Consider the following 56,164-nt stretch of genomic DNA (forward strand, 5'->3'; position numbering starts at 1 on the left):
TTCGATCTCGAACGGCAGCGCCGAAGGGCGTACTTGCGGGTGCAGGCCGTTCTGGCTGAAGTCGTCACGATAGAAGGACACGTCCAGGGTGCCCAGCGGTGAGTCGCTGCCCAGTTCATCGAGCAAGGCCTGGGCAACCCAGACGCCGCCGGTGCGAATGCCGATGTAGCGCGGCTCGCTGATGCCGCGTTGTTCCAGGTGCGCCGTGAGACGGATCGCCATCTGGCTGATCAGTTCGGCAGGATTGGGCAGGCTCATGCTGGCTCCTTCAGGTTCCCGGGCCGGTGGTGAGAGGCGCGGTCTTTCGCTAAAAGAAAGCGCCTTGGCGGCGCTTTCAGAAAATCAGGTTTCAAACAGGGCGGTGTTGGCGTCGAGCCAGCCTTGCAGCAGCAGGGCCGCGGCGATGGCGTCCACCGGGTTGTCGCGGTAACTGCCTTTCTGCCCGCCGCGTACCTGGCGCTCGCCCTTGGCCTCGAAGGTGGTCAGGCGCTCGTCATGGGTATAGAAGGGCAGGTTGTAGCGGCCATTGAGCCGGCGCGCGAACTTTTCCGCGCGCAGACACATGTCGCTGGGCGTGCCGTCCATGTTCAACGGCAGGCCGACCACCACGGCGTCGGGCTTCCATTCCTTGATCAGCGCTTCGACCTGGTTCCAGTCCGGAACGCCATTCTGCGCCTTCAACGTGCACAGCTCGCGGGCCTGGCCGGTGATGACCTGGCCGACCGCGACGCCGATCTGTTTGGTGCCGTAATCGAAGCCCAGCAGCAAGCGCAGCGCCATCAGGCGTGTCCTGCCTGGCTGGTGAGCAGGTTGAGGTTGACACCCAGCCGGCTGGCCGCCGCTTCCAGGCGCAGTTCGCTGCTGGTGTTGAACAGGATATCGGCGTCGAATGGGCAGGTCAGCCAGGCGTTGTCAGCCAGTTCGGCTTCCAGTTGCCCCGGTTCCCAACCGGCGTAGCCGAGGGCGATCAGGCTTTTCTCCGGGCCGACGCCGTCGGCGATGGCGAACAGCACATCCTGGGAGGTAGACAGCGACACGCCATTCAGGTCGACGGTGGCCTGGAATTTGGGGCCCGACGGATGGAGTACGAAACCGCGGTCGGTCTGCACCGGGCCGCCGATGAAAATCGGTACGTGCTGGCACAAGAGTGGCGGCTCGACCTCGGGCCGCAGTTGCTCAAGGATATCCGCCAGGTTCAGTTCCTGCGGACGATTGACCACCAGTCCCATGGCCCCATTGGCCGTGTGCTCGACGATGTAGGTCAAGGTGTGGGCAAAATTCGGATCAGCCATGTGCGGCATGGCAATCAGGAAGTGATGCTTGAGGTAGGTGGGGCTGACGTTTTTCATAGGCGCTAGTGTGGCGGCGCAGGCGCGAACTGACAAGCCGGGGATGCGCAGGAAGCGCCGATCACAGCCACCTTTAACCACAGCAGGTTCAGTTGCTGGAAAGCCGATCACCGCGGGCAAACTTCCAGGTGCGGATGATTTCCAGTCGGTCGATGTCCGACAGATCCCCTGTGAACGGCGCGAACGGCGCGGCCAGGCGCACGATTCGCTGGGCCGCCTGGTCCAGCAAGGGCTGACCGGAGGATTCCAGTACCAGCACCTCATACAGCGAACCGTCGCGGTTGATCGAGACCATCAATCGCAGGTTGCCGTAGATTTGCTTGCGCCGGGCTTCCTCGGGGTAGTTGAGGTTGCCGATGCGCTCGACCTTCTTGCGCCACTCGTCCTTGTACCAGGCGCCCTTGTCGCGCATGGTCGACGCAGCGCTCAGGCGATGAATGCGCGGACGCTTGGCGTACAACTGCTGCTCCTGGGCCAACTCGGCTTCCAGGCTAGCAATGTCGCTGGACAGCTGCGAACTGTCGAAGGTTGGCTCGGGGGCCTTGGGTTTCGGATCAGGCTTGACCTCTTCCTTGACCGGGGCCTTTTTCGGCTTTGGCGCCACGGTGGTGACGGCAGCCTTCGGCGCCGTCTCCTGCACCTCCGGCTTGGCGGCCGGGGGCGGGGTGATCTTTTGTACCTTGTTGTCCTGGAATGGCGCGATCTCGGTGGTCTTGGGAATCGCTTTCTTTTCCAGGGTGCCGCTGCCTTGCTGGTTCTCCTGGGCCAGGAAGTCCGCCTTCTGTGGCTTGGTTTCGCTCTTGAAGGTGGCCAGGGTGATTTCCAGGGTCTGGCTGATCTGCTTGGGTTCGACCGTGGCAAAACCAACGCCCAGCAGCACGGCCAAGTGGATCAATGCCGCCAGGAACAAGGTAAAACCGAGACGATCAGCCGGGCGCACGCCACGATGGGCGAGCTCTTGGGGCAGATCGGATGGGCGTGTCATGACAAAAAAACCAACATCGCGGGTTTCACAGGCCGGGCATGATAACGCAATGTTGGTTTTTTGCTTCAAGCCTCAAGCTGCAAGCGACAAGCTGCATCAAACTTGCCGCTTGAAGCTTGCCGCTTGTAGCTGCTTCTCGATGGCATCCATCAACATCCCGCCGATGTCCGTTCCGAAGGCATTGTCGATTTCGCGGATACAGGTCGGGCTGGTGACGTTGATCTCCGTCAGGTGCTCGCCGATCACATCCAGGCCGACGAACAGCAGGCCTTTTTCGCGCAGGGTCGGGCCGACTTGGGCGGCGATCCACCGATCCTTCTCGGTCAGCGGGCGGGCTTCGCCGCGACCGCCGGCCGCCAGGTTGCCCCGGGTTTCACCCGCGGCCGGGATACGCGCCAGGCAATAATCGACGGGTTCGCCGTCGATCATCAGGATGCGTTTGTCGCCATCGACGATGGCCGGCAGGTAACCCTGGATCATGATCTGCTGCTTGCCGTGCAAGGTCAGCGTCTCAAGGATCACCGACAGGTTCGGGTGACCGGCGGTGTGACGGAAGATCGAGGAGCCGCCCATCCCGTCCAGAGGCTTGAGGATCACGTCGCCGTGATGGTCGGCGAACTCGCGCAACACGTCCGGGCGACGGCTGACGATGGTCGGCGGCGTGCACTGAGGAAACAGCGTGGCGAAGAGCTTTTCGTTGCAGTCGCGCAAGCTCTGCGGCTTGTTGACCACCAGTACGCCAGCGCTCTCGGCCTGTTCCAGCAGGTAGGTGGAGTAAACGAATTCCATGTCGAACGGCGGATCCTTGCGCATCAGGATCACGTTCAGGTCGCTCAGCAGCGCATCGCTTTCTTCGCCCAGTTCGAACCACTTCTCGGGATCGGCGAAGACCTTCAGCGGCTTCATCCGCGCCCGGGCCTGGCCTTCGGCCTGGTAGAGGTCGCGCTGTTCCATATAGAACAGCTCCCAGCCGCGCTTCTGAGCGGCCAGCAACATGGCCAGCGAGCTATCCTTCTTATAGGAAATGCTGGCGATAGGGTCCATGACAATGCCGACGCGTACGCTCATGGCTTGGTTCCTCGAAAATTGGGTGGGCACGAAGGGCGTGAAAAAGTGGCGTCAGAGTGGCGCCCCCAAGATTGGCGGTCAAGGAAAAACCGCCGTACCGAGCGGCTGATAGATCGGCGCTGGAGACTGTGCTAAAAAGGCTGCCATGTGACGTGCGGGCCTTGAACATCAAGGGTTTGCGCTGTCGATCACACTCACGCGTTAAAAACCGGTTTGCAGTGGCAATGGCAGAGCATCTTACGCAGCAGCAACCCAGCGCCTTGAAGGTCATGGTCATCGACGACTCGAAGACCATCCGCCGCACCGCCGAAACCTTGCTGCGCAACGTCGGTTGCGAGGTGATCACGGCGATCGACGGCTTCGATGCCCTGGCCAAGATCGTCGACCATCACCCAGGCATTATCTTTGTCGACATCATGATGCCGCGCCTGGACGGTTACCAGACGTGTGCCCTGATCAAGAACAACAGCGCTTTCAAGGCCACGCCAGTGATCATGCTGTCGTCCCGCGATGGCTTGTTCGACAAGGCCAAGGGACGCATCGTCGGTTCCGATCAGTTTCTGACCAAGCCTTTCAGCAAGGAAGAGTTGCTGGGCGCGATACAGGCCCATGTCCCGGGTTTTGCCGCTGCCCAGTTGCACCAGGCACATTAATGACGCTCGGCCTCGGGCCTGAGGTCTAGAAGAATGGGGAATACCATGGCACGAGTTCTGATCGTCGATGATTCGCCGACTGAAATGTACAAGTTGACCGGCATGCTGGAAAAGCACGGCCATCAAGTCCTGAAGGCCGAGAACGGCGCCGATGGCGTGGCACTGGCACGCCAGGAAAAGCCCGACGCGGTGTTGATGGACATCGTCATGCCCGGCCTCAACGGGTTCCAGGCCACGCGCCAACTGACCAAGGACCCGGACACCGGTCATATCCCGGTCATCATCATCACCACCAAGGACCAGGAAACCGACAAGGTCTGGGGGACGCGCCAGGGGGCGAAGGACTACCTGACCAAGCCGGTGGACGAAGAAACCCTGATCGCGACCCTGAACAAAGTGCTGGCGGGTTGAAAGTGCGGCCATGAGCCAATCCCTGACCGCATTCGAGCTGTTGCTGCAGATCGATCGGCGCTGTCGGCTATTGGGCGCGGACTTGCCGTCCCAACCGGTCCACCGCGATAGCTGGAGCGGCATCGGCTTTCGCCTGGGCGATCATTGGTACGTGGCGCCCATGGGCGAAGTCAGCGAGGTGCTGCACGAGCCGCGCCACACGCCTTTGCCCGGGGTCAAGCCATGGGTTCGCGGCGTGGCTAACCTGCGCGGGCGTTTGTTGCCATTGATGGATCTGTGCGGTTTCTTCGGCCATGAACTGTCCAGCGTGCGCAAGCAGCGGCGGGTGCTGGTGGTGGATCATGACGAGGTGTTCGCCGGCTTGCTGGTGGACGAAGTCCAGGGGTTGCAGCATTTCCCCCAGGGCAGCCTCGAATCGACTTCGACGAACGACCTCGATGGCCCGGAATCGGCCTTCGTCCAGGGCCGTTTTGGCGCAGAGCGGCAATGGCGGGTGTTCAGCCCGTTTGCGCTGGCGCGCTCGCCAGGATTCATGGATGTGGCGGTTTAACGAGACTTAGCGCGGCCCCTGTGGAAGCGAGCAGGACAGGCGAGGAGCGATGATCAAAACTCAAACAGGCAAGACTCTGGAGGCGTCGCGCAGTCGTTCGCAGATCATCGTGCTGTTCGTCGCGCTGATTGTCTTCATCATGCTGTTATTTGCCAACTTCGCGTACCTCAACACCCAGTCTACGTACGACAAGCAGTACATCGGCCATGCCGGTGAGTTGCGAGTGTTGTCCCAGCGCATCGCCAAGAATGCCACCGAGGCCGCGACAGGCAAGGCCGCGGCCTTCAAATTACTGAGCGATGCGCGCAACGATTTTGCCCAGCGCTGGGGGTATCTGAAACAAGGCGACCCGGTGACTGGCCTGCCGCCGGCGCCCGCCACCCTGCGCCCGCAGATGCGCGCTGTGCAACTGGACTGGGAACGCCTGCTGAAGAACACCGATGCCATCTTGTCCAGCGAGCAGACCGTCCTGTCGTTGCATCAGGTCGCGGCGACCCTGGCCGAAACCGTGCCGCAACTGCAGGTCGAATACGAGAAAGTCGTTGAAATCCTCCTGCAACGCGGCGCGCCGGCCGCCCAAGTGGCCATGGCCCAGCGCCAGTCATTGCTGGCCGAGCGGATTCTTGGCGCGGTGAACACGGTGTTGGCCGGCGACGAGAACGCTAGCCAGGCGGCCGATACGTTTGGCCGCGACGCCGCGCGCTTTGGCCAGGTGCTCAACGGCATGTTGCAGGGCGACGCGACCTTGAAAATTTCCCAGGTACAGGATCGCGATGCCCGGGCGCGCCTGACTGAAATCAGTGAGCTGTTCGAATTTGTCTCAGGCTCGGTGGATGAAATTCTCGAAACTTCTCCGGAGCTGTTCAAGGTCCGCGAGTCGGCGGGCAACATCTTCAACCTGTCGCAGACCCTGCTCGACGAAGCCTCGCACCTGGCCACGGCCTTCGAAAACCTGGCCGGCGGGCGTTCCGTGAACACCATTGGCGGCTATGTATTGGGTTTGCTGGCGCTGATGTCGATCATCCTGATCGGGTTGGTAATGGTCCGCGAGACCAATCGCCAATTGCGTGAAACCGCCGAAAAGAACGAGCGCAACCAGAACGCGATCATGCGTTTGCTGGACGAAATTGAAGACCTGGCCGACGGCGACCTGACCGTGACGGCTTCGGTCACCGAGGACTTCACCGGGACCATCGCCGATTCGATCAACTATTCGGTGGATCAACTGCGCGATCTGGTGGCCACGATCAACCTGACCGCCGGCCAGGTGGCTGCCGCCGTGCAGGAAACCCAGGCCACCGCCATGCATCTGGCCCAGGCGTCCGAGCACCAGGCCCAGCAGATCAGCGAAGCTTCGACTTCAATCAATGAAATGGCCCAGTCCATCGATCAGGTGTCGGCCAATGCCGCCGAGTCGTCGGCCGTGGCCGAGCGTTCCGTGGAAATCGCCAACAAGGGCAACGAGGTGGTGCACAACACCATTCATGGCATGGACAACATTCGCGAACAGATACAGGACACCGCCAAGCGCATCAAGCGCCTGGGCGAGTCGTCCCAGGAAATCGGCGATATCGTCAGCCTGATCGACGATATTGCAGACCAGACCAACATCCTCGCGCTCAACGCGGCGATCCAGGCGTCCATGGCGGGCGATGCCGGGCGCGGCTTTGCGGTGGTGGCCGACGAAGTGCAGCGGTTGGCGGAGCGCTCCTCGGCGGCGACCCGGCAGATCGAGACGCTGGTGCGAGCGATCCAGGCCGACACCAACGAAGCGGTGATCTCCATGGAGCAGACCACTACCGAAGTGGTCCGCGGCGCCCGGCTGGCACAGGATGCCGGGGTCGCGCTGGAAGAAATCGAAGGGGTTTCCAAGACCTTGGCGGCACTGATCCAGAGCATTTCCAACGCGGCGCAGCAGCAGACCACCTCGGCGGGGCAGATCTCCTTGACCATGAACGTGATCCAGCAGATCACCAGCCAGACCTCGTCCGGTTCCACTGCCACCGCCGAGAGCATTGGCAACCTGGCGAAAATGGCCAGCCAGCTGCGCCGTTCGGTGTCGGGGTTCACCTTGCCCGAGAAGCCTATGGCTGATGAGGGCAAGGGTGATTCGTCGTACCTGCCTCACAAGGGCTGATGTGCTGCATATGATTTGGAGTGGTTATGGGTGATCGGCACGACTACGTGGCCCTGGAATGGGTCAAGGGCGAGATTGCCGAAACGCTGAAGCAGGCCCACCTGGCCCTCAATCGCCTGGTGGACGACCCGCAGGCGTCGGATGCCCTTGCCCAATGCCTGGCCTGCATCCATCAGGTCCATGGCGGCCTGCAGATGGTCGAGTTCTACGGCGCGGCGTTGCTGGCCGAGGAAATGGAGCAACTGTGCGGTGCCTTGCAGAGCGATCGAATCGTCCATCGCGACGAGGCCATCAGCCTGTTGCGCCAAGCCTTGGGCCAGTTGCCGATCTATCTTGATCGGGTCCAGGGCGCTCGTCGCGACCTGCCTTTAGTGGTGCTGCCATTGATCAACGACTTGCGCAGTGCCCGGGGCGAGAGCCTGTTGTCGGAAACCAGCCTTTTCAGTCCGCAATTAGCCGATATTGCCCCGCTCGGCGAGGACGCCTTGAAACGGCTCGAGCCGGCCGACCTGCCAGGCACCTTGCGCAAGTTGCGCCAGACCCTGCAAGTGGCCCTGGTGGGGCTGTTGCGCGAACAGGACGACGCCACCCATCTCGGTTACCTGGCCAAAGTCTTTCACCGTATGGAAACCTTGTGTGCCGGCGCGCCACTCAACGCGCTGTGGCAAGTCGCTTCGGCGCTGGTCGAGGGCATGCGCGACGCACGCATCGGCAACAGCCCGGCGCTGCGCAGCCTGTTCAAGGACGCCGACAAAGAACTCAAGCGCCTGCTGGAGCAGGGCATTGCCGGCATCAATCAACCGGCCCCACCCCACTTGGTCAAAAGCTTGTTGTTCTATATTGCCAAGGCCGAACACCCCAGCGGGCAGATGCAGATCATGAAAGAACGCTACTCACTGGACGACGCGCTGTCCGACGGCGCCATGGTCGATGAAGAACGCGCGCGGCTGGCCGGGCCCGACCGCGATGCCATGCGCTCGGTGCTGGCGGCGCTTTGCGAGGAATTGGTGCGGGTCAAGGAGCGCCTGGACCTGTTCGTGCGCAGCGACCGCCAGCACGCCTCGGAACTGGACAGCCTGTTGGCGCCCCTGCGGCAGATCGCCGACACCTTGGCGGTGCTCGGTTTCGGCCAGCCGCGCAAAGTGATCATCGACCAATTGGCGGTAGTGCTGAGCCTCGCCCAGGGTCAACGCGACCCGGATGACGCGACGCTCATGGATGTCGCGGGGGCCTTGCTCTATGTCGAGGCAACGCTGGCCGGCATGGTCGGCACCGTCGAGCCTGAAAGCCGCGACGACAACCCTCTACCAACGATTGACCTGACCCAGATCCACCAGATCGTCATCAAGCAAGCCCACACCTGCCTGCAACAGGCCAAGGACATGATCGTCGATTACATCGACGCCGACTGGAACAGCGAGCAGCTCGAGGCGTTGCCGGGATTGCTGACCCAGGTGCGTGGCGCGCTGGCGATGATTCCGTTGAGCCGTGCCGCCAGTCTCGTGGAGGCTTGCAACGGTTTCATCCACGAGCATCTGCTGCTCGATCATGCACAGCCGGGTTGGGAAGAACTCGACCATCTGGCCGATGTGATCACCGGCCTGGAATATTACCTGGAGCGTTTGAGCGAAGACCCGCAGAAGCCTGCCGAGGGTCTGCTGGATGAGGTCGAACGCAGTCTCGGCGCCCTCGGCTATTTCCCAGACGAAGCCCGCGTGCCGTTGCTCGATGATGTGCTGAGCCCCAACGAGGCCCAGGTCATGCAGGACTTGCAGGAACTGGACGATCCGCAAACCGTGCAATCGCTCGCCGAAGTCCTGGCCAGCCCGGTCTCGGCGGTCAACCCGCCGGCGAGGAACATGCCGGCCAGCCTGCTGCCGCCGCCGCGGGATGAAAGCCCGGTGGACGATGAACTGCGCGAAGTGTTCCTTGAGGAAACCGCCGAGGTGCTGGACGTCCTGCATGAGTACCTGCCGCGCTGGGCCGCTCACACGGATGACCACGTTGCCCTGGCTGAACTGCGCCGAGCCTTCCACACCCTCAAGGGCAGCGGTCGGATGGTCCGGGCGCTGATCCTGGGTGAGCTGGCCTGGGCTGTGGAGAACCTGCTCAATCGCGTGTTGGAACGCAGCGTCGGGCCGGGCACTTCGGTCCGGCAGTTGGTTGAAGAAACGGTGCAATTGCTGCCTGAGCTGGTCGCCGATTTCGCGGCCTCTCACCAGCGCCAGCGTGACGATGTCGACCGCTTGGCCGCCCGTGCCCATGCGCTTGCCAAAGGCAGTGATGAAGAGGATGACGACGAACAGGACGTGGCTGCGCTCGATCCTTTGCTCCTGAAAATTTTCGACAACGAAGCCCAGGCCCACCTCGCCACGCTCAATCGCTTTCTCGACCAAGCCGCCGAACAGTTGCCATTGCAAGCCGGCGACGAACTGCAACGGGCCTTGCATACGCTCAAGGGCAGCGCATCGATGGCCGGTGTAGCGCCGATCGCCGAGCTCGCCGGGGTGATGGACGAAATGGCCCGGGAATACAGGGCGCATCTGCTGGCTCTCGACCTGGAGGAGGTTGAGCTGTTGCTGGAAGGCGAAGGGTTGCTGCGACGGGGCCTGCGCCAGTTGCACAGCGAACCGCTGTCGCCGATCCCCGGTGCCGCCGACCTGATCCAGCGCGCCCGGGCGCTGTTGGCCGAGCGCCTGCAAGCGGTCCACGGCTCGCCGGACCAAGGCGTGCGAACCAGGCGCGATCCGCAGTTGATCAATAACTTCCTCGCCCAAGGCATGGACATCCTGCTGGACGCGGAAAACCTGCTGCAGCGGTGGCAACAACATCCCGCCGAAGGCCAGGAATTGAGCGCGCTGCTCGATGAGCTGACCACCCTCGGCGAAGGCGCGCACCTGGCCGACCTGCACCCGGTGGACGAGCTCTGCGAAGCCTTGCTCGATCTCTATGGTGCGGTGGAGGAAAGCAGCCTGGCGGTCAACGAGGCCTTTTTTCAAGAGGCGCAACGGGCCCATGAAGCGCTGATCGACATGCTTGATGAACTGGCGGCCGGGCAGCATGTGAATCCGCAGCCTGCACGCGTGCAGGCCCTGCGCAGCCTGCTTGAAGAGAGTCTCGATCCGGCCGCCACGGGACTGATCCGCAGCGATGGCAGCCGCACCCTGAGCATCCGCGAACTGAGCCACGCGACGGCCGAAATGGAGCGCAGCGCCCCCGCCGACACTTCGGTGGACGATGACATCGCGGCGATTTTCCTCGAAGAGGCCCAGGACATTCTCGAAAGTGCCGCTCAAGCCTTGCAGCGCTGGCTCGCCGACCCGGACAACGGCGCACCGTTGTCATCGCTGCAACGCGATTTGCATACCCTCAAGGGTGGCGCGCGCATGGCGGATATCCGGCCGGTCAGCGACCTCGCCCAAGAGTTGGAGAGTCTCTACGAAGGGCTGGTGGACCGCCGCTACAGCTACAGCGCGGAGCTGGCGCAGTTGCTCCACAGCAGCCACGAACGCCTCGATCTGTTGCTTGGGCAGTTGCAGCAAGGTCAACCGTTGGGGGATCCGGTTGCGTTGATCGACGCGATCCACCGGTTCCGTCAGGACAGGCCTAACGCCATCGAGATGCCAGGGTCAGGTTCGAGCGATGTGGCCGGGCACGATCCTGAGCTGCTGGAAATCTTCCTTGAGGAAGGGTTCGACATTCTCGAGAGTTCCGGCGCGGCGTTGCTGCGTTGGCAGGAAGATCCGGCGAACCGCCAGGCCGTGGAAACGCTGCTGCGAGACTTGCACACGCTCAAGGGTGGAGCGCGGATGGTGGAAATCGCGCCCATCGGCGATCTCGCCCACGAGCTTGAGAACCTTTATGAAGGTCTGTCGGCGGGCCTGTTGCAGCCAAGCCCGGAGCTCTTCAGCTTGTTGCAGGGCAGCCATGACCGGCTGGCGCAGATGCTCGACGCGGTTCGTGCCGGCCAGCCATGTCCGCCAGGCGATCGATTGATTGCGCGGATCCAGGCCGTGAACCATCCGCAGGGCGGCGAGGCCCCCGCGACCGTTGCGGCAGCGGAACCGGCGTTGCCCCAGGCCCCGGCGCCTTTGCTGGCGCGAGCCGAGCCCGTCGCGTCAAGCGACGGTGCGGACATGGTCAAGGTCTCCGCCGAATTGCTCGACGATCTGGTGAACCTGGCCGGTGAAACCTCGATCTTCCGTGGCCGCATCGAACAGCAGGTCAACGATGCCCGTACCGCCCTGAGCGAGATGGAAACCACCATCGAGCGCATGCGCGACCAGCTGCGCCGCCTGGATACCGAGACCCAGGGGCGAATTCTCAGTCGCCAACAGGTGGAAGCCGAACGGTTGGGCTACGAAGAGTTCGACCCGCTGGAAATGGACCGCCACTCCCAGTTGCAGCAATTGTCCCGGGCGCTGTTCGAGTCCGCCTCGGACCTGCTCGACCTCAAGGAAACCCTTGATCGCAGCAACCACGACGCGGAAAACCTGTTGCAACAGCAAGGGCGCATCAACACCGAACTCCAAGAGGGCCTTATGCGTACGCGCATGGTGCCGTTCGAGCGCATGCTGCCGCGCCTCAAACGCATCGTGCGGCAAGTGGCGCAGGAGCTGGGCAAGGACGTTGAGTTCGTGGTCGGCAACGCCGAGGGCGAGATGGATCGTAATGTGCTCGAGCGCATGGCCGCCCCCCTGGAACACATGCTGCGTAACGCCGTCGACCATGGCCTCGAGCCGGCCGACGTGCGGATCGCCGCGGGCAAACCCGCCCGGGGACGTATCAGCCTCGACCTGTCCCGGGAGGGCGGCGACATCATTTTCGACATCCGTGACGACGGGGCCGGTGTGCCGCTGGACGCGGTGCGGCGCAAGGCGATCAAGCGTGGCTTGTTGTCGCCAGACAGCGACATGAGCGATCGCGACGTGTTGCAGTTCATCTTGCAGCCCGGGTTCTCCACCGCCGAAAAAATCACCCAGATATCCGGGCGTGGCGTCGGCATGGACGTGGTCCATGAAGAGGTGCGGCAGTTGGGCGGCAGCATGGGCATCGACTCCACGCCGGGGCAGGGCGTGCATTTTCGCATTCGCCTGCCGTTCACCGTGGCGGTTAACCGGGCCTTGATGGTGCAGTGTCACGAGGACCAGTACGCCATTCCGCTGAACACCATTGAAAGCATTGTCCGGGTGCTTCCCGCCGAGCTGGACGGCTATTACCAGCTCGACCCGCCGGTCTACGCCTATGCCGGGCAGCGTTATGAGTTGTGCTACCTCGGCGAGTTGCTGAAAACCGGCGCTCGCCCGAAATTGCTGGGCCAGAGCCAACCCTTGCCGGTGCTGCTGGTGCAATGCAATGAGCGGCATATTGCCGTGCAGGTGGACGCCACCACCGGGACCCGGGAAATCGTGGTCAAGAGCCTTGGTCCGCAATTTTCGGCGGTCCGGGGCCTGTCGGGAGCGACGATCCTGGGGGACGGCCGGGTGGTGCTAATCCTTGACCTGCTGGCGCCGATCCGCGCCTTGCCACACCAGGTCCCGCGTCGCGATGGACGTGCGCAAGGCGAGAGTGAACCGCAACGTCCGCTGTTGGTTTTGGTGGTGGACGACTCTGTGACCGTGCGCAAGGTCACCAGTCGCCTGCTGGAGCGCCATGGCATGCACGTGCTCACCGCCAAGGACGGTGTGGACGCCATGGCGTTGCTGGCCGAGCACTCCCCGGACCTGATGCTGCTGGACATCGAGATGCCGCGCATGGATGGCTTCGAAGTGGCCGCGCAAGTGCGCAACGATCCGCGCCTGGCACATCTGCCGATCATCATGATCACCTCCCGCACCGGCCAGAAACACCGCGACCGCGCCACGGCAATCGGCGTCAACGACTACCTGGGCAAGCCGTACCAAGAGTCGGTGTTGCTCGACAGCATTGCGTACTGGGGCAAAAACCATGCATGACTCTCGCGCCAGTCATCTCACTGGGCTATTGCTGCCCTTGGCTGATCGGCACCTGATCCTGCCCAACGTGGCGGTGGCCGAACTGATCGATTACCAGAGCAGCGCGTTCGATCTGGACACCCCGCCGTGGTTCCTGGGCTGGGTGAGCTGGCGTGAACGGCAGATCCCGCTGCTGAGCTTCGAATCGGCCTGCGGCCAGAAAACCGTGATCGGTGAGCGCGCGCGCATCGTCGTGCTCAACGCTTTGGGCGGTCGGCCGGAACTGCGCTTCGTTGCGCTGCTGGTACAAGGCATCCCGCGTTCCTACAAGCTCGACAGCCAATTGAGCTACGTCGACGTGCCGCTGTGCGGGCTGGAGCAGGCGGCGGTGCAGGTGGGGGAGCATGTGGCGAAAGTGCCGGATCTGTTGGCGTTGGAAGAGTTGGTGGTGGCAGCGGGGCTGGTAAAAAACTAGGCATGGCGTTGTACCTGTAGGAGCAGGTATTCATTTCATCGAGATCTCAAAACCGTCGAGATTCCCCGAGTTAAGCGGCAAGACTTGATAAGTCCCAAAAAGGGACCTATCGTTCCCTTTTTGGGACTATAGGTTGCCTCTATGAATCACCTTCCTCTCAGCGATGCGCTGTTCACGGCCACTCAGCGCCGGGTCTTAGGTTTGTTGTTCGGTAAGCCGGATCAAAGCTTCTACACCAACGAAATTGCTCGCTGGGCTCAAATAGGCAAAGGCAGCCTCATGCGGGAGCTGGAACGCCTGCAACGCTCAGGCGTGCTCACCATGACTCGTCTGGGCAATCAAACCCATTATCAAGCCAACCCACGCTGCCCGATTTACGCTGAGCTGCTAGGCATCGTGCGCAAAACCATCGGTATCGCCGAACCGTTGCGCCAGGCATTGGAGCCTTTTTCAGGACAACTGCGCTGGGCGTTCGTGTATGGCTCTGTCGCCAAGGGCCAAGCGAACACATCCAGCGACATAGACCTCATGCTGATTGGCGAGGGCCTGCACTACAGTGAAGTGATGGAGCGGCTCTTACCTCTGGAAGAACAACTGGGTCGCCCGCTAAACCCAACGCTCTACACGCCTCAGGACTGGGCAGCAAAATTTGCGGCCGGCAACAGCTTTGTGGTGCGGGTAGCGCAACAGGACAAGATCAATTTGCTGGGTGAAGACCCTTTGGAAACCAAGGATGGACAAGCACCAAAACCTGGAGAATTTGTTACATAGCGGCGGCCTGAAAGCCGAACCATCGGATCGTCAGGAATGCGAAGGCCTGATGCGTTCAGCCGTGGATCGCTTGAAGGATGCCCAAACAACTGCCCTTTCTTTCGCCAGCCGTTTCGACCTGGCATACAACGCGGCCCATGCCTTGGCGCTCACGGCGCTACGCTTGCGCGGTTATCGGTCGGACAAGCGCTATCTGGTCTTCCAGTGCCTGATTTTCACACGGCGGACATCGGCAAAGTACAGGTCCGGTTATTCGCGTTGTGTCATGAGCGGCGTAACCTTGCCGAGTACGAGGGTTATATGGACGAAGACCATGCACTCCTCACCCAACTGATTGAGAGCGCAGCAGAACTGCTCGAACGGGTCCGGCAATTGATGGCCAAGACTTGATATCCGTGGCGAGGGAGCTTGCTCCCGCTGGGCCGGGCTGGCGCTCCAGCCCGAAGCGGCCCCAAAAGCGACGACTGCTGCGCAGCCGCGCGGGAGCAAGCTCCCTCGCCACAAAGCATTGTCCGCCGCTTTGGCATTCAACCATTACTCCAACCGTAACGATCCGCCACCCAGCTTGATTGATACCCTCGCCCCAACCCTCCTAATGTGACCCCCACGACAGCGAAACCGTGGAGTGATCATGACAACAACAATATCCCCCGACTCGCGCTGGACGCGGCGGCGCAGCGAAAAGCAGCGGCGCCTCGGGCTGGTGAAGGGGCTGGCCGACGGTGTGGTGTTGCCCACCGACAAGATCGTCGCGGCGCTGGAGGCGTTGATCCTGCCGGGCGACCGTGTGGTGCTGGAGGGCAATAACCAGAAGCAGGCGGATTTCCTCTCGCGCTCCCTGGCCAAGGCCGACCCGGGCACGCTGCATGACCTGCACATGATCATGCCCAGCGTTGGTCGTTCCGAGCACCTGGACCTGTTCGAACGCGGCATCGCCCGCAAGCTCGATTTTTCTTTCGCCGGTACCCAGAGCCTGCGCATCAGCCAGTTGCTGGAAGACGGCCTGCTGGAAATCGGTGCGATCCATACCTACATCGAATTGTATGCCCGGCTGGTGGTGGACCTGATTCCCAATGTCGTGCTGTCAGCCGGTTTCATGGCCGACCGTGCCGGCAATATCTACACCGGCCCCAGCACGGAAGACACGCCGGCGTTGATCGAACCGGCGGCCTTCAGCGACGGCATTGTTATCGTCCAGGTCAATCAGTTGGTAGACGATGTCAGCGATTTGCCGCGAGTCGATATCCCGGCGTCCTGGGTGGATTTCGTGGTGGTGGCCGACAAACCGTTCTACATCGAACCGTTGTTCACCCGCGACCCACGCCATATCAAGCCTGTGCATGTGCTGATGGCGATGATGGCGATCCGTGGAATCTACGAAAAACACAACGTCCAGTCCCTCAATCACGGCATCGGTTTCAACACCGCCGCCATCGAATTGATCTTGCCGACCTACGGCGAATCCCTGGGCCTGAAGGGCAAGATCTGCCGCAACTGGACCCTCAATCCACACCCAACCTTGATCCCGGCCATCGAAAGCGGTTGGGTCGAAAGCGTGCATTGCTTCGGCACCGAGTTGGGCATGGAAAACTACATCGCCGCCCGCCCTGATGTGTTCTTCACCGGCCACGACGGCTCGCTGCGTTCCAATCGGATGGTCTGCCAATTGGCTGGGCAGTACGCGGTGGACCTGTTCATCGGCGCTACCTTGCAAGTGGACGGCGACGGCCATTCCTCCACCGTGACCCGTGGCCGCTTGGCCGGTTTCGGCGGAGCGCCAAACATGGGCCATGACCCGCGCGGTCGCCGTCACGGTACACCGGCGTGGCTCGACATGCGCCACGGCGATGGCGAGGCGCCGTTGCTCGAGCGCGGCAAGAAACTGGTGGTGCAGATGGTCGAGACGTTCCAGGAGGGCGGCAAACCCACTTTCGTCGAGACCCTTGACGCGGTGGACGTGGCAAAGAAAGCCGGCATGCCCCTGGCGCCGATCATGATCTACGGCGATGACGTCACCCATCTGCTCACCGAAGAGGGCATCGCCTACCTGTACAAGGCCCGCACCCTGGAAGAGCGCCAGGCGATGATCGCGGCGGTGGCCGGGGTCACCGCCATCGGCTTGCGCCATGACCCGAAAGACACCGCGCGCATGCGCCGCGAAGGGTTGATTGCCTTGCCCGAAGACCTCGGCATCCGCCGTACCGACGCCACCCGCGAGCTGCTCGCGGCCAAGAGCGTCGCTGACCTGGTGGAATGGTCCGGTGGTCTCTACAACCCGCCCGCCAAGTTCAGGAGCTGGTAAATGCGCGCCCTAAACCTGCAACCCCAAACATTATCCCTCGCTGAGCGCTTGGCCGACCTGGCGGTGGACGCGCTGATCGACGAAGCCGACTTGTCGCCCAAGCCGGCCCTGGTAGACCGTCGCGGCAGCGGTGCCCACACCGATTTGCACCTGGGCCTGATGCACGCTTCGGCATTGTCGTTGTGGCCGGCCTTCAAGGAGATGGCCGAAGCCGCGTTGGTCTGCGGCGAGATCGGCCTGCCGCTGCGCGAAGCCCTCGGTCGGATAGGCCGTGAAGGTGAAGCCGCGATGCTTACCACCACGGGCGGGGTGAATACCCACCGTGGCGCGATCTGGGCCTTGGGCCTGCTGGTGGCGGCGGCGGCGCTGGAACCTGAATCCAGCGTCGCGAGCGCAGTCACTTTACGTGCCGCCCGCCTGGCCTTGCTCAACGACCGTTATGCGCCCCAACCGTTAAGCCACGGCGCCCAAGTCGCCCAGCGCTACGGTGCGCGCGGTGCCCGGGAGCAAGCGCAACTGGCGTTCCCGGCCGTCACCGGCCTGGGCCTGCCGCAACTCAAGCGCAGTCGCGCGGCGGGCGCGGGTGAGCAGAACTCTCGTCTCGATGCCTTGCTGGCGATCATGACCACCCTGGCCGACACCTGCGTGCTCTACCGCGCCGGCGAAGCGGGTTTGCAGGCCATGCAACAAGGCGCCCAAGCCGTGCTGGCTGCCGGTGGCAGCGCGACCTTGGCGGGTCGCCGCCAATTGCACGCGCTGGACCAACAACTGATTGCCTTGAATGCCTCGCCCGGCGGCGCCGCCGACCTGCTCGCCGCCTGCCTGTTCCTCGACCGTCTCGAACGCGGCGATGGCCTCGTCCCTGGAGTGTGCTGATGGAAACCTTATCCTTTGAATTTCCCGCCGGGCAGCCGCCACGGGGCCGGGCGCTGGTGGGCTGCGTCGGCTCGGGCGACCTGGAAGTGCTGATCGAACCAGGCTTGGCGGGCACGCTTGCGATTCAAGTGCAGACGTCGGTCAATGGCAGCGAGCAACGCTGGCGGCATCTGTTCGCGCGCATGTTCGACGGCCAGACGCCGCCTGCGATGACCATCGATATCCACGATTTTGGCGCCACCCCCGGCGTGGTGCGCTTGCGCCTGGAACAAGGCTTCGAGGAGATCGGCCATGACTGACAGCGCCGCGTTGCTCAACAAGCATAGCTTCGTCGAACTCGGTGCCCGGCAGCGGGCCAAGGCCCTGCTCGATGAGGGTACGTTCCGCGAATTGCTCGACCCGTTCCAGCGTGTCATGTCGCCCTGGCTGCTGCGCCAGGGCGTGGTGCCGCAAAGCGATGACGGCGTGGTGATCGCCAAGGGCACCCTCGATGGTTTGCCGGTCGTTGTGGCGGCTATCGAAGGCGCATTCCAGGGCGGCAGCCTTGGCGAAGTCGGCGGGGCAAAGATTGCCGGTGCGCTGGAGTTGGCCGCCGAAGACAATCGCAATGGCACGCCCACCCGCGCCCTGCTGCTGCTGGAAACCGGTGGCGTGCGGTTACAGGAAGCCAACCTCGGGCTCGCGGCGATTGCCGAGATCCATTCGGCGATTGTCGACCTGCGCCAGTACCAACCGGTAGTCGGCGTGGTGGCTGGCAGCGTTGGCTGCTTTGGCGGCATGTCGATCGCCGCCGGGCTGTGCAGCTATTTGCTGGTGACCCAGGAAGCGCGGCTGGGCTTGAACGGTCCTCAAGTGATCGAACAGGAAGCCGGCCTCGACGAATACGACTCTCGCGACCGGCCGTTCATCTGGAGCCTGACCGGCGGCGAGCAGCGTTTCGCCACCGGACTGGTGGACCGTTATGCCGCCGATGATGTGGCACGGATTCGCCAGCAGGTCGCCGAGCTGCTGCACCTGGGCGTGCCCACCGAGCACCGCAGCGCTCAGGCCGAGCTGTTCCTCCAGCGCCTGGCTCGCTTGGATACCGATGTGCAAATCGAACCGGCAGCGGTTCGCCAGTTGTATCAGGGAGAACGCCCATGAGTGCGTATTCGTTGAGGGGGCTGCGTTGGTTCGAGGCCTTGAGTGGCGGCGCCAGTGCAGTGCAAGGTCTGCCCGCTTCGTTGAGAGTCGCGGATGTCAGGCTGGGCGAGCAAACCGTGCGCCTGCTGGCGGTGGTGGCCGATCCCGACAACCGTTTCCCAAGGGCGCGCAACGGCGAAGTCGGCTTGCTCGAAGGCTGGGGCCTGGCCAAAGCCGTGGACGACGCCATCGAAGCCGACCGCAATACCGCAGCCAAGCGTGCGTTGATCGCCATCGTCGATGTACCGAGCCAGGCCTACGGTCGGCGCGAAGAGGCCCTGGGCATTCATCAAGCCCTGGCCGGTGCGGCGGACAGCTACGCCCGCGCACGATTGGCCGGACATCCGGTGATCGGCTTGCTGGTGGGCAAGGCCATGTCCGGCGCATTCCTGGCCCACGGCTACCAGGCCAACCGACTGATCGCCCTGCGCGACCCGGGCGTGATGGTGCACGCCATGGGCAAGGCTTCGGCGGCGCGGGTGACTCTGCGCAGTGTCGAAGAGCTGGAAGCCTTGGCCGCCAGCGTGCCGCCGATGGCCTATGACATCGACAGTTTTGCCAGCTTGGGCCTGCTCTGGGAAACCTTGTCGGTGGAACAGATCGAGCAACCGACGGCGGCGGATCTGGCCCGGGTGACCGATTGCCTGCAACAGGCGATCAATGACGTGGCCGGGGCGCCTCGGGATCTCGGCAGTCGCCTGGGCGCGACCCACCGAGCAGCGTCCAGCAACGTTCGCCAATTGTTGAGGGCGCAGTGGTGAGGACGTTCCTGGCCCATGACCTGCTCTGGGGCATGACCCCGGAACAGCTGCCGGCGGATGCGCCGGACTGGGCTGTCGAGTCACTGCGCCATGGGCAACCGGTGGTGGTGCGCCGAGCGGTCACGCCGCCCGGGCACGTTGCGGTGGGCCTGCGCGGTCGCTCCCGTGAACAGCGTTACGCCGCGTCGATGCCTGTGGCTGCGATAGAGCGCCGGGTGCGTCCGGAAGACCTTTGCCATGTTGAGTCCCCTCGCGACCTGCCGGCCTTGAAAGCCTTGTCGCAGTTGCGTCCGTTACTCGATGCCAGTCGCTGGACCTGGGGCGTCAGCGGCAGCGCCGGATTCGAGCTCGCCACGGGCGTCGAGGCACTGCATGAACGCAGCGACCTCGACTTGATCCTGAGGGCGCCGCGCTTCATGGACCGTCTCCAGGCCAAGGACCTGTTGACGCAATTGGACGCCTCGGTCTGCACCGTGGACATACAATTGCAAACGCCCTGCGGTGCGCTCGCCCTACGGGAATGGGCGGGTTCGTCGCCACGGGTGTTGCTCAAGGATGATGTCCAGGCACGCCTGGTAACCGACCCGTGGCAGCCTGCTTTGGAGCAGGCCGCGTGAGCAGCCTTTTCGTTTTCCCCGGCCAGGGTGCACAGCGCGTGGGTATGCTCCACGGTTTGTCGCGGCAGATTCTGGACGAGGCAAGTGATGTGCTGGGCGAGGATGTCCTGCAACTCGACACGGCCCAGGCGCTGCAATCGACCCGCGCCGTGCAGCTGTGCCTGTTGATCGCAGGCGTGGCGGCGTCCCGTCAACTGTTGGAACAGACCCCCGCACCGGATTACGTGGCGGGACTGTCCATCGGTGCCTATCCGGCGGCGGTGGTGGCTGGCGCGCTGGAGTTCGAGGATGCGTTGCGACTGGTCAGCCTGCGCGGCGCGTTGATGCAGCAGGCGTATCCGCAAGGCTACGGCATGACGGCGATTATCGGCCTGGATCTCGCGGCGGTGCAAGCCTTGCTGGCGCAGGTGCACAGCGAAACCACACCGGTCTACCTGGCCAATATCAACGCCGACAACCAAGTAGTCATCGCCGGCAGCGATGAAGGCATGCGCCGCGTCGCCGAACAGGCGCGCAGCCAGGGCGCCGGCAAGGCCTGCCGATTGGCGGTGAGCGTGCCGTCCCATTGTCCGCTGCTGGAGACGCCGGCCCGGACGTTGGCCCAGGCGTTTGCCGAGGTGCCGTTGAAAGCGCCAACACTGGGCTATCTCAGCGGCAGCCGCGCTCGGCCGATCATCAAGCCCGATGCCTTGCGCGACGACCTGGCGTTCAACATGTGCCGCGTGGTCGATTGGCATGGCACGGTGCAAAGCGCCTACGAGCGCGGGGTGCGTTTGCAGATCGAGTTGCCGCCCGGCGCGGTGCTGACCGGGCTGGCGCGCCGGGTATTCGAGCAGGGCACGGTCATGGCGTTTGACGGCGCGCGGCTCGACACCCTGCAAGCGCTGTTGCATGAGGAGGGACGCCGCCAACCCTAGACACCGACTCAAGCTGGCGAAGCACAAAAACAACAACTTCGACGATGCAATTTGAGGATGACGACAATGATTATCTATGGTGTGGCGTTTCTGGCCTTTTGTACCCTGGCGGGTATTTTTGTGGGTGAGCTGCTGGGCAAGCTGATTGGCGTGCCGGCCAACGTCGGCGGTGTCGGTTTAGCGATGCTGCTGTTGATAGGTTTGGGCAGCTACCTGAGCAAGCGTGGCCTATTCAAGGGCAAGTCCGAAGCTGGCGTGGAGTTCTGGAGCGCTATCTACATCCCGATCGTGGTGGCGATGGCGGCGCAGCAAAACGTCTATGGCGCGCTCAAGGGCGGGCCTATGGCGATTCTGGCCGGGACCTTGGCGGTGGTCATCGCATTCGCGCTCGTTCCGGTGCTGGTGCGCATCGGCAACAAGACGCCTGAAGCCGATGTTTCCGTGAAAACCGTAGGGTGACCGCCATGTACGAATCGATGATGAAGGTGATTACCGGCTACGGCCTGATCAGTGGTTTTGCCATTGTCGGCATCACCATGTGGGTGTCGTACTGGATCAGCGACACGTTCACCAAGGGGCGCCTGCACGGCTCGGCCATTGCAATTTTGCTGGGGTTGGTGCTCGCGTACATCGGTGGTGCAATGACTGGCGGGCAAAAAGGTGTCGTGGATATTCCGCTGCTCTCCGGCATCGGTCTGCTCGGCGGCGCCATGCTGCGGGACTTCGCCATTGTCGCCACGGCATTTGGCGTCAGCGTCGATGAGCTCAAGCGCGCGGGACTCGTCGGTGTGCTGGCGCTGTTCGTCGGGGTGGGCACCTCGTTTGTCGCCGGGGTCGGGGTCGCGATGGCCTTTGGTTACACCGACGTGGTGAGCCTGACCACCATCGGTGCCGGCGCTGTAACCTACATTGTCGGACCGGTCACCGGTGCGGCGATTGGCGCAAGTTCCGAAGTCATGGCGCTGTCGATTGCCGCCGGGTTGATCAAGGCCATTCTGGTGATGGTGGCGACGCCTTTCGTGGCGCCCTATATCGGTCTCAACAATCCGCGCAGCGCAGTGATCTTTGGCGGCTTGATGGGCACTTCCAGCGGCGTGGCGGGCGGCCTTGCGGCGACCGATCCGAAACTGGTGCCCTATGGCTGCCTGACGGCGGCGTTCTACACCGCGCTAGGGTGCTTGCTTGGGCCTTCGTTGTTGTTTCTGATCATGCGCGGGTTAATGGGGTAGGGCTTGAGTGATCGTTCCCACGCAGAGCGTGGGAACGATCATGACAGGCTCGGTTTCAGGCTTGGCGATTGGCATACATCCGACACTCGGCCAACAGCGCCAGCAGATTCGGATCACGCTCCTTGGCCTTCAGGAAGACCACGCCGATGTGCTGCTGCAACCGGTATTTCTCCTGCAACGGGATCAGCTTCACCCGGTTCTCATACACCGCCGCAATCCTGCCCGGCAGCAACGCATAACCGACCCCGGAGCTGACCATGCTCAGCAGGGTGAAGATGTCGTTGACCTGCATCGCCACCTTCGGCGCGAACCCTGCCTGCTTGAACACCCGCACGCCGTCCTGATGCGTGGCAAAGCCCTGCGTCAAGGTAATGAACGTCTCGTTGCGCACTTCGGCCAGGTCGACGTCGCTGCGCTGGGCGAAGGGTGAGTCGGCCGGCGTGGCGAGGAAGATGTCATCGGAAAACAGCGATATTTGCTCGCAGTCCGGATCGTTGACGCTGTCGTCCAGGGACACCAGGATCGCATCGACTTCCATGTTCTTGAGCTTGTACAACAGGTCGATGTTCGAGCCCATGATCAGGTCGATATTGAGTTCGCTGCGGCGGATCTTCAGGCCCATGATCAGTTGCGGCACGGTCTTGACCGTCAACGAATACAGCGAGCCCAGTTTGAAGCGTTCGGCGGAAAACCCGGCCGCCTCGCGGGTCAGGCGCACGCTTTCGACCACGTCCTGGATCAGCTTCTGCGCGCGCTCTTCCAACACATAGGCGCTCTCCAGCGGAGTGAGGTTGCGGCCTTCGTGCTTGAACAGCGGGCAACGCAGCGCGCTCTCCAGCGAATGAATGGCCCGGTGCACGCTGACGTTGCTGGTCTGCAAATCGGCCGCTGCCCGCGCCAGGTTGCCGGTGCGCATGAAGGCGAGGAACACCTCGAGCTTTTTAAGGGTCAATTCTTCGTCGATCAACATGGGGTGGACTCTTATTCGTATGGCCTGATTGTGCCCGAAGAAGCCGTGTAGCCATTTAAAAAAGCAAACCATTGCACTTTAAAGCGCCAAGCCTGAGCCTTGGCACCTGTTTCGGAATGTAGGGTGGGATTGGATGTATCACGGGGAACGACTCAACGCCTGGACGCATTTGGTGGGGGCGGTCGCGGCGGTTATCGGCGCGGTGTGGTTGCTGGTGATTGCCGGGATGGCCGGCGATCCCTGGAAGATCGTCAGCGTGGCGATCTATGGGTTCACCTTGCTGGTGCTCTACAGCGCCTCGACGGTTTATCACAGCGTGCGCGGGCGCCGGAAAGAGATCATGCAAAAGGTCGATCATTTTTCGATCTATCTGCTGATTGCCGGCAGTTATACGCCGTTCTGCCTGGTGACCCTGCGCGGGCCGTGGGGCTGGACCTTGTTCGGGATCGTCTGGGGACTGGCCGTGATCGGCATCCTGCAGGAGATCAAGCCGCGTTCCGAAGCGCGGATCCTGTCGATTGTCATCTATGCGGTGATGGGCTGGATTGTATTGATCGCGGTCAAGCCGTTGCTGGCGGCCCTGGGCAGCACCGGTTTCGCCTGGCTGGCCTCGGGCGGCGTGCTCTACACCGTCGGCATCATTTTTTTCGCCCTCGATCATCGCCTGCGCCATGCCCATGGCATCTGGCACCTGTTCGTGATCGCCGGGAGCCTGCTGCACTTCGTGGCAATTCTGTTCTATGTGCTTTGAGCGGTGGCGAACAGGCGATCCAACTGCGCCTGGGCCTGGCTGGCAACAATCTCCAGCAAGGCGCCCAGCGTATGCGCCGCAGCCTCGTTGGCTCGGGTCACGGCGTAAAGGCAAATGGGCAGAGGCGGCGCCAGTGGCCGGATGGCCGTGCGGGTGCTCGAGGCGCCCAAGGCCGTGAAGGGGTCGATAACCGCCAGCCCGGCGCCGGACTCGACCATGGCCCGGGCCAGAGAATAGGTTTGCACAGCGATGTTGACGCGCGGTGGCGGCTCCACCGATATGAGATAGCCGTCCAGCCTAGCGGATAAAGGGTCGGTGCTGGACAGGCCGATCAATGGCGCATCGGCCAGTTCCTGCAACGGCATCGGACTGCCGATTGCCGCTTCGGGCCAATGGTCGCGCGGGGCCAGCGCCACCAACACACCGCTGGCGAGCGGCTGGGCCTTGAGCCCCGGGTGGTCGGGAGGTTGCAAGGTCAGGGCGACGTCGATTTCACGCATCAGCAGGTTCTGCGTCAGTTCGCGGCTATGGGCGCTGGACAGCTCGCAGACGATGTCCGGATAGCGTCGGGTCCATTGATGGACCGCCGCGGGCAACAATGCCAGGGCCAAGGCCGGCGTGGCGCCGATCCGCAGGCTGTGCCCCGGCTCGCGGCGCAGGCTCTGGGCCAGGCGTCGAACACCTTGCAGGCTTTCGCTGACCTTGTCGACCTCGCGTTCCAGTTCCAGCGCCTCGGGCGTGGCCTGCAACTTGCCGCGCACCCGCAAGAACAGCGCAAACCCCAGTTGCTGCTCGGCATGCTGCAACACCTTGGTCACCGCCGGCTGGGAAACGTGCAGCAACTGGGCGGCGCCGCTGATGGAGCCGGCCTGGCGAATGGCCTGGAAAACCTCGATATGACGAAGGCGCATGACAAGCCCATAACCTTTGCTTATAGGAGGCCCATCTTTATTCATTGTTCGAGGGCTGTCACCTGGTTCTAATCTCGGTCCATTCGAAACGGGTGTGAGATGGACATGGCTGAGCGGGTCTGCATCATCGGTGGCGGTGTGGTCGGGTTGGCGACGGCTTATGCGCTGGTTCGCGATGGCATCGACGTCACGCTGATGGACGCCCGGAATGAGGTGGGCAGCGAAACCAGTTTCGCCAACGGCGGCCAGTTGTCCTATCGCTACGTCACGCCGCTGGCTGACGCCGGCGTGCCGTGGCAGGCGTTGGGCTGGATGTTGCGTGGCGATTCGCCGCTCAAGCTGCGTCCGCGCCTGGATCCGGCGCAATGGCGCTGGATGGCGGCGTTTGTTGCCGCATGCCGGACCTCGATCAACCGGCGCAACGGCGCGCACCTTTTGCGCCTGGCATTGTTGAGCCAGGCGACGCTCCAGACCTGGCGTGAAGAAGACCGTCTCGACGGCTTCGAGTGGCGGCGCAACGGCAAGTTGGTGACGTTTCGCAGTGCCGGCCATTTTCAACACGCACGCCAGCGAGTGACCGATCACGTTCATCAGCACGTGCTGGGCCCAACCGAATGCGCTGGCCTGGAGCCTGCCTTGGCTGGCGTGTCGTGGGCGGGGGCGATCTACACGCCGGATGAGGAAGTCGCCGATTGCCACGGTTTTTGCCTGCAACTGGCGGCGCGACTGCGGGCGTCAGGGCGCTGCGAATTCATGTTGGGGCGCGCCGTGACGGGTATCCATCATGCCAACGGGGCGGTGCAAGCGGTCGACCTGGGCGAGCGACGCCTGGAAGTGGAGCACTTGGTCATCGCCGCCGGGCACCGCAGCGCAGCGCTTGCATTGCCAGGGATGCGAATGCCGTTGTACCCGCTCAAGGGCTACAGCCTGACGGTGCCGATCGATGCGCGACACCGCGCGCCTGAACTGAGCATCACCGACTATGACCGCAAGGTCGTCTACGCTCGCATCGGTGAACAACTGCGAGTGGCGGCGATGGTGGACATTGTCGGCTTCGACCCAGCGCCAGACCCCAGACGCCTGGCCCTGATCCGGCGTCAGGCCATGGAAACGTTCCCGCTGGTCGGCGATTACGAACGCGCCGTCGAGTGGGCGGGCATGCGTCCGGCCACGCCCAGCGGCGTGCCGCTGATCGGCGCCACGGGTTATCGCAACCTGTGGCTCAACCTCGGCCATGGCGCCTTGGGATTTACCCTGGCCTGCGGCAGCGGTCGTTTGCTCAGCGAACTGATCCGCCATCGCACGCCTTCTATCGACATGCAGGGCCTCACGCCCCGCGCCGCCTGACCTACCGCAACGGAGAATAACAATGCAAAAAATCACGTTGATCGGCTGCACCCTGAGCCTGCTGCTCGGCTCCCAGGTTTTCGCCAACGAGCCGCCCCCGGTTGGCACGCTGGACAAGATCGCCAGCAGCCACAGCATCACCCTGGGCTATCGCGATGCTTCGGTGCCGTTTTCCTATATCGCAGATAACAGCGGCAAGCCGATGGGTTATTCGGTGGAACTAGCGAACAAGGTGGTCGAGCGCATCAAACAGCAACTGGCGCTGCCGCAACTGAACGTGAAGTACAACCTGGTGACTTCCCAAACCCGCATTCCCCTGGTGCAAAACGGCACTGTGGACTTGGAGTGCGGCTCCACCGGCGTGACCGCCGAGCGCCAGAAGCAAGTGGCGTTTTCCTACGGCTTCATTTACGTAAAGGGCCAGTTGCTGACGGCCAAGGACAGCGGCATCCGCAGCTTCGCCGATCTGCGCGGCAAGAACGTGGTGACCACGGCAGGCACCACCAACGAGCGCTTCCTCAAAAGCTACAACCAGAACAACCAGGTCGACATGTTCGTCATCAGCGCCAAGGACCACGGCGAAGCCTTCCCGCGGTTCCTCGCGCTGGTCAATGCGACTCTCGCGGATTTGTACAAGTCAGGCGAGATCAACGCGATCTATGATCGCTGGTTCCAGAAGCCGATCCCACCCAAGGGCTTGAACCTGGAATTCCCCATGACCAGCGAATTGAAGGCGATCATTGCCAAGCCGACCAGTGATCCGGTGAAATAAACTTCTTACACCGGGGAAATTTCCAGCTTCAGAAATCTCCCCACAACTGCTGCGCCACGGCCAGCGCTACCACTGGCGCGGTTTCGGTGCGCAGCACGCGGGGGCCGAGGCGGGCGGCGTGGTAGCCGTTGCCCTTGGCTTGCCCGACCTCGGCGTCGGATAGGCCACCCTCCGGGCCGATCAGGAATGCCAGCGTTGTCGGCTTGGCATGGCTGACCAGCGGCTCGGCCACCGGATGCAGCACCAGCTTCAGTTCGGCGGCGGTCTGCTTCAACCAGTCGGCCAGCAATAAGGGTGGATGAATCACTGGGACGGTGGAGCGCCCGCATTGCTCGCAGGCGCTGATCGCCACTTGGCGCCAGTGCAGCAAACGCTTGTCGGCGCGTTCATCCTTGAGGCGCACTTCGCAGCGCTCGGTGAAAATCGGCGTGATCTCGCTGACGCCCAGTTCCGTGGCTTTCTGGATCGCCCAATCCATGCGCTCGCCCCGGGACAGGCCCTGGCCCAGGTGAATACGCAAGGGCGATTCAGCCTGGCCGGCAAATTGTTCGTCGAGCTGCACGCGCACACGCTTCTTGCCGACTTCGGCCAGGGTGCCGCGAAACTCCTGGCCAGAGCCGTCGAACACCTGCACCGCATCACCCTCGGCCATGCGCAGCACACGGCCGATGTAATGGGCCTGGGCTTCGGGCAGTTCATGGCCGCCGAGGCTCAGGGGCGTGTCGATGAAGAAGCGGGACAGTCTCATGTTTTGTTCTCTAAGTACGGGTGCGCATTGCTGCATGGTCAAGTGCTGTTGTGGCGAGGGAGCTTGCTCCCGCTCGATTGCGCAGCAATCGCAAGAATGGGGCCGCTACGCAGCCCAGCGGGAGCAAGCTCCCTCGCCACGGGAAAGCGTGCAATCAGCCTGGATCACGAAAGCCTGGGTGGAAATCCTTCGGCACCGCCACGCTGACCGTGTCTCGCGTGGCGATGTCGATACCTTCGCTGGCGACCTCGGCCAGAAAGTCGATCTGTTCCGGCGTGATCACATAAGGCGGCAGGAAATACACCACGCTGCCCAGCGGCCGCAGCAACGCGCCGCGCTCCAAGGCATGCTGGAACACCGTCAGGCCGCGGCGCTCCTGCCACGGATAGGCGGTCTTGCTGGCCTTGTCCTTGACCATTTCGATGGCGAGCACCATGCCGGTCTGGCGCACTTCGGCCACGTTGGGATGGTCGGCCAGGTGCGCCGTGGCGCTCGCCATCCGCTGGGCCAGGGCCTTGTTGTTTTCGATAACGTTGTCTTCTTCGAAGATGTCCAGCGTCGCCAGGGCGGCCGCGCAGGCCAGCGGATTGCCGGTGTAGCTGTGGGAATGCAGGAAGGCGCGCAGGGTCGGATAGTCGTCGTAAAAGGCGCTGTAGACCTCATCGGTGGTCACGCATGCCGCCAGCGGCAGGTAACCGCCCGTCAGGGCCTTCGACAGGCAGAGGAAATCCGGCGTGATGCCGGCCTGTTCACAGGCAAACATCGTCCCGGTGCGGCCGAAGCCGACCGCGATTTCATCGTGGATCAGGTGCACGCCGTAGCGGTCGCAAGCTTCGCGCAATAACTTCAAATACACCGGGTGATACATGCGCATCCCGCCGGCGCCCTGGATCAGCGGTTCGACGATCACTGCCGCCACCGTGTCGTGGTGCTCGGCCAGGGTCTGTTCCATCGCGGCGAACATGTTGCGCGAATGCTCTTCCCAACCCATGCCGTCGGGGCGGTGGTAGCAGTCGGGGCTCGGCACTTTAATGGTGTCCAGCAGCAACGCCTTGTAGGTTTCGGTGAACAGCGGCACGTCGCCCACCGACATCGCCGCGATGGTTTCGCCGTGGTAGCTGTTGCTCAGGGTGACGAAACGCTTTTTGTCCGGTCGGCCGCGGTTGATCCAATAGTGAAAGCTCATCTTCATCGCCACTTCGATGCAGGACGAGCCGTTATCGGCGTAGAAGCATCGGGTCAAGCCTTCAGGCGTCATCTTTACCAGGCGTTCGGACAGCTCGATCACCGGCTGGTGGCTGAAACCGGCGAGGATCACATGTTCCAGTTGATCGACCTGATCCTTGATGCGCTGGTTGATGCGCGGGTTGGCGTGGCCGAACACGTTGACCCACCAGGAACTGACGGCGTCGAGGTAGCGCTTGCCTTCAAAGTCTTCCAGCCACACGCCTTCGCCGCGCTTGATAGGGATCAGCGGCAGCTGTTCGTGATCTTTCATCTGCGTGCAAGGATGCCACAGCACCGCGAGGTCGCGTTGCATCCACTGGTTATTCAGGCCCATGTACAGTCTCCTCGAGGCAGCTCGCGGCGGGCGCGGGCAAAACAATCGCGCAAGCCTATGCAATGGCGGGCCGGGGAACAACCCATTGTGTCGTCCGCGCTAGTTTCGGTGAGGCGATAGACGTCGCTGGCGGCGTTTTGATGGCTGACGTATTCTTCGCCGTTCCCGGAGCCGACTGGCTCGAAAAACCGAAAATTCTTACGTAATTCCGGAGTTCGCTGAATGTCTGCTGGTTGGCTGCGCGCCTGTGCGCTGGTGATGATAGGGCTGTTCAGCGTTTCGGCGCTGGCCAAGGACAAACAACCGACGGCCATCGTCATCGGCGGCGGGCTGGCCGGACTCACGGCGGCCTACGAATTGCAAAACAAGGGCTGGGCCGTGACCCTGCTGGAAGCCAAACCGAGCCTGGGCGGCCGTTCGGGCATGGCCACCAGCGAGTGGATCGGCAACGACAAGGTCCAGCCGGTACTGAACAAGTACGTTTCGACCTTCAAGCTGAGCACTACGCCGGCGCCGGAATTCGTGCGTACCCCCAGCTACCTGATCGACGGCACCTATTTTACTGCCGCCGACCTGGCGACCAAGCAGCCAGCGACCGCCGAAGCGCTCAAGCGCTACGAAACCACCCTGGATGATCTGGCCCGTTCCATCGACGACCCACTGAACCCGACGGCGACCAGTACGTTACACGCGCTCGACCAGATCACCGTGTCCAACTGGCTGGACCGTTTGCAACTGCCGGCCACCGCCCGACAGTTGGTCAACCAGGAAATCCGCACGCGCTATGACGAGCCGTCGCGCCTGTCGCTGCTTTATTTCGCCCAGCAGAACCGCGTCTATCGCGGCGTGTCCGACCGTGACCTGCGCGCCTCGCGCCTGCTCGGTGGCAGCCCGGTATTGGCCCAGGCGTTCGTCAAGCAACTGAAAACCATCAAGACCGCCTCGCCGGTGTCGGCCATTTCCCAGGACAAGGATGGCGTCACCGTCAAGGTCGGCAGCGTTGGTTACCAGGCCGACTATGTGGTGCTGGCCGTGCCCTTGCGGGCGCTGAACAAGATCCAGCTGACCCCGGCCCTGGATGCCCAGCACCTTGGCGCGATCAAAGGCACCAACTACGGCTGGCGCGACCAGATCATGCTCAAGTTCAAGACCCCGGTCTGGGACAGCAAGGCACGCATGTCGGGCGAGATCTACAGCAACGCCGGGCTCGGCATGATGTGGATCGAGCCGGCCATGAAGGGCGGCGCCAATGTGGTCATCAACCTGTCCGGCGACAATGCGCGAGTGATGCAGGCCTTCGGCGACAAACAGATGGTCGACCAGGTGCTGATCCGCCTCCACGCGTTTTATCCACAGGCGCGCGGCGCCTTCACCGGTTATGAAATCCGTCGCTACAGCACCGACCCTGCCATGGGCGGCGCGTACCTGGCGTTTGGTCCGGGCCAGATCAGCAAATACTGGCGCCTGTGGGAAAAGCCATTGCAGCGCGTAGCCTTTGCCGGCGAACACACCGACGCGCTGTACCCAGGCACCCTGGAAGGCGCACTGCGCAGCGGCCAGCGCGCCGCCAGCCAGGTTGAAGACCTGGCGGCGGGCAAGTCGTTCGAACCACCAAAAGTCGCCCCGGCCGCAGCAGCTGCCGCCGGAGCGGTGGCGGCGAAGAAAGGCAATTTCTTCAGCAACCTGTTCGGCGGCTCGGATGACGACAAGAAACCAGAGCCGGCCAAGGCCCCCGAGCCGGTAGCGCCGCCTCCAGCACCGGCACCGGCCCCCGTCCCAGCCCCAGCGCCGGTGGAACCACCCGCGCCGGCGCCAGCGAAGACCGAGCCAGCCAAGAAAGCTGCGGCCAAGCCAGCGGCGAAGAAGCCGGCGGCCAAGGCCCCGGCTAAAAAGGCCCCGGCGAAGGCACCTGTGAAAAAGGCTGAGCCAGTGAAGAAACCCGCCGCCAAACCGGCAACGACTGCTGAGACCAAGGCTCAGTAACGTCAAGTGGAAAGAACGCTGCCGTCCACTTAAGGCAAGCAATAAACCCGTGGCGAGGGAGCTTGCTCCCGCTGGGCCGCGAAGCGGCCCCAAACCCTCCCGATGCGGAACATCAGACACACCGCACCCGCCGGTTTACGACTGCTTCGCAGCCGAGCGGGAGCAAGCTCCCTCGCCACGGGTCGATCATTACGCCGACGTCCTACAGGGCTCGACGATATATCGGAAACTTCCCACCCTTTAACCGGAAGCAGGCGATAGAGCGCCCCAAGCCATACGTCTAGGCTCCTCGAAAAACAGGAGCGAAGTATGAAAATATTGATGGCGATGGTCATATTGGTTTCGATGTACGGGTGCGTTTATGGAGAATGTCGGGATCCTCTGATGATTCCCATGATTCCAGAACGAGACCCTCAGTTGGCGTACAAGTGCGCTTTCGATCCATACAGCCCCCAATGTTCAGTGAATTAGTAACTGACGGCTTTGGCTCGTAGAAACTGGAGCGAAATATGAGATTGATGGTTTTAGTTGCATTGATAGTTTTTTGTATCGGTGGCTGTACTAATGGACGAATAGCGCTGAAAAAGCATGATCCTCAATTAGCCTATAGATGCGACATGGATCCTTACAGGTCTGAGTACGTCAATCGGTGAGCAAGCTCGTTACCAGACGATTGATGGATACCCGATATCGCCTCCCATGCAGGCTTCGGTGGGAGCGAGCCTGCCCGCGATGGGCCTCCCAGTCATCCTGATCTCCTGCCTCCTCCTCGTAATCACGCAATGTATTCGCTTTAATCTTTCCTTAACGCACTCGTCCCAGACTGATGATCGTATTTCTCGATATTTCAAAGCGAAATTTTCCGCTTTAATTCGATAGATAACTCGCTAGTCTTGGTCACAGTTTTTACAGGATATGAGCAATGCAGCTACGCAACTCTGCTTCTCGCTATGGCTGGGTCAGCATCGTTTCGCACTGGGCCGTTGCCCTGGCGGTGTACGGATTGTTCGCGCTGGGCCTGTGGATGGTCGGCCTGGATTATTACAGCACCTGGCGCAAAGACGCGCCGGACATCCACAAGAGCATTGGCTTGGTGCTGCTGGCGGTGATGGTGCTGCGAGTGATTTGGCGGTTTGTCAGCCCGCCGCCACCGACCCTGGAAAGCTATGGCCGTCTTACCCGCGTCGGCGCCAGGATTGGTCATAGTGCACTGTATCTCGGGCTGTTCGCCGTGATGATCGCCGGTTACCTGATTTCCACCGCAGACGGTGTCGGGATCTCGGTGTTTGGTTTGTTTGAAGTACCCGCGCTGGTGTCCGGACTGCCTGATCAGGCAGACGTCGCCGGCCAGATCCATTTCTACCTGGCATGGGCGCTGGTAATTTTTTCCGGCCTCCATGCGTTGGCAGCATTGAAGCACCACTTTATCGACCGTGACGCGACCCTCAAGCGCATGCTGGGGCGCCAAGCCTGATGTTCAACCTCGACTCCAAAGGAATAGAAAGCATGTTGAAAAAGACGCTCGCCGCTCTGGCAATCGGTTCTGCCCTGCTGTCCGCCGGCCAGGCCATGGCCGCAGACTACGTGGTTGACAAGGAAGGCCAGCACGCCTTCGTCGACTTCAAGATCAGCCACCTGGGCTACAGCTACATCACTGGCACCTTCAAGGACATCGACGGCAAGTTCAGCTTCGACGCCGCCAAGCCTGAAGCCAGCAAGATCGAATTCAACGTCAATACCGCCAGCGTGTTCACCAACCACGCCGAGCGTGACAAGCACATCGCCAGCGCCGACTTCCTGAACGCCAGCAAATTCGGCAAGGCCACCTTCGTGTCCACCAGTGTCAAGTCCACCGGCGCAAACACCGCCGATGTGACCGGTGACCTGACCCTGCTGGGCGTGACCAAGCCGGTCGTGGTCAAGGCAACCTTCCTGGGCGAAGGCAAGGACCCATGGGGTGGCTACCGTGCCGGCTTCGAAGGCACTACCACCATCAAGCGCTCCGACTTCGGCAAGCAGAAAGACCTGGGTCCGAAATCCGACGTGGTCGAGCTGTACGTGACGTTTGAAGGTGTTCAAGCGAAGTAACTTTCGCGCCTGACAAAAAAACGCCCCTGGTCTTGCGACCAGGGGCGTTTTTTCAAGCGTTGGAAAAACTCAGCGATTGCGCGTCAGCAATGCCGGCTTCTCACCGCGTGGACGGCTTGGCAGTTGATCCAGCTGCTCAGGCGTCGGGAAACGATCGACCTTCGATTCCTTGTGCATGATTTTCGGCTGGCTGCCACGCGGGTTCTGCACGGCGGGTTCCTGGCGAGGCTGGTCGTCATCACGGGCCGGGCGGCGTGGCCGAGAGTCTTCGCGGCGGGCCTGGCCGTCACGCGGAGCGCCATTGCGCGGGCCGCTGCGCTTGGCCGGTGGCGTGCCGGTGGACGAGCCGTTGCTGTTGCGCGGACCGTTCTGGCGACCGCCCTGTGGCTGGCCACTGCGTGGTGCTGCGCCAGCGCCAGCGCCGGGTGCCGGGGCGCCTGGACGACGACCGCGACCTTGGGCCGGTTTCTGCTGTGGCACGTAGTCGACACGGTTGCCAAAGTTATCGACATCATCGTCAAGGAACTCATCCGGGGCACGATCGGCCGTGGCGCGCGGTGCTGGGCGCTGCTGCTCACGGGCTGGCGTACCTTCACGGGGCTTCTGCTCGCGGGCCGGACGTTCGCCGCGACCGCTGGTGGCCGCCTTTTCCTTGCCCTTGTCCTTGCCTTTGTCTTTACGACCGCCGCCACCGCCGCCGCCGTTTGGACCATCGCCGCGTGGACCACGCGGGTTGCGCGGGTTACGAACATCCGGACGCTCGCGCACTTCAGGTTTTTCAGCCTCGATAGTGCTGGAATCGAAGCCCATCAGGTCGCCGTCGGCGATTTTCTGCTTGGTCATGCGCTCGATGCTCTTGAGCAGCTTCTCTTCGTCCGGCGCGACCAGGGAGATCGCCTCGCCCGAACGACCGGCCCGGCCCGTACGGCCGATACGGTGTACGTAGTCTTCATCGACGTTCGGCAGTTCGAAGTTGACCACATGCGGCAATTGGTCGATGTCGAGGCCGCGAGCGGCGATGTCGGTGGCAACCAGGATGCGCACTTCGCCGGCCTTGAAGTCGGCCAGGGCCTTGGTGCGGGCGTTCTGGCTCTTGTTACCGTGGATCGCCACAGCCGGCAGGCCGTGCTTATCCAGGTACTCGGCCAGGCGGTTGGCGCCGTGCTTGGTGCGGGTGAACACCAGGACCTGTTCCCAGGCGCCGGTGGTGATCAGGTGCGCCAGCAGCGCACGCTTATGGCTGGACGGAAGGCGGAATACGCGTTGCTCGATGCGCTCGACCGTGGTGTTCGGCGGCGTGACTTCGATGCGTTCCGGGTTGTGCAAGAGCTTGCCGGCGAGGTCGGTGATGTCCTTGGAGAACGTCGCCGAGAACAGTAGGTTCTGGCGCTTGGCCGGCAGGCGGGCCAGCACTTTCTTCACGTCATGGACAAAACCCATGTCGAGCATGCGGTCGGCTTCGTCCAGCACGAGGATTTCCACGTGGGACAGATCGACGCTGCCCTGGCCAGCCAGGTCCAGCAGGCGACCGGGGCAGGCCACCAGCACGTCGACGCCACGCGCCATTGCCTGGACCTGCGGGTTCATGCCGACGCCGCCGAAAATGCAGGCACTGACGAATTTCAGGTCGCGAGCATAGACCTTGAAGCTTTCGTGTACCTGGGCCGCCAGTTCGCGGGTGGGGGTCAGGACCAGTACGCGCGGTTGGCGCGGGCCATGACGCTGGGATTTGTCTGGGTGACCGTTGGGAAACAACCGCTCCAGGATCGGAAGGGCGAAACCGCCGGTCTTGCCAGTACCTGTCTGTGCGGCGACCATCAGATCGCGACCTTGCAACACGGCGGGGATAGCCCGCTGTTGCACCGGGGTAGGCTGGGTGTAGCCGGCGGCTTCGATGGCGCCGACTAAAGCCTCGGAGAGACCGAGGGAAGCAAAGGACATGAGTAATCCTGTTTTTAGTGAGGGCCTGGCCCAAAGGGATAGTCTTGCCTGGCGCGAATGGGGTCAATCGAAGACCTCATCCCGTCCGGTCCCGCCGGGTCTGGAAGACGGGTCCGGACAGGGCTCGCGCGGGCTGGAAGCTGCGCTGTAGCGGTGTCGGGATGCCTTTTGCAAGACCGGGCGTCCGGGCGTGAGCCTGGCGGGAATGCCGGAGTATAACAGAGCAATCGCCGTGCGCCGCTTTCCTGCTGCTCAACGGTGTATTTCAACGCGGCACCGTGTCGGTCCCAGCCGCCTTGGCCGTCGGGCCGGCACCATAGCGGGCACTCAGCTCGGCATAGGCGGGCTCATGCTTGAAACGCTTGAGCTCAGCGCCGAAGCGTTGCACCAGCAGATCCATGCCGGCGCCGCGCCGCACCGCCAGGTATTGGCTTTGGCGGCTCACGACCGTGGGACTTTCGGTGATCTGGTCCCCCAGTTGTAGCGCCTTGAGCACATGCCGGCCGACCCGGCGATCAGTGATGAGCAAGTCAATCCGGCCCAGTTGCAACTTGCCGAAGTTGGCTTCGTGGGTGGGCGCCGCTTCTTGTTTGAATCGGGTCGATTCCCTGAACGCCTGACTGTACAGATAACCGGGGGAGGTGCCGACGGTCAGCCCGTCCAGGTCCTCGAGGCTACGAAACGGATGGGGCCTCGCGTTGGCGTAGAACATGACGAACTCCACATCCGACAGCGGTTCGCTGGGGTAGAGCAGCAAGGCATCGCGCTCGTCGCTGCGGAAGATGTCCAATGCGCCGTCCGCCAGCCCTTGCTCCAACATCGCCAGGCAACGTTTCCAGGGCAGCAGTTGCCATTCCACGTCGATGCCCAGGCGCTTGAAAACGATGGCCGTGGTTTCATAGTCCAGGCCCAAGGTCTTGCCATTTTCTTCATAGACATAGGGCGCCCAGGGTTCGGTGACAATGCGCAACTTCTCGGCCTGGGCGGCGACGCTCAGGCACAAGAGAAAGAGGGCTGTCAGTAACTGGACGACTACGGGCATGGCCGGAGGTTACGACGAGAACTCATCAAATAGCTAGAGCGCTCTGGCTCGCGGGTTGGTTGCCCTTTGCCTGCAAGGCGCATGAAAAAGGCCCGGGTTTTCACCAGGGCCTTTGCGTACCGGCACTTCGGGAGGTGCCTAGCGCGGCAGCTTGAGGTTGTTCCACACCGCGAGGCTAGGCTCGGCCTGGTTCAGCGTGTAGAAGTGCAGGCCCGGCGCGCCACCCTGCAGCAGCCGCTCACACATCTGCGTGATGACCTCTTCACCGAAGCTTTGGATGCTGGACGTGTCATCGCCGTAGGCTTCCAGTTGCTTGCGGATCCAGCGCGGGATTTCTGCCCCGCAGGCGTCGGAGAATCGCGCCAGCTTGCTGTAGTTGGTGATCGGCATGATCCCCGGTACCACAGGAATGTCGACACCCATCTTGCGAACGCGCTCGACGAAATAAAAATAGCTGTCGGCGTTGAAGAAGTACTGGGTAATCGCGCTGTTGGCGCCGGCGTTGGCCTTGCGCACGAAGTTGCGCAGGTCATCTTCGAAGTTTCGCGCCTGAGGGTGCATTTCCGGGTACGCGGCGATTTCAATGTGAAAGTGCTCGCCGGTTTCTTCGCGAATGAACTCAACCAGTTCATTGGCGTGACGCAGCTCGCCACTGGCCATGCCCATGCCTGAAGGCAGGTCGCCGCGCAGGGCCACGATGCGCTTGATGCCGGCGGCTTGGTATTGGGTCAGCAGGCTGCGCAGGTCATCCTTGCTATCGCCCACGCAAGAGAGATGCGGAGCGGCCGGGACTTTGACTTCGCTTTCGAGCTGCAGCACGGTGTTCATCGTGCGATCACGGGTCGAACCGCCGGCGCCGTAGGTGCAGGAGAAGAAATCGGGTTGGTAGCTGGCCAACTGACGGGCAGTGGCGATCAGTTTTTCATGCCCAGCATCGGTCTTCGTCGGGAAGAACTCGAAGCTGTAGCGGCGTTCTTGGGACATGGTCGGGGCTCCCAGCGGCAAGCTGCAAGCCACAAGCTGCAAGAGGACGGTGCGCCGAATTCTTGTGCTTTCAAGCTTGCAGCCTGCGGCTGCGTAATAGCGATGAAGAAGGAAGCCTCAAGCTGCAAGTGAACAACCGCTTTCACTTGCAGCTTGAAGCTCAAAGCTCGCAGCTGCCGTCAGTACCTATAAGCGTGCGGCTTGAACGGGCCTTCGACGGTGACGCCGATGTAGTCAGCTTGTTGCTTGGTCAGCTGGGTGACCACGCCGCCGAAACCGCGGACCATTTCCAGAGCTACTTCTTCGTCGAGTTTCTTCGGCAGCACTTCCACGGTCAGGCGCTCGGCTTTCTGGGCCGGCGACAGGTCGGCGTATTTCTGGCCGAACAGGAAGATCTGGGCGAGGACCTGGTTGGCGAACGAGCCGTCCATGATGCGGCTCGGGTGGCCAGTGGCGTTGCCGAGGTTAACCAGGCGGCCTTCGGCGAGCAGGATCAGGTAGTCGTCGTTCTGTGGGTCGAAGCTGCCAGTGCCGGTGCGGTGCACCTTGTGGACCTGCGGCTTGACTTCTTCCCATGCCCAGTTCTTGCGCATGAAAGCGGTGTCGATTTCGTTGTCGAAGTGACCGATGTTGCAGACCACGGCGCGCTTTTTCAGGGCCTTGAGCATGTTGGCGTCACAGACATTGACGTTACCGGTGGTGGTGACGATCAGGTCGATCTTGCCCAGCAGTGCCTTGTCGATGCTGGCCTCGGTGCCGTCGTTGATCCCGTCGATGAACGGCGAAACCAGCTCGAAACCGTCCATGCACGCTTGCATGGCGCAGATCGGGTCGACTTCCGACACCTTGACGATCATGCCTTCCTGACGCAGGGATTGGGCCGAACCCTTGCCCACGTCACCGTAGCCGATCACCAGGGCCTGCTTGCCCGACAGCAGGTGGTCGGTGCCGCGCTTGATGGCGTCGTTGAGGCTGTGACGGCAGCCGTACTTGTTGTCGTTCTTGCTCTTGGTCACCGAGTCGTTGACGTTGATGGCCGGGATCTTCAGTTCGCCCTTGGCCAGCATGTCCAGCAGGCGATGTACGCCGGTGGTGGTTTCTTCGGTCACGCCGTGGACCTTGTCCAGCACGGCCGGGTATTTCTTGTGCAACAGCTCGGTCAGGTCGCCGCCGTCGTCGAGGATCATGTTGGTGTCCCACGGCTGGCCATCCTTGAGGATGGTCTGCTCCAGGCACCACTCGTACTCTTGCTCGGTCTCGCCTTTCCAGGCGAATACCGGGATACCGGCAGCGGCGATGGCGGCAGCGGCCTGGTCCTGGGTCGAGAAGATGTTGCAGGAGGACCAACGAACTTCGGCACCCAGGGCAATCAGGGTTTCGATCAGCACGGCGGTCTGGATGGTCATGTGGATGCAGCCGAGGATTTTTGCGCCCTTCAACGGCTGTTCGCCAGAATATTTGCGACGCAGGCCCATCAGGGCTGGCATCTCGGATTCGGCAATGATGATTTCGCGACGGCCCCAGGCAGCCAAGGACATGTCGGCGACTTTGTAGTCGGTAAAAGCAGCAGGCGTGATAACAGCGCTCATGAAGAGCCTCCATTCGTAATGTATGCGAATGGGCGCCGTTGTGCGTTTAGTGCCTGTGCGGGGAGCCCCGTACAAACAACGCCCCATCCGAGCCTGACAGGTCGAGCCTGCTGCAGCGCCCCTCGGACAGGTGGCGGGAACGGTCCAAAGGCTGGACCGGGTAAAGCGGTGGCGATTATAACTGGCTTTGACTGGATAGTTGCAAGTGCGCAGCGACAAGCTGCAAGCTGCAAGCGGCAAGTTAGAAGCGCAAAAGCTCTTTTCTTGCCGCTTGTAGCTTAAAGCTTGCAGCTCAGGAGTGATCATGAATTTCCACACCCGCAAATGGGTCAAGCCCGAAGACCTCAACCCCAACGGCACGCTGTTCGGTGGCAGCCTGCTGCGCTGGATCGACGAAGAGGCGGCGATCTATGCCATCGTCCAGCTCGGTAACCAGCGTGTGGTCACCAAATACATCTCCGAAATCAACTTTGTCAGCGCCTCGCGCCAGGGCGACATCATCGAACTGGGTATCACCGCCACCGAGTTCGGCCGCACGTCCATCACCCTGACCTGCGAAGTGCGCAACAAGATCACTCGCAAGAGCATCCTGACGGTGGAAAAGATGGTTTTCGTCAACCTCGGCGAAGACGGCTTGCCCGCGCCCCATGGCCGGACGGAGATCAAGTACGTCAAGGATCAGTTTAAGGACGATACCGTGGAATAGGGTCGGCGTTGTGTTCTTCGCGAGCAGGCTCGCGAAGGCGGCATTACCGGCGCCGGTCATTTCCTGGCACCACTGAACAGCTCCGAGCGCCGCGTGTCGTAGGTACATCACGCCACCGGTTCAGGAGCTGTATGGACACTCATAAAGACGGCAAGACCCCTGACCTCTCGGCAGAGGAGCAGCACGAGGTCGACCGCAACCAGCCGCCACGGGCGGCGGTATTGCATGAAATCATTCGCACCCAGGGTGATCAGGAGCTGGAGCGCAGTGTCGCCGCCCTGTGGTGGTCGGCCCTGGCGGCCGGTTTGACGATGGGCTTGTCGCTGATGGCGATGGGGCTGCTCAACTCCCGGTTGCCGGACCATGAAGGCTTCAAGGTCATCGCCAGTTTTGGCTACTGCGCCGGCTTCCTGGCCGTGATCCTCGCGCGGCAGCAGTTATTCACCGAAAACACCCTGACGGCGGTGCTGCCGATCATGAGCAAACCCACGCTGGGCAACTTCGGCCGGTTGTTCCGGTTATGGGGCGTGGTGCTGGTGGGCAACCTGTGCGGCACCTTGCTGGTGGCCTATGTGATGCTGCACCTGCCGATCTTTGACCGGCGCACAGACCTGGCCTTTCTGGAGATTGGCCGCAAGGTGATGGAGAACGACACCGGCCAGATGTTCGCCAAAGGCATCATTTCCGGCTGGATGATCGCAACCATGGTGTGGATGATCCCCTCCATGGAGAACGCCAAGATGTGGATCATTGTCCTCATCACCTACCTCATGGCGCTCGGGGATTTCACCCACATCGTCGTGGGATCGGCCGAGGTGTCTTACCTGGTGTTTGCCGGGCAGCTGTCGTGGGAGGACTTCTGGATGGTGTTCGCCGCGCCGACCCTGGCGGGAAACATCATCGGCGGCAGCTTCATCTTTGCTCTGATCAGCCACGCCCAGGTGCGCAGCGAAACCAATACGCCCCTCAGTCGGCAAGGTCTGCCGCCGCGCCGACGTGACGTTGCCGATAAATGAAGTAAAGCGCGGTCAGCACGGTGAGCCCGCCGACCAGGGCGCCGGTCCACGGCAAGTCGGCGAGGTCGGCGCCGCTGGCGACCACCAGGCCGCCGATCCAGGCGCCGGCCGCGTTGCCCAGGTTGAAGGCGCTCTGGTTCAGGGTCGAGCCCAGGTTGGGGGCTTTGTGGGCCTGGTCGATGATCAGCAATTGCAGGATCGGGCACAGGGCGAACGCAAAGACGCCCCACAACACCAGGGTGATCGCCGCCGGAATCACCGATTGGCTGGTCTGGCTGAACGCGGCGAGCACCAGCACCACGGCCAGCGCCATGCCCACCAGGGACGGCAGCAAGCGCCGGTCAGCCAGGCGTCCGCCCAGGAAACTCCCCGCCGTCAGGCCCACGCCGAATAACAACAGCATGACGGTGATGCCGTGGGGACTCACGCCAGTGATGTCCTGCAGGATCGGTGCGATGTAAGTGAACACGCTGAACAGGCTGGTCGAAGCCAGCACGCTCATGCCCAGCGCCAGCAGCACATTGGCCTTGCCCAGCACCTTGAACTCACTGGCGAGGTTGGCCTTGTCCATGGGAATTTCCTTGGGCAGCCACACCCATTGGGCGATGGCTGCAATCACGCCGATGACCGCTACCGCCCAGAACGTCGATCGCCAGCCGGCGTATTGACCCAAGGCCGTGCCCAGCGGCACGCCCAGCACATTCGCCAGGGTCAGGCCGGTGAACATCATTGCAATCGCCTGGGCCCGTTTGTTCGGTGATACCAGCCCGGCGGCCACCACCGACCCGATGCCAAAAAATGCCCCGTGACAGAGCGCGGTGATGACTCGGGCAGCCATCAGCGTGACGTAGTTCGGCGCGAGGGCGCAGAGCACGTTGCCGAGAATGAACATCAGCGTCATGCCCAGCAGCGTGGCCTTGCGCGGCATGTTCGCGGTGCCGATCGCCAGGATCGGTGCGCCGAATACCACCCCCAGCGCATAGCCGGTAATCAGCAGCCCGGCGTGGGGAATGCTTACGGCCAGGTCACGGGCGACATCGGGCAACAGCCCCATGATGACAAATTCAGTTGTGCCGATGCCGAAAGCGGCGACGGCCAAAGCAAGCAAGGCGAGTGGCATGCGCAAGGTCTCTGTCTGTAGTCTTGACGCTCTGATCAGGCATACGCATGCCGATGCCTTGGTTCGAATGAACGGGCAGCAGCAGAATTATTGGAATTGATCTATGCGCAACTGAGTGCGGCGTGGTCGGGTGCAGTATAACGGTGGTGGTGCTTTTCGGCATGCGCTAGCTGAAAGAACCTTTCGGCCGGCCGCGACTCTTAGCCTGCGGGCTGGCATGCTGTGATGAAGCTCTAGCGGTGCTTGACGCTCGATTCTCGATAAAACTCAATAAGGAAATGCGGTATGACGGTAGCCCTGTGGTGCGTTTTGATTGCTTTTATCCTGCCTTACCTGTGTATCGGCATCGCCAAGGCCGGCGGCAGATACAGATTGCAAGATAACCACGACCCCCGGGATTTTCTCGACTCGCTCGAAGGCGCTCCCCGCCGTGCCTACGCCGCGCAATTGAACAGCTTTGAAATCGCCCCGTTTTTTGCCGCCGCCGTGATCGTCGCGCATCTGGCCGGCAATGCCGAGCTGGTCACCATCAATGTGCTGGCGGTGCTGTTCATCACCAGCCGCCTGCTCTACATCATTTGCTACCTGGCGGACTGGGCGATCCTGCGTTCGCTGGTGTGGTTCGTGGGGGTAGGGTTGGTACTGAGTTTCTTCTTTGTTTCGGTCTGAGGCTGTTTGTTGAATATTTGATATTTGTGCGGGCCTCTTCGCGAGCAGGCTCGCTCCCACAGTGGATCCCAGTGAATCCGGATCCACTGTGGGAGCGAGCCTGCTCGCGAAGGGATTGCACTGTCAGCTCATTCCTCAAGGATTGGCGCTGACCGCATTCGCCACCTGTGGCACTTGCGGCAGTGCCATGCCCTTGGGCCACAACATCCAGATCTGACCTTGCTGTTTCATGTCTCCGGCCAGTTGCCCGGCCGCGTCCCCGGTGCCCCAAAACAGATCCGCTCGGACTTCGCCAGAGATCGCGCCCCCTGTGTCCTGGGCGGCGACGGGACGGTTCAGGGCGCTGCCATCGGGGCGAGTCGTCGACAGCCACAGCAGGCTGCCCAACGGAATCACCTTGCGATCCACCGCCACGCTGTAGCCGGCGGTAAGCGGTACATTCAACGAGCCTCGCGGGCCTTCGTTGCTGTCGGGGTTGCGGTTGAAAAACACATAGCTGGGGTTGCTGCCCAGCAACTCGGGGATCCGCTCCGGATGGGCCTTGGCCCAGGCACTGATGGTGCCCATGGTCACGTCTTCTTTTTTCAGCTCGCCCTGTTCCACCAGCCAGCGGCCGATGGGCCGGTAGGGGTGGCCGTTCTGGTCGGCATAACCGATGCGCAACTGGCGGCCGTCATCGAGCCGGATGCGTCCCGAACCCTGGATCTGCAGGAATTGCAGGTTCATCGGGTCGGTGAGCCAGGCGATGACCGGCGCCTTCACGCCGTTGGCCTCGATGGTGCTGGCGTCGTCGTAGGGTTTCAGCACGCGGCCTTCGAGACGCCCGCGCAGGCGCTTGCCCTTGAGCTCCGGGTAGAGGCTGTCCAGCGCCACGACGATCATGTCTTCAGGCACACCGTAGACCGGGATATTCGCCGTGGCGGTCTGCGTGAGGCTGCCGGGATAGACCGGCTCGTAGTAGCCGGTAATCAGGCCGTTGGGGCTGTTTTCGCCCGAGCGCAGGCCATAGACGTCGAGGTTCTGTTTCAGGAAATTGCGTACAGCCGCGGCGGTTTGCGGCACATTGGCCGCCGCCGCGCAGGTCGGCCCCCAGGCCGCATCGGCCTTGAGGCGGGTGCAGGCGCTGCGCCAGGCGCCGAAGCCGGCCAGCAGGTCTTCATCGGCTACCGACGGAAGTGCCTCCCAGGGCGCGCTGACGTAGGTGGCGAGGGCATGAGTCTGAGGCTCCTCGACCTTTTCGCCGCGGTTGCAGCCGGCCAGCAGTGCAATCAGCGGTAAGGTCAACGCCAGGCCCGTGCGCCAGGACTTGAAGCGGCTGTTCATGATATTTCCTTTGCGGTCGTCCAGGCGCTGTCATGCGCCTGGCACCCGTATTGTTGATAGGGCCATTGGTGTTTTCCGACGACCCGGGGATACTAGCGGTCGTTTTCTGTCCAGAGGCCAAAATGTTTGTAAGACGATTTTCCATGGCAGTGCTGGCCTGCCTGATGCTGTCCGCCTGTGGTGGTGTCGATCCCAACTCACCATTGGGCCAGCGCAAGACGATTTTCAAGCAGATGCTCAAGACCAACGAAGAGTTGGGTGGAATGTTGCGTGGTCGTGTCCCGTTCGATGGCGCGCGTTTCGCCGAAGGCGCGGTGCAACTGGATCAACTTTCCCATGAACCGTGGAAACATTTTCCGCAGGTGCGTGAGCAGGATCACACCAGTGCCCGGGACGAAGTCTGGCAGAAGCAGGCGCGTTTCCAGGAACTGGCCCGCAGTCTCGAAGCGGCGACCGCCGAGTTGGTGACCGCCAGTCGGGTCCAGCCCTACCGGGCCAGTAACCTGGGGCCGGCGGTGCAGAAGGTCGAGGATGCGTGCAGTGCCTGTCATAAGGAATTCCGGGACTATTGAAACCCATCCCGGTGCTTATTTATCCAGCTCGTCCACCGCTTCCTGCAGCTCCTTGCGGGACGCCGCCAACTTGTCCTTGCGCTTGTTGATTCTCTCCGCGTCGCCTTTTTTCATGGCCTTTTCCAGGTCGGCCTGACGGCGACTGACTTCATGCTTGGCCTCCAGCACCTTGTTTTCACGCTCCTTGCGCAGGGAAGCATCGGTGCAGTGGGTGGTGACTTCGGCCAGGGCTGTTTCCAGCCCGGCCTGCTGGTCCTGATTGCCTCGGGACCTGGCCAGTTCGATCTGGTTGATGATGCCTTGGCGCTTGGCTGCGCAACCGGTCAGTTCCGGGCTCTGTTCATCCGCCATCAAGGGGGCGGCCATGGCACCGCATAAGGCCAGCAGGGCAACGGGGTACAGGAAATTCATAGCAACTCCGTATAAAAACTCACGAGCGGTCGAGACAGATGCGCAGTTGGAGCGCCTCCCGTCTCTTGGGTTCAACCGCACGGGCCGGACTAGAAGCCATCGACCCCTGCGGTGCGTAATGTTTCACTCAAGGCCAGTACCTGCGGGTCGCGAAAAAAAGCGCTCAGTTGCGCGGCGCGTCCCGGCCCGATACCCGTTTCGGCTTGCCATTGTTCAGTGTCGCGTTCAGCCAGGACATCCCAGCGTTCCTCGAGCCTTGCCCCTCCGGTGGGCGGCACGCCAAGCGCCTTGAGCCATTGACGGAAGGGGCGCTGCCGGGCGCTGTCCAGGCTGGCGAGCAGACGTGCGCTGTTGCGTTCGCCGAAACCGGCAATGTTAGCAAGCTCGGCGGCATCAAGGGCCAACCAATCCAGCAATCCGTCCAGCTGGCCGGCGGCCAGCAGTTGCTCCCAGGTGCCGGGGCCAACATGGGGCAGGGCGAGCCCGTGCTTGCCGCTGAGCCAGTTCAGGCGCGCGAGGAACTGGCTTTCACAGCCAGGCGTCGGTTGCCAGCAGCTCAAAAAGTGATGATCGGCAGCGGCGGGGATGTCGAGGCTCTGGCGTTCGACACTGCGCAGCACGACACTGTCGAGCCGCGGAATGGTCAACCCGGCCAGGCTGATGGCGACCTGGTCGCCGGGGCGGATATCCATGCCTTCCCAGCGCTTGAGTGAGCTGACGCTTACCCGGCGAATCTTGCGGTCGTCGAGCATCACCGGCGCAAGCTCCAGCACCGGCGTAATACGCCCGGTGCGGCCGATCTTGAAACGCACATCGCGCACCTCGGCCAGCGCCTGGGCGTGTGGGTATTTCCATGCCACGCTCCAGGAGGGCGCCCGGGCTCGCCAGCGATCGGCGGACGGGCGACGACTCTGGCGCAAGACGACCCCGTCGCTGGCGAACGGCAGCGGCGTGCGGTACCAGTGGTTGCGCCAGTGTTGCGCATCGGCCAATGCCTGGATGGGCTGGCTATAAACGGTCGCATCGGCGAAACCCAGCTCTTTCAGCTCGGCAATCCGTTCAGGCAGGGTCGCCGGCCCTTCCGGCCACTCCCACACGAACAGGCCGATGCCAGACGCCTGTTCCGCGCTCAGGTCCTTGCGGGCCATCAATCCCGCCACGATTGATCGGGCGTTAAGGCTGCCGCTGACGGCCTGTACGTGATCGTCGAGCCGCCAGTAGAGCTCGCCCTGGACGAGCAGGTCCGCAGGTTCGCGCAACCGTTGGGGGATGTCGCGGATCTTTCGTGCAGTGTTGGTCCAGTCATGTCCCTGGATGCCATCGCCGCGGCTGATCGCCTGGTGCAGGTGTCCACCGCGATAAACCAGGGTAACCGCTACGCCATCGACTTTCGGCTGGGCCCAGACGTCGTCGCGACTGTCCAACCAGCTGCGCACGGCATCGGCGTCCTTGAGTTTATCCAGGCCGGTATGAGCGATCGGGTGGGGGACTTTCCCGCCAGCGGAGCGCAAGGGCGTGCCTGGCGACCCGAGGCCAAGGCAGTTGCGCCAATATTCCAGTTGCGCTCGGGACTGATCGTAAAGCTCATCGGCCACCAGGGAGTGGCCGAGGCGGTGATAGGCATCGTCCCAGTCATCGATCTGTTGCTGGAGGACGTCGACCTGTGCCTGGACACCTTCGGTTGGACCACTCGGGCAGGGGGCCGCGAGGACGGGCATGGTCAGTAAAAAGCCTACAAGTGCACGCAGTAACGACAGCATCGAAGCATCCTTGCCAGGTGAAGTACTGGAAGGCTAGTCAGTGTTGCAAAAGGCGCGAGGTCCAGTGCGTTACCGGGTTTTGCCAAGCGCGATGGCGAAGCTGTGGCGGTACAGTCGGGAGCGATTTGCCCGGGCAACTGTGCCTTGAACGCGTCACTGAGCGGTGCAGAATGGACGCTCGATCCGCTCTGCCAGGAGTGCAACCGATGGACCTGACCACGCTCGCGGTCTTTATCCCGGCCTGCTTTGCGCTGAACATGGCGCCGGGCCCGAACAACCTGCTATCGATCAGCAACGCCTCGCGCTATGGTTTCGTTCGCGCCTGCAGCGGTGGCATCGGCCGCCTGCTGGCGTTTGCGATCATGATTGCCCTGGCGGCGGTGGGGCTGACGGCGGTGCTGCACACCTCGGAGCTGTTGTTCCTGGGCATCAAGCTCGTCGGTGCCGGTTATCTTTTTTATCTCGCTGTGCAGTTGTGGCGTGCGCAACCTGAAGCCGCCGGCGAGGCAGAGGCCAGTTCGATGAGCATGGCCAGCCTGGCGCGCCAGGAATTCCTCGTGGCGATCGGCAATCCGAAGGCAATCCTGCTTTTTACCGCTTTCCTGCCACAGTTCGTTGACCGCGCGGGCACCGTCACCCAGCAGTTCGCGGTGCTGGGCGGGCTGTTCCTGGCATTGGAATGCGTTGCCATTGGCTTGTATTGCTACATGGGTATTTATGCCCGGCGGCTGTTCGCCCGGCCGAGTGGCAAGCGGTTGTTCAACCGAATGTGCGCGGGGTTACTGGCGAGCGCGGCTTCGTTTTTGTTGGTGGCGCGGCGGACTTGAACAGCTTGATACACCCTGAGGTTTGAAGGGGGGGGCGCTTCGCACCCCAGCGGGAGCAAGCTCCCTCGCCACGAAGGCGTAAAAAAAGCCCCTGGCGACTCAGTCGCCAGGGGCTTTTTCAATGCGGCGGGGTGTTACAGGCCAGCAGCGGCGCGCAGGGCGTCAGCGCGGTCGGTCTTTTCCCAGGTGAACGTGGTGAACGTGTCGTCACCCACGGTCTTGGTCTGCGGCGTGCGGCCGAAGTGGCCATAGGCTGCGGTCTCCTGGTACATCGGGTGCAGCAGGTCGAGCATGGTGGTGATCGCGTATGGACGCAGGTCGAACACTTCGCGGACCAGGTTGATGATCTTGTCATCGCCAATCTTTCCGGTGCCGAAGGTATTCAGCGAGATCGACGTAGGCTGGGCGACGCCAATGGCGTAGGAAACCTGGATCTCGCAACGCTCGGCCAGGCCGGCGGCCACGATGTTCTTGGCGACATAACGACCGGCGTAAGCGGCCGAACGGTCAACCTTGGATGGATCCTTGCCGGAGAACGCGCCGCCACCGTGACGGGCCATGCCGCCGTAGCTGTCGACGATGATCTTGCGACCTGTCAAGCCGCAGTCGCCTACTGGGCCGCCAATGATGAACTGGCCAGTCGGGTTGATATGGAACTGGGTGTCCTTGGACAGCAGTTCGGCAGGCAGCACGTGCTTGACGATCAGTTCCATCACGCCTTCGCGCAGGTCTTTGTAGGATACTTCCGGGTTGTGCTGGGTCGACAGCACAACGGCGTCGATACCGACGACCTTGCCGCCTTCGTAACGGCAAGTCACTTGCGACTTGGCGTCCGGGCGCAGCCAAGGCAGCAGGCCGGATTTACGGGCTTCGGCCTGACGCTGCACCAGCTGGTGCGAGAAGGTGATCGGCGCAGGCATCAGCACGTCGGTTTCGTTGCTGGCGTAGCCGAACATCAGGCCCTGGTCGCCGGCGCCCTGGTCTTCCGGCTTGGCGCGGTCGACACCCTGGTTGATGTCGGGGGACTGCTTGCCGATGATGTTCATCACGCCGCAAGTCGCGCCGTCGAAGCCGACGTCGGAGCTGTTGTAGCCGATCCCCAGGATCACATCGCGAACGATCTGTTCCAGGTCGACCCAGGCCGAGGTGGTGACTTCGCCGGCGATGATCGCCACGCCCGTTTTCACCAGAGTCTCGCACGCCACGCGGGCGAACTTGTCTTCAGCAATGATGGCGTCCAGCACCGCATCAGAAATCTGGTCGGCGATTTTGTCCGGATGCCCTTCAGACACGGACTCGGAGGTGAAAAGGGAGTATTCGCTCATCTCGATGTTTTCCTACAAGTTACCGATGGTGAGTGTCGCCAGCCGGTCGCTGAAAATGGCGGACCTGAATCTGGAAACCATTACGTAAGCCCACATAGAGGCTTTCCCCGGGCACGAGGCCCGCAGCGGTGGCCCAACGGGCCAGATCGTCCTGTTCAAACCCCAACCATAGATCACCGCAGGCCTCCTTGGCCCAACTCTGGTTGTGGCTGCATAACTCTGTCACCAACAGGCTACCGCCCGGTTGCAGCAGATTGGCCATGTGCTTGAGCGCATCGGCCGGTGCGGCGAAATGATGAAGCACCATGTTCAATACAACACAATCGGCCTGCAGGCTCACGCCGTTCAGGGCGTCGGCCAGTTGCAGCCTGACATTCGCCAGGGACTCGCGTTCGCACACCTGGCGGGCCAGTTCGAGCATCGCCGGGCTGTTGTCCAGGGCGGTCACCTGGCTGAAGCGCCGCGCCAGTTCCGGCAGGAATGCACCGTCGCCGGGGCCGACTTCCATCGCCGTGGCGGTGGGCTCGAAGCTCAGCTTGTCCAGCAGCGCCACGACGCTGTCACGGTATTGCGGCAGTCCTGCGATCAGGTCCTGCTGGGCGCGAAATTTCTCCGCCACCCGGGCGAAAAAGTCCTGGCTGGCGGCGGCTCGTTGCCCGTGCACCTGGGCGATCCGGGCCTGCACGTCCAGCGGCAAGTCCAGCTCGTCCACCTCTTCCAGCAACGCTGCATGCAGCTTGCCGCCCAGCAGCTCGGTGTGGGGCAGGGCGCGGCGGTAGAAAATGGCGTTGCCTTCACGGCGCGTCGCCACCAGGTCGGCCTGGGCCAGCACCTTCAGATGATGGCTCATGCCGGATTGGCCGATGCCGAAGATCTGCGCCAGTTCCAGAACGCCGAACGAGTCGTTGGCCAGGGCGCGCAATACATTGAGCCGCAACGGATCGCCGCCGGCCTTGCAAAGGGCCGCCAGCTCATCGCAATCGTCATGGCGAATGGAAGGCACGCGTAAATTCATGGGCGGCAGTCTAGTGACCGGTCTGGCCCATCGCAAGGGCAATATCAAAAAGTTTTGATATTGCTCGATAAATGGCACTTCCCGAAGGAGGCGTGACTCTACCCACCATCAGCGGAAAGGTTTCACCCAGCTAATGCGACGTTATCCGCCGCAAATATCGCCTTTGGACGACTATCTGATTGCCCAAGGCGGGTGGGTGAGGGAAAATGCTCGCCTTTTTTCAGTTTCGTTATTCAAAACCCAGGAGATCAGCGATGCCCAGCCGTCGTGAGCGTGCCAATGCCATTCGTGCCCTCAGCATGGATGCCGTGCAAAAGGCCAACAGCGGCCATCCCGGTGCCCCCATGGGTATGGCGGATATCGCCGAGGTGCTGTGGCGCGACTACCTCAAGCACAGCCCGAGCAACCCAGCGTTTGCTGACCGTGACCGCTTCGTGCTGTCCAACGGCCACGGCTCGATGTTGATCTACTCGCTGCTGCACCTGACCGGTTATGACCTGTCGATCGATGACCTGAAAAACTTCCGCCAGCTGCACAGCCGCACCCCGGGCCACCCGGAATACGGCTACACCCCGGGCGTGGAAACCACCACCGGTCCATTGGGCCAGGGCCTGGCCAATGCCGTGGGTTTTGCCTTGGCAGAAAAAGTCCTGGCCGCGCAGTTCAATCGTCCAGGTCACAACGTTGTCGATCACCACACCTACGTGTTCCTGGGTGATGGCTGCATGATGGAAGGCATTTCCCATGAAGTCGCCTCTCTGGCCGGCACCCTGGGCCTGGACAAGCTGATCGCGTTCTATGATGACAACGGGATTTCCATCGACGGCGAAGTCGAAGGCTGGTTCACCGACGACACCCCCAGGCGTTTCGAGGCCTACAACTGGCTGGTGATCCGCAACGTCGACGGTCATGACCCTGAAGAAATCAAGATCGCCATCGAGACCGCTCGCAAGAGCACCCAGCCGACCCTGATCTGCTGCAAGACCACCATCGGTTTCGGCTCGCCGAACAAGCAAGGCAAGGAAGATTGCCATGGCGCGCCACTGGGTGCCGAGGAAATCGCCCTGACCCGCGCCGCGCTGAAGTGGGAGCACGGTCCGTTCGAAATCCCGGCCGACATCTATGCCGAATGGGACGCCAAGGAAAAAGGCCGCGCGGCCGAAGCCGAGTGGGACCAGCGTTTTGCGGCCTACTCGGCAGAATTCCCTGAGCTGGCCAACGAACTGGTGCGTCGTCTGAGCGGCGAGCTGCCGGCCGATTTCGCCGAGAAGGCTTCTGCCTATATCGCTGAAGTCGCGGCCAAGGGCGAAACCATCGCCAGTCGCAAGGCCAGCCAGAACACCCTGAACGCCTTCGGCCCGTTGTTGCCGGAACTGCTCGGCGGTTCGGCAGACCTGGCCGGTTCCAACCTGACGCTGTGGAAAGGCTGCAAGGGCGTGACCGCCGAAGACGCCAGCGGTAACTACATGTACTACGGCGTTCGTGAGTTCGGCATGAGCGCGATCATGAACGGCGTTGCCCTGCATGGTGGCCTGGTGCCTTACGGCGCGACCTTCCTGATGTTCATGGAATACGCCCGCAACGCCGTGCGCATGTCGGCGCTGATGAAGAAACGCATCCTGTACGTGTTCACCCACGACTCCATCGGCCTGGGCGAAGACGGCCCGACGCATCAGCCGATCGAGCAACTGGCGAGCCTGCGCTGCACGCCGAACCTGGACACCTGGCGCCCATGCGACGCCGTGGAATCGGCCGTGGCCTGGAAATACGCCATCGAGCGTAACGACGGTCCGTCAGCGCTGATCTTCTCGCGTCAGAACCTGCAGCATCAGGAGCGCGATGCCGGCCAGATCAGCGACATCACCCGCGGCGGCTACGTGCTCAAGGACTGCATCGGCGAGCCTGAACTGATCCTGATCGCGACCGGTTCGGAAGTGGGCCTGGCCGTTCAGGCATTTGACAAGCTGACCGCGCAGGGCCGCAACGTGCGCGTCGTGTCCATGCCGTGTACCAGCGTGTTCGATGCCCAGGATGCCGGCTACAAGCAGGCCGTGCTGCCGCTGCAAGTCAGCGCGCGGATTGCCATTGAAGCCGCCCACGCCGATTACTGGTACAAGTATGTGGGCCTGGAAGGCCGCGTCATCGGCATGACCACCTACGGCGAGTCGGCCCCTGCGCCGGCGCTGTTCGAGGAATTCGGCTTCACCCTGGAAAATATCCTGGGTCAGGCTGAAGAACTGCTGGAAGACTGATCCGTAAACAGGTTATCTGTTCAGACGCTATCGTGAGCAAGCTCGCCCTCCACACGGTTCTACCGGTCTTGTGGGAGCGGGCTTGCCTGCGATAGCGCTGGCCCAGACGACGCTGCCCTAGTGGTTCAACCCGATCAGAGAACCCCATGCCCCAACCGCGTCCCTACAAAGTTGCACTCAACGGCTACGGCCGCATTGGTCGTTGCGTCTTGCGTGCGTTGTTCGAGCGAGGGGCCTCGGCCGGTTTCGAAATCGTGGCGATCAATGATCTGGCTGACATGGCCAGCATCGAATACCTGACACGCTTTGACTCCACCCACGGCCGGTTCCCCGGCGAAGTGCGGGTCGAGGGCGATTGTCTGCATATCAATGGCGATTGCGTGAAAGTCCTGCGCAGCGCCACTCCTGAAGGCATCGACTGGGCGTCCCTGGGCGTCGACCTGGTGCTCGAATGTTCCGGCGCCTATAACACCCGCGACGATGGCCAGCGCTTCATCGCTGCCGGCGCGCCACGGGTGCTGTTCTCCCAGCCGATGGCCAGCGAAGCGGATGTCGATGCCACCATCGTCTATGGGGTGAACCAGGATTGCCTGACCGGCGAAGAGCTGCTGGTGTCCAATGCGTCCTGCACCACCAACTGCGGCGTGCCGCTGTTGCGCCTGCTGGACCAGGCCATTGGCTTGGAGTACGTGTCGATTACCACTATTCACTCGGCGATGAACGACCAGCCGGTGATCGACGCTTATCATCATGAGGATTTGCGTCGTACCCGTTCGGCCTTCCAGTCGGTGATCCCGGTGTCCACTGGTCTGGCGCGCGGCATCGAACGGCTGTTGCCGGAACTTGCGGGACGAATTCAGGCCAAAGCCGTGCGGGTGCCGACGGTCAACGTGTCCTGCCTCGACATTACGATGCAGACCGTGAGCGATACCGACGCCACCGAGGTCAACCGGATCCTGCGCGAAGCCGCCACCAGCGGCCCGCTCAAAGGCCTCCTGGCCTACACCGAGTTGCCTCATGCCAGTTGTGATTTCAACCACGACCCACATTCGGCCATCGTCGATGCCAGCCAGACCCGTGTTTCCGGGCCCAGGCTTGTGAACATCCTGGCCTGGTTCGACAACGAGTGGGGTTTTGCCAATCGAATGCTGGACGTTGCCGAGCATTACCTGCAAATAGCTTCCAATAAACCTGCTCTCTAAACAGTTACCCAGGAATTGCGACCCATGACCGTGTTGAAGATGTCCGACCTCGATCTGCAAGGTAAGCGCGTACTGATCCGCGAAGACCTCAACGTCCCCGTCAAGGACGGTGTTGTCACCAGCGACGCGCGTATCCTGGCCTCGCTGCCGACCATCAAGCTGGCCCTGGAAAAAGGCGCGGCCGTGATGGTCTGCTCCCACCTGGGCCGCCCGACCGAGGGAGAGTTCTCAGCCGAAAACAGCCTCAAGCCCGTCGCTGACTACCTGAGCAAGGCCCTGGGCCGCGACGTGCCGCTGGTGGCCGATTACCTGGGCGGCGTCGACGTGAAGGCCGGCGACGTCGTGCTGTTCGAAAACGTGCGCTTCAACAAGGGCGAGAAAAAGAACGCTGATGAGCTGGCCCAGCAATACGCCGCCCTGTGCGACGTGTTCGTGATGGACGCGTTCGGCACCGCTCACCGTGCCGAGGGCTCGACCCATGGCGTGGCGAAATTCGCCAAAATCGCCGCTGCCGGCCCGCTGCTGGCGGCCGAACTGGACGCACTGGGCAAGGCCCTGGGCTCTCCGGCCCAACCGATGGCTGCTATCGTTGCCGGCTCCAAGGTTTCCACCAAGCTGGACGTGCTCAACAGCCTGAGCCAGGTCTGCAACCAGTTGATCGTCGGCGGCGGCATCGCCAACACTTTCCTCGCCGCCGCCGGTCACCCAGTCGGCAAGTCACTGTACGAACCGGACCTATTGGACACCGCCCGTGAAATCGCCGGCAAGGTCAGCGTGCCGCTGCCGGTGGACGTGGTCGTCGCCAAGGAGTTCGCCGAGAGCGCCACCGCCACCGTCAAGCTGATCGCCGACGTGGCCGAGGACGACATGATCCTCGACATCGGCCCACAAACCGCCGCCAACTTTGCCGAACTGCTGAAATCTTCCAAGACTATCCTGTGGAACGGTCCGGTCGGTGTGTTCGAGTTCGACCAGTTCGGCAACGGCACCAAGGTGCTGGCTCAGGCCATCGCCGAAAGCAACGCGTTCTCCATCGCCGGCGGCGGAGACACCCTGGCGGCCATCGATAAATATGGCGTGGCCGAGCAGATCTCCTACATTTCTACCGGTGGCGGCGCGTTCCTCGAGTTCGTCGAAGGCAAAGTGCTGCCGGCCGTGGAAGTCCTGGAAAGCCGGGCCAAGGCCTGAGGCAGCGTTGACCAGGCAAAGGAGTGTTCCGATGGTCAAGACGTTCATGACGCTGATGGCCGCGACATTGCTGGCGGCCTGCGCGAGCAGCCCGAAAGCCACGGCGCCCGATACCGCGGCGCCAACGCCCGAGGATGGCTGCTACCAGGCTGACTGGCAGGCCGAGACCAACCCGGTGCTGAACAAGCGATCCGGCCCGGACGGCCTGGATAAATACGAGACGCAAGCGCCGGTCAAGGAACATGGTTGCCCTTGACGGGTCAGACTCTTTAACTCAGGGCGGGCGGCGCGGGCCGTCAGCCGAGGAACACGGATGAAAGGCTTTATCGCCGTTGTGGCATTGGCGTTGTTGGCCGGTTGCTCGCAACTGGGTTTTTTCCAGTCGTCCGAGCCTGCCGTAGAGGGCTGGACGAGCTGGACGTGTGACAGCGAGGCCAAGGTGCTCTGGCGTTATGCCGATGCCGCTCACAAGGAAGTCGACGTACGCCTGGGAGGCGCCGAGAAGGTCTATCACCTCAAGCTGGAACCGGGCGCTGAAGGTTCGCTGTACAGTGATGACATGCTGGCGTTTCACGTAAAAGGCGAGGAAGGCCTGGCGTATTGGGTCGCCACCAATGACTTGATTGGGCGTGGCTGCAAGGCTCAATAAGCTGATTCCAAGCTTTGGGCCCGCGCTACGATTCTTGCAACACCGAACACGCAGGCCGGGTTTCCCGACCTCGCAATGACTTGAATAGCCGCCGCCGCTCCGGCAGGCTGGCACGATTAACGACCCTCGACCGGGAGAGACACACACAATGGCACTTATCAGCATGCGTCAGATGCTGGACCACGCAGCCGAGTTCGGCTACGGCGTCCCAGCCTTTAACGTCAACAACCTTGAGCAGATGCGCGCCATCATGGAAGCCGCTGACAAGACTGACTCCCCGGTGATCGTCCAGGCTTCGGCCGGTGCCCGCAAATACGCCGGCGCGCCGTTCCTGCGTCACTTGATCCTGGCGGCAATCGAAGAATTCCCGCACATCCCGGTGTGCATGCACCAGGACCACGGCACCAGCCCTGACGTCTGTCAGCGCTCCATCCAACTGGGCTTCAGCTCGGTGATGATGGACGGTTCCCTGGGCGAAGACGGCAAGACCCCGACCGACTACGAATACAACGTGCGCGTCACCCAGCAGACCGTCGCCATGGCCCACGCCTGCGGCGTTTCGGTGGAAGGTGAGCTGGGTTGCCTCGGCTCCCTGGAAACCGGCATGGCTGGCGAAGAAGACGGCATCGGCGCCGAAGGCGTGCTAGATCACAGCCAGATGCTGACCGATCCGGAAGAAGCCGCCGACTTCGTCAAGAAAACCCAGGTCGACGCCCTGGCCATCGCCATCGGCACCAGCCACGGCGCCTACAAGTTCACCAAGCCGCCGACCGGCGACGTGCTGGCCATCGACCGCATCAAGGAAATCCACAAGCGCATCCCTAACACCCACTTGGTGATGCACGGCTCGTCCTCGGTGCCGCAGGAGTGGCTGGCGATCATCAACCAGTACGGCGGCGACATCAAGGAAACCTACGGCGTGCCGGTTGAGGAAATCGTCGAGGGCATCAAGTACGGCGTGCGCAAGGTCAACATCGACACCGACCTGCGTTTGGCTTCTACCGGTGCCATGCGTCGCTTGATGGCGACCAACCCGAGCGAGTTTGACCCGCGTAAGTTCTTCGGTGCGACCGTGACGGCGATGCGTGATGTGTGCATTGCGCGTTATGAGGCGTTTGGTACGGCGGGGAATGCTTCGAAGATCAAGCCGATCTCGTTGGAAGCGATGTATCAGCGGTATTTGAAGGGCGAGTTGAACGCTAAGGTTAATTGATGGTTTAGCGTTG

Annotated in this window: 51 protein-coding genes, 2 pseudogenes and 1 riboswitch (1 of these 54 cut by a window edge); of the genes and pseudogenes, 34 read left to right on the plus strand and 19 right to left on the minus strand. The window is 62.3% G+C overall.

Going from position 1 to position 56,164, the window contains the following annotated elements; translation table 11 throughout:
* The 5 genes from pyrR to gshB form a co-directional block, all read right to left on the minus strand.
* Nucleotides 1–258: the 5' portion of a bifunctional pyr operon transcriptional regulator/uracil phosphoribosyltransferase PyrR gene (gene pyrR / locus J3P82_RS01930; RefSeq protein WP_434560294.1), read on the minus strand. It extends 249 nt beyond the left edge of the window; only the first 258 of its 507 coding nucleotides appear in the window; the start codon lies at nt 256–258; its stop codon lies beyond the left edge, outside the window.
* Nucleotides 259–342: 84 nt separating this feature from the next.
* Complete coding sequence (gene ruvX, locus J3P82_RS01935) at nt 343–780, minus strand: Holliday junction resolvase RuvX (RefSeq protein ID WP_434560296.1); 438 nt, start codon at nt 778–780, stop codon at nt 343–345.
* Nucleotides 780–1,349, minus strand: coding sequence for a YqgE/AlgH family protein (locus J3P82_RS01940; protein ID WP_434560298.1), 570 nt, complete (start codon nt 1,347–1,349; stop codon nt 780–782). The genes ruvX and J3P82_RS01940 overlap by 1 nt, the downstream gene beginning before the upstream one ends.
* Nucleotides 1,350–1,437: 88 nt before the next feature.
* The gene (locus tag J3P82_RS01945; RefSeq protein ID WP_434560300.1) at nt 1,438–2,334 is read right to left on the minus strand and encodes a TonB family protein; all 897 of its coding nucleotides are present in this window, start codon (nt 2,332–2,334) and stop codon (nt 1,438–1,440) included.
* A 96-nt stretch (nt 2,335–2,430) separates the two neighbouring features.
* Nucleotides 2,431–3,402: a glutathione synthase gene (gshB, locus tag J3P82_RS01950; RefSeq protein ID WP_434560302.1), complete on the minus strand. Its 972-nt coding sequence runs from the start codon at nt 3,400–3,402 to the stop codon at nt 2,431–2,433.
* 224 nt (nt 3,403–3,626) lie between these two features.
* On the opposite strand from gshB, the gene J3P82_RS01955 reads away from it, so the two are divergent.
* The 17 genes and pseudogenes from J3P82_RS01955 to madM all read left to right on the plus strand — a co-directional run bounded on the left by J3P82_RS01955 (nt 3,627) and on the right by madM (nt 22,216).
* Nucleotides 3,627–4,055 carry a response regulator gene (locus J3P82_RS01955; protein WP_434560304.1) on the plus strand — a complete coding sequence of 143 codons (429 nt, stop codon included), beginning with the start codon at nt 3,627–3,629 and terminating at the stop codon, nt 4,053–4,055.
* Between the two features lie 45 nt (nt 4,056–4,100).
* Nucleotides 4,101–4,466, plus strand: coding sequence for a twitching motility response regulator PilH (gene pilH, locus J3P82_RS01960; RefSeq protein ID WP_186612056.1), 366 nt, complete (start codon nt 4,101–4,103; stop codon nt 4,464–4,466).
* A gap of 10 nt (nt 4,467–4,476) precedes the next feature.
* Complete coding sequence (locus J3P82_RS01965) at nt 4,477–5,016, plus strand: chemotaxis protein CheW (protein WP_434560306.1); 540 nt, start codon at nt 4,477–4,479, stop codon at nt 5,014–5,016.
* Nucleotides 5,017–5,065: 49 nt separating this feature from the next.
* Nucleotides 5,066–7,153, plus strand: coding sequence for a methyl-accepting chemotaxis protein (locus J3P82_RS01970; RefSeq protein ID WP_434560308.1), 2,088 nt, complete (start codon nt 5,066–5,068; stop codon nt 7,151–7,153).
* A 26-nt stretch (nt 7,154–7,179) separates the two neighbouring features.
* Entirely contained in the window at nt 7,180–13,107 is a 5,928-nt protein-coding gene (locus tag J3P82_RS01975; RefSeq protein ID WP_434560310.1) for an Hpt domain-containing protein, read from the plus strand.
* Nucleotides 13,100–13,561: a chemotaxis protein CheW gene (locus J3P82_RS01980; protein ID WP_434560312.1), complete on the plus strand. Its 462-nt coding sequence runs from the start codon at nt 13,100–13,102 to the stop codon at nt 13,559–13,561. Before J3P82_RS01975 ends, J3P82_RS01980 begins: the two co-directional genes overlap by 8 nt.
* 141 nt (nt 13,562–13,702) lie before the next feature.
* Complete coding sequence (locus tag J3P82_RS01985) at nt 13,703–14,332, plus strand: nucleotidyltransferase domain-containing protein (RefSeq protein WP_434560314.1); 630 nt, start codon at nt 13,703–13,705, stop codon at nt 14,330–14,332.
* A pseudogene (locus J3P82_RS01990) lies at nt 14,295–14,722 on the plus strand (hypothetical protein). The gene J3P82_RS01985 and the pseudogene J3P82_RS01990 overlap by 38 nt, the downstream one beginning before the upstream one ends.
* Nucleotides 14,723–14,963: 241 nt before the next feature.
* Entirely contained in the window at nt 14,964–16,634 is a 1,671-nt protein-coding gene (gene mdcA, locus J3P82_RS01995) for a malonate decarboxylase subunit alpha (protein WP_434560316.1), read from the plus strand.
* Nucleotides 16,635–17,510, plus strand: coding sequence for a triphosphoribosyl-dephospho-CoA synthase (locus J3P82_RS02000; RefSeq protein WP_434560318.1), 876 nt, complete (start codon nt 16,635–16,637; stop codon nt 17,508–17,510). It begins immediately after the preceding gene.
* Entirely contained in the window at nt 17,510–17,809 is a 300-nt protein-coding gene (locus tag J3P82_RS02005) for a malonate decarboxylase subunit delta (protein WP_434560320.1), read from the plus strand. Before J3P82_RS02000 ends, J3P82_RS02005 begins: the two co-directional genes overlap by 1 nt.
* Nucleotides 17,802–18,653 carry a biotin-independent malonate decarboxylase subunit beta gene (locus J3P82_RS02010; protein WP_434560322.1) on the plus strand — a complete coding sequence of 284 codons (852 nt, stop codon included), beginning with the start codon at nt 17,802–17,804 and terminating at the stop codon, nt 18,651–18,653. Before J3P82_RS02005 ends, J3P82_RS02010 begins: the two co-directional genes overlap by 8 nt.
* A complete protein-coding gene (gene mdcE / locus J3P82_RS02015; protein WP_434560324.1) occupies nt 18,650–19,453 on the plus strand; it encodes a biotin-independent malonate decarboxylase subunit gamma in 804 nt (267 codons plus the stop codon). The genes J3P82_RS02010 and mdcE overlap by 4 nt, the downstream gene beginning before the upstream one ends.
* On the plus strand, nt 19,447–20,070 hold the full coding sequence (locus J3P82_RS02020) for a malonate decarboxylase holo-ACP synthase (RefSeq protein ID WP_434560326.1): 624 nt from the start codon (nt 19,447–19,449) through the stop codon (nt 20,068–20,070). Before mdcE ends, J3P82_RS02020 begins: the two co-directional genes overlap by 7 nt.
* Nucleotides 20,067–20,987 (plus strand): malonate decarboxylase subunit epsilon, encoded by a 921-nt coding sequence (mdcH, locus tag J3P82_RS02025; protein WP_434560328.1) that lies wholly within the window; start codon nt 20,067–20,069, stop codon nt 20,985–20,987. The genes J3P82_RS02020 and mdcH overlap by 4 nt, the downstream gene beginning before the upstream one ends.
* Nucleotides 20,988–21,053: 66 nt before the next feature.
* A complete protein-coding gene (gene madL, locus J3P82_RS02030; protein ID WP_434560330.1) occupies nt 21,054–21,446 on the plus strand; it encodes a malonate transporter subunit MadL in 393 nt (130 codons plus the stop codon).
* A 5-nt stretch (nt 21,447–21,451) separates the two neighbouring features.
* The gene (madM, locus tag J3P82_RS02035) at nt 21,452–22,216 is read left to right on the plus strand and encodes a malonate transporter subunit MadM (RefSeq protein ID WP_434560332.1); all 765 of its coding nucleotides are present in this window, start codon (nt 21,452–21,454) and stop codon (nt 22,214–22,216) included.
* 55 nt (nt 22,217–22,271) lie between these two features.
* Here the strand turns inward: madM and J3P82_RS02040 are convergent, their stop codons facing one another.
* A complete protein-coding gene (locus tag J3P82_RS02040; RefSeq protein ID WP_434560334.1) occupies nt 22,272–23,186 on the minus strand; it encodes a LysR family transcriptional regulator in 915 nt (304 codons plus the stop codon).
* Nucleotides 23,187–23,319: 133 nt separating this feature from the next.
* On the opposite strand from J3P82_RS02040, the gene trhA reads away from it, so the two are divergent.
* Nucleotides 23,320–23,937 carry a PAQR family membrane homeostasis protein TrhA gene (trhA, locus tag J3P82_RS02045; protein ID WP_434560336.1) on the plus strand — a complete coding sequence of 206 codons (618 nt, stop codon included), beginning with the start codon at nt 23,320–23,322 and terminating at the stop codon, nt 23,935–23,937.
* Here the strand turns inward: trhA and J3P82_RS02050 are convergent.
* A complete protein-coding gene (locus J3P82_RS02050; RefSeq protein WP_434560338.1) occupies nt 23,925–24,848 on the minus strand; it encodes a LysR family transcriptional regulator in 924 nt (307 codons plus the stop codon). The two genes, trhA and J3P82_RS02050, sit on opposite strands and share 13 nt — an antisense overlap.
* Before the next feature lie 105 nt (nt 24,849–24,953).
* Between J3P82_RS02050 and J3P82_RS02055 the strand changes: the two genes are divergently transcribed.
* On the plus strand, nt 24,954–26,195 hold the full coding sequence (locus J3P82_RS02055) for a D-amino acid dehydrogenase (RefSeq protein ID WP_434560340.1): 1,242 nt from the start codon (nt 24,954–24,956) through the stop codon (nt 26,193–26,195).
* A 22-nt stretch (nt 26,196–26,217) separates the two neighbouring features.
* Entirely contained in the window at nt 26,218–26,967 is a 750-nt protein-coding gene (locus J3P82_RS02060; protein ID WP_434560342.1) for a transporter substrate-binding domain-containing protein, read from the plus strand.
* Nucleotides 26,968–26,995: 28 nt separating this feature from the next.
* On the opposite strand, the gene J3P82_RS02065 is transcribed toward J3P82_RS02060, so the two are convergent.
* Together J3P82_RS02065 and J3P82_RS02070 are read right to left on the minus strand one after the other, a co-directional pair.
* Nucleotides 26,996–27,715, minus strand: coding sequence for a 16S rRNA (uracil(1498)-N(3))-methyltransferase (locus tag J3P82_RS02065; RefSeq protein ID WP_434560344.1), 720 nt, complete (start codon nt 27,713–27,715; stop codon nt 26,996–26,998).
* Between the two features lie 154 nt (nt 27,716–27,869).
* Nucleotides 27,870–29,276, minus strand: coding sequence for an adenosylmethionine--8-amino-7-oxononanoate transaminase (locus J3P82_RS02070; protein WP_434560346.1), 1,407 nt, complete (start codon nt 29,274–29,276; stop codon nt 27,870–27,872).
* 222 nt (nt 29,277–29,498) lie between these two features.
* Here J3P82_RS02070 and J3P82_RS02075 point away from each other — a divergent pair, with 222 nt between their 5' ends.
* The 3 genes from J3P82_RS02075 to J3P82_RS02085 all read left to right on the plus strand — a co-directional run bounded on the left by J3P82_RS02075 (nt 29,499) and on the right by J3P82_RS02085 (nt 33,347).
* Nucleotides 29,499–31,259 (plus strand): flavin monoamine oxidase family protein, encoded by a 1,761-nt coding sequence (locus J3P82_RS02075; protein WP_434560348.1) that lies wholly within the window; start codon nt 29,499–29,501, stop codon nt 31,257–31,259.
* A gap of 922 nt (nt 31,260–32,181) precedes the next feature.
* Entirely contained in the window at nt 32,182–32,733 is a 552-nt protein-coding gene (locus tag J3P82_RS02080; RefSeq protein ID WP_434560350.1) for a cytochrome b, read from the plus strand.
* 32 nt (nt 32,734–32,765) lie between these two features.
* On the plus strand, nt 32,766–33,347 hold the full coding sequence (locus J3P82_RS02085; protein WP_305498214.1) for a YceI family protein: 582 nt from the start codon (nt 32,766–32,768) through the stop codon (nt 33,345–33,347).
* 69 nt (nt 33,348–33,416) lie between these two features.
* Here the strand turns inward: J3P82_RS02085 and J3P82_RS02090 are convergent, their stop codons facing one another.
* From J3P82_RS02090 to ahcY, 4 genes and pseudogenes are all read right to left on the minus strand, one after another.
* Entirely contained in the window at nt 33,417–35,288 is a 1,872-nt protein-coding gene (locus tag J3P82_RS02090) for a DEAD/DEAH box helicase (RefSeq protein ID WP_434560352.1), read from the minus strand.
* A gap of 230 nt (nt 35,289–35,518) precedes the next feature.
* A pseudogene (locus J3P82_RS02095) lies at nt 35,519–36,330 on the minus strand (substrate-binding periplasmic protein); the annotation flags it as partial.
* A 138-nt stretch (nt 36,331–36,468) separates the two neighbouring features.
* Nucleotides 36,469–37,314, minus strand: a complete 846-nt coding sequence (gene metF, locus J3P82_RS02100) for a methylenetetrahydrofolate reductase [NAD(P)H] (protein ID WP_434560354.1) — start codon at nt 37,312–37,314, stop codon at nt 36,469–36,471.
* A 179-nt stretch (nt 37,315–37,493) separates the two neighbouring features.
* A complete protein-coding gene (gene ahcY / locus J3P82_RS02105; RefSeq protein WP_434560356.1) occupies nt 37,494–38,903 on the minus strand; it encodes an adenosylhomocysteinase in 1,410 nt (469 codons plus the stop codon).
* 23 nt (nt 38,904–38,926) lie between these two features.
* A riboswitch (S-adenosyl-L-homocysteine riboswitch) is annotated at nt 38,927–39,033 on the minus strand.
* Between the two features lie 174 nt (nt 39,034–39,207).
* Here ahcY and J3P82_RS02110 point away from each other — a divergent pair.
* Nucleotides 39,208–39,609, plus strand: a complete 402-nt coding sequence (locus tag J3P82_RS02110) for an acyl-CoA thioesterase (RefSeq protein ID WP_030137870.1) — start codon at nt 39,208–39,210, stop codon at nt 39,607–39,609.
* Between the two features lie 131 nt (nt 39,610–39,740).
* Nucleotides 39,741–40,625 (plus strand): formate/nitrite transporter family protein, encoded by an 885-nt coding sequence (locus J3P82_RS02115; protein WP_434560358.1) that lies wholly within the window; start codon nt 39,741–39,743, stop codon nt 40,623–40,625.
* Here J3P82_RS02115 and J3P82_RS02120 read toward each other — a convergent pair.
* Complete coding sequence (locus J3P82_RS02120) at nt 40,576–41,745, minus strand: MFS transporter (protein WP_434560360.1); 1,170 nt, start codon at nt 41,743–41,745, stop codon at nt 40,576–40,578. The genes J3P82_RS02115 and J3P82_RS02120 overlap by 50 nt on opposite strands.
* Nucleotides 41,746–42,030: 285 nt before the next feature.
* On the opposite strand from J3P82_RS02120, the gene J3P82_RS02125 reads away from it, so the two are divergent.
* The gene (locus J3P82_RS02125) at nt 42,031–42,414 is read left to right on the plus strand and encodes an MAPEG family protein (protein WP_249877090.1); all 384 of its coding nucleotides are present in this window, start codon (nt 42,031–42,033) and stop codon (nt 42,412–42,414) included.
* Nucleotides 42,415–42,549: 135 nt separating this feature from the next.
* On the opposite strand, the gene mltA is transcribed toward J3P82_RS02125, so the two are convergent.
* Nucleotides 42,550–43,737, minus strand: a complete 1,188-nt coding sequence (gene mltA / locus J3P82_RS02130; protein WP_434560362.1) for a murein transglycosylase A — start codon at nt 43,735–43,737, stop codon at nt 42,550–42,552.
* A 122-nt stretch (nt 43,738–43,859) separates the two neighbouring features.
* On the opposite strand from mltA, the gene J3P82_RS02135 reads away from it, so the two are divergent.
* Nucleotides 43,860–44,309 (plus strand): c-type cytochrome, encoded by a 450-nt coding sequence (locus J3P82_RS02135; RefSeq protein WP_434560364.1) that lies wholly within the window; start codon nt 43,860–43,862, stop codon nt 44,307–44,309.
* Nucleotides 44,310–44,324: 15 nt separating this feature from the next.
* On the opposite strand, the gene J3P82_RS02140 is transcribed toward J3P82_RS02135, so the two are convergent.
* Both J3P82_RS02140 and ligB read right to left on the minus strand, forming a co-directional pair.
* A complete protein-coding gene (locus tag J3P82_RS02140) occupies nt 44,325–44,720 on the minus strand; it encodes a DUF1090 domain-containing protein (RefSeq protein WP_434560366.1) in 396 nt (131 codons plus the stop codon).
* Between the two features lie 89 nt (nt 44,721–44,809).
* On the minus strand, nt 44,810–46,480 hold the full coding sequence (gene ligB / locus J3P82_RS02145) for an NAD-dependent DNA ligase LigB (protein ID WP_434560368.1): 1,671 nt from the start codon (nt 46,478–46,480) through the stop codon (nt 44,810–44,812).
* A 206-nt stretch (nt 46,481–46,686) separates the two neighbouring features.
* Between ligB and J3P82_RS02150 the strand changes: the two genes are divergently transcribed.
* On the plus strand, nt 46,687–47,307 hold the full coding sequence (locus J3P82_RS02150) for a LysE family translocator (protein ID WP_434560370.1): 621 nt from the start codon (nt 46,687–46,689) through the stop codon (nt 47,305–47,307).
* A 134-nt stretch (nt 47,308–47,441) separates the two neighbouring features.
* Here the strand turns inward: J3P82_RS02150 and metK are convergent, their stop codons facing one another.
* The gene (gene metK / locus J3P82_RS02155; protein ID WP_186612016.1) at nt 47,442–48,632 is read right to left on the minus strand and encodes a methionine adenosyltransferase; all 1,191 of its coding nucleotides are present in this window, start codon (nt 48,630–48,632) and stop codon (nt 47,442–47,444) included.
* Nucleotides 48,633–48,651: 19 nt separating this feature from the next.
* Nucleotides 48,652–49,647 carry an ArsR/SmtB family transcription factor gene (locus tag J3P82_RS02160; protein WP_434560372.1) on the minus strand — a complete coding sequence of 332 codons (996 nt, stop codon included), beginning with the start codon at nt 49,645–49,647 and terminating at the stop codon, nt 48,652–48,654.
* Between the two features lie 254 nt (nt 49,648–49,901).
* Between J3P82_RS02160 and tkt the strand changes: the two genes are divergently transcribed.
* From tkt to fba, 6 genes are all read left to right on the plus strand, one after another.
* Nucleotides 49,902–51,899, plus strand: a complete 1,998-nt coding sequence (gene tkt, locus J3P82_RS02165; protein WP_434560374.1) for a transketolase — start codon at nt 49,902–49,904, stop codon at nt 51,897–51,899.
* A 146-nt stretch (nt 51,900–52,045) separates the two neighbouring features.
* Nucleotides 52,046–53,101, plus strand: a complete 1,056-nt coding sequence (epd, locus tag J3P82_RS02170) for an erythrose-4-phosphate dehydrogenase (RefSeq protein WP_186634210.1) — start codon at nt 52,046–52,048, stop codon at nt 53,099–53,101.
* A gap of 24 nt (nt 53,102–53,125) precedes the next feature.
* Nucleotides 53,126–54,289: a phosphoglycerate kinase gene (locus J3P82_RS02175; protein ID WP_434560376.1), complete on the plus strand. Its 1,164-nt coding sequence runs from the start codon at nt 53,126–53,128 to the stop codon at nt 54,287–54,289.
* Between the two features lie 31 nt (nt 54,290–54,320).
* A complete protein-coding gene (locus tag J3P82_RS02180; RefSeq protein ID WP_434560378.1) occupies nt 54,321–54,545 on the plus strand; it encodes a hypothetical protein in 225 nt (74 codons plus the stop codon).
* Between the two features lie 57 nt (nt 54,546–54,602).
* Nucleotides 54,603–54,938 (plus strand): MliC family protein, encoded by a 336-nt coding sequence (locus J3P82_RS02185; RefSeq protein ID WP_434560380.1) that lies wholly within the window; start codon nt 54,603–54,605, stop codon nt 54,936–54,938.
* A 148-nt stretch (nt 54,939–55,086) separates the two neighbouring features.
* Nucleotides 55,087–56,151 (plus strand): class II fructose-bisphosphate aldolase, encoded by a 1,065-nt coding sequence (fba, locus tag J3P82_RS02190; RefSeq protein ID WP_003177554.1) that lies wholly within the window; start codon nt 55,087–55,089, stop codon nt 56,149–56,151.
* Nucleotides 56,152–56,164: the final 13 nt, after the last annotated feature.

The organism is Pseudomonas sp. Z4-20, assembly GCF_051131955.1.
GTDB lineage: Bacteria > Pseudomonadota > Gammaproteobacteria > Pseudomonadales > Pseudomonadaceae > Aquipseudomonas > Aquipseudomonas marvdashtae.

Coding starts and splice junctions, on each gene's coding strand:
- ruvX (WP_434560296.1), bottom strand. CDS start 780: ATGGCGCTGCGCTTGCTGCTGGGCTTCGATTACGGCACCAAACAGATC.
- J3P82_RS01940 (WP_434560298.1), bottom strand. CDS start 1,349: ATGAAAAACGTCAGCCCCACCTACCTCAAGCATCACTTCCTGATTGCC.
- J3P82_RS01945 (WP_434560300.1), bottom strand. CDS start 2,334: ATGACACGCCCATCCGATCTGCCCCAAGAGCTCGCCCATCGTGGCGTG.
- gshB (WP_434560302.1), bottom strand. CDS start 3,402: ATGAGCGTACGCGTCGGCATTGTCATGGACCCTATCGCCAGCATTTCC.
- J3P82_RS01955 (WP_434560304.1), top strand. CDS start 3,627: ATGGCAGAGCATCTTACGCAGCAGCAACCCAGCGCCTTGAAGGTCATG.
- pilH (WP_186612056.1), top strand. CDS start 4,101: ATGGCACGAGTTCTGATCGTCGATGATTCGCCGACTGAAATGTACAAG.
- J3P82_RS01965 (WP_434560306.1), top strand. CDS start 4,477: ATGAGCCAATCCCTGACCGCATTCGAGCTGTTGCTGCAGATCGATCGG.
- J3P82_RS01970 (WP_434560308.1), top strand. CDS start 5,066: ATGATCAAAACTCAAACAGGCAAGACTCTGGAGGCGTCGCGCAGTCGT.
- J3P82_RS01975 (WP_434560310.1), top strand. CDS start 7,180: ATGGGTGATCGGCACGACTACGTGGCCCTGGAATGGGTCAAGGGCGAG.
- J3P82_RS01980 (WP_434560312.1), top strand. CDS start 13,100: ATGCATGACTCTCGCGCCAGTCATCTCACTGGGCTATTGCTGCCCTTG.
- J3P82_RS01985 (WP_434560314.1), top strand. CDS start 13,703: ATGAATCACCTTCCTCTCAGCGATGCGCTGTTCACGGCCACTCAGCGC.
- mdcA (WP_434560316.1), top strand. CDS start 14,964: ATGACAACAACAATATCCCCCGACTCGCGCTGGACGCGGCGGCGCAGC.
- J3P82_RS02000 (WP_434560318.1), top strand. CDS start 16,635: ATGCGCGCCCTAAACCTGCAACCCCAAACATTATCCCTCGCTGAGCGC.
- J3P82_RS02005 (WP_434560320.1), top strand. CDS start 17,510: ATGGAAACCTTATCCTTTGAATTTCCCGCCGGGCAGCCGCCACGGGGC.
- J3P82_RS02010 (WP_434560322.1), top strand. CDS start 17,802: ATGACTGACAGCGCCGCGTTGCTCAACAAGCATAGCTTCGTCGAACTC.
- mdcE (WP_434560324.1), top strand. CDS start 18,650: ATGAGTGCGTATTCGTTGAGGGGGCTGCGTTGGTTCGAGGCCTTGAGT.
- madL (WP_434560330.1), top strand. CDS start 21,054: ATGATTATCTATGGTGTGGCGTTTCTGGCCTTTTGTACCCTGGCGGGT.
- madM (WP_434560332.1), top strand. CDS start 21,452: ATGTACGAATCGATGATGAAGGTGATTACCGGCTACGGCCTGATCAGT.
- J3P82_RS02040 (WP_434560334.1), bottom strand. CDS start 23,186: ATGTTGATCGACGAAGAATTGACCCTTAAAAAGCTCGAGGTGTTCCTC.
- trhA (WP_434560336.1), top strand. CDS start 23,320: ATGTATCACGGGGAACGACTCAACGCCTGGACGCATTTGGTGGGGGCG.
- J3P82_RS02050 (WP_434560338.1), bottom strand. CDS start 24,848: ATGCGCCTTCGTCATATCGAGGTTTTCCAGGCCATTCGCCAGGCCGGC.
- J3P82_RS02055 (WP_434560340.1), top strand. CDS start 24,954: ATGGCTGAGCGGGTCTGCATCATCGGTGGCGGTGTGGTCGGGTTGGCG.
- J3P82_RS02060 (WP_434560342.1), top strand. CDS start 26,218: ATGCAAAAAATCACGTTGATCGGCTGCACCCTGAGCCTGCTGCTCGGC.
- J3P82_RS02065 (WP_434560344.1), bottom strand. CDS start 27,715: ATGAGACTGTCCCGCTTCTTCATCGACACGCCCCTGAGCCTCGGCGGC.
- J3P82_RS02070 (WP_434560346.1), bottom strand. CDS start 29,276: ATGGGCCTGAATAACCAGTGGATGCAACGCGACCTCGCGGTGCTGTGG.
- J3P82_RS02075 (WP_434560348.1), top strand. CDS start 29,499: ATGTCTGCTGGTTGGCTGCGCGCCTGTGCGCTGGTGATGATAGGGCTG.
- J3P82_RS02080 (WP_434560350.1), top strand. CDS start 32,182: ATGCAGCTACGCAACTCTGCTTCTCGCTATGGCTGGGTCAGCATCGTT.
- J3P82_RS02085 (WP_305498214.1), top strand. CDS start 32,766: ATGTTGAAAAAGACGCTCGCCGCTCTGGCAATCGGTTCTGCCCTGCTG.
- J3P82_RS02090 (WP_434560352.1), bottom strand. CDS start 35,288: ATGTCCTTTGCTTCCCTCGGTCTCTCCGAGGCTTTAGTCGGCGCCATC.
- metF (WP_434560354.1), bottom strand. CDS start 37,314: ATGTCCCAAGAACGCCGCTACAGCTTCGAGTTCTTCCCGACGAAGACC.
- ahcY (WP_434560356.1), bottom strand. CDS start 38,903: ATGAGCGCTGTTATCACGCCTGCTGCTTTTACCGACTACAAAGTCGCC.
- J3P82_RS02110 (WP_030137870.1), top strand. CDS start 39,208: ATGAATTTCCACACCCGCAAATGGGTCAAGCCCGAAGACCTCAACCCC.
- J3P82_RS02115 (WP_434560358.1), top strand. CDS start 39,741: ATGGACACTCATAAAGACGGCAAGACCCCTGACCTCTCGGCAGAGGAG.
- J3P82_RS02120 (WP_434560360.1), bottom strand. CDS start 41,745: ATGCCACTCGCCTTGCTTGCTTTGGCCGTCGCCGCTTTCGGCATCGGC.
- J3P82_RS02125 (WP_249877090.1), top strand. CDS start 42,031: ATGACGGTAGCCCTGTGGTGCGTTTTGATTGCTTTTATCCTGCCTTAC.
- mltA (WP_434560362.1), bottom strand. CDS start 43,737: ATGAACAGCCGCTTCAAGTCCTGGCGCACGGGCCTGGCGTTGACCTTA.
- J3P82_RS02135 (WP_434560364.1), top strand. CDS start 43,860: ATGTTTGTAAGACGATTTTCCATGGCAGTGCTGGCCTGCCTGATGCTG.
- J3P82_RS02140 (WP_434560366.1), bottom strand. CDS start 44,720: ATGAATTTCCTGTACCCCGTTGCCCTGCTGGCCTTATGCGGTGCCATG.
- ligB (WP_434560368.1), bottom strand. CDS start 46,480: ATGCTGTCGTTACTGCGTGCACTTGTAGGCTTTTTACTGACCATGCCC.
- J3P82_RS02150 (WP_434560370.1), top strand. CDS start 46,687: ATGGACCTGACCACGCTCGCGGTCTTTATCCCGGCCTGCTTTGCGCTG.
- metK (WP_186612016.1), bottom strand. CDS start 48,632: ATGAGCGAATACTCCCTTTTCACCTCCGAGTCCGTGTCTGAAGGGCAT.
- J3P82_RS02160 (WP_434560372.1), bottom strand. CDS start 49,647: ATGAATTTACGCGTGCCTTCCATTCGCCATGACGATTGCGATGAGCTG.
- tkt (WP_434560374.1), top strand. CDS start 49,902: ATGCCCAGCCGTCGTGAGCGTGCCAATGCCATTCGTGCCCTCAGCATG.
- epd (WP_186634210.1), top strand. CDS start 52,046: ATGCCCCAACCGCGTCCCTACAAAGTTGCACTCAACGGCTACGGCCGC.
- J3P82_RS02175 (WP_434560376.1), top strand. CDS start 53,126: ATGACCGTGTTGAAGATGTCCGACCTCGATCTGCAAGGTAAGCGCGTA.
- J3P82_RS02180 (WP_434560378.1), top strand. CDS start 54,321: ATGGTCAAGACGTTCATGACGCTGATGGCCGCGACATTGCTGGCGGCC.
- J3P82_RS02185 (WP_434560380.1), top strand. CDS start 54,603: ATGAAAGGCTTTATCGCCGTTGTGGCATTGGCGTTGTTGGCCGGTTGC.
- fba (WP_003177554.1), top strand. CDS start 55,087: ATGGCACTTATCAGCATGCGTCAGATGCTGGACCACGCAGCCGAGTTC.